Annotated in this window: 41 protein-coding genes and 1 other RNA gene; 18 read left to right on the forward strand and 24 right to left on the reverse strand. The window is 44.8% G+C overall.

Features of this window, described 5'->3' with window-relative positions; genetic code table 11:
- Window positions 1-60: 60 nt before the first annotated feature.
- Together KKA81_01225 and KKA81_01230 are read right to left on the reverse strand one after the other, a co-directional pair.
- A complete protein-coding gene (locus KKA81_01225; protein MBU2649529.1) occupies window positions 61-708 on the reverse strand; it encodes a hypothetical protein in 648 nt (215 codons plus the stop codon).
- A 331-nt stretch (window positions 709-1,039) separates the two neighbouring features.
- Complete coding sequence (locus KKA81_01230) at window positions 1,040-2,356, reverse strand: PKD domain-containing protein (GenBank protein ID MBU2649530.1); 1,317 nt, start codon at window positions 2,354-2,356, stop codon at window positions 1,040-1,042.
- A 179-nt stretch (window positions 2,357-2,535) separates the two neighbouring features.
- On the opposite strand from KKA81_01230, the gene KKA81_01235 reads away from it, so the two are divergent.
- Entirely contained in the window at window positions 2,536-5,778 is a 3,243-nt protein-coding gene (locus KKA81_01235; GenBank protein ID MBU2649531.1) for a gliding motility-associated C-terminal domain-containing protein, read from the forward strand.
- Window positions 5,779-5,924: 146 nt separating this feature from the next.
- On the opposite strand, the gene KKA81_01240 is transcribed toward KKA81_01235, so the two are convergent.
- Window positions 5,925-6,941, reverse strand: coding sequence for an Ig-like domain-containing protein (locus KKA81_01240; GenBank protein ID MBU2649532.1), 1,017 nt, complete (start codon window positions 6,939-6,941; stop codon window positions 5,925-5,927).
- 202 nt (window positions 6,942-7,143) lie between these two features.
- On the opposite strand from KKA81_01240, the gene KKA81_01245 reads away from it, so the two are divergent.
- The 4 genes from KKA81_01245 (at window position 7,144) to KKA81_01260 (ending at window position 13,925) form a co-directional block, all read left to right on the forward strand.
- Window positions 7,144-10,434, forward strand: a complete 3,291-nt coding sequence (locus KKA81_01245; GenBank protein MBU2649533.1) for a gliding motility-associated C-terminal domain-containing protein — start codon at window positions 7,144-7,146, stop codon at window positions 10,432-10,434.
- A 74-nt stretch (window positions 10,435-10,508) separates the two neighbouring features.
- A complete protein-coding gene (locus KKA81_01250; GenBank protein MBU2649534.1) occupies window positions 10,509-12,653 on the forward strand; it encodes an RNA-binding transcriptional accessory protein in 2,145 nt (714 codons plus the stop codon).
- A gap of 55 nt (window positions 12,654-12,708) precedes the next feature.
- Window positions 12,709-13,407: a PorT family protein gene (locus KKA81_01255; GenBank protein MBU2649535.1), complete on the forward strand. Its 699-nt coding sequence runs from the start codon at window positions 12,709-12,711 to the stop codon at window positions 13,405-13,407.
- Window positions 13,408-13,409: 2 nt separating this feature from the next.
- Window positions 13,410-13,925: a cupin domain-containing protein gene (locus tag KKA81_01260; protein ID MBU2649536.1), complete on the forward strand. Its 516-nt coding sequence runs from the start codon at window positions 13,410-13,412 to the stop codon at window positions 13,923-13,925.
- Here KKA81_01260 and KKA81_01265 read toward each other — a convergent pair.
- From KKA81_01265 to KKA81_01300, 8 genes are all read right to left on the reverse strand, one after another.
- The gene (locus KKA81_01265) at window positions 13,910-15,091 is read right to left on the reverse strand and encodes a DUF418 domain-containing protein (GenBank protein ID MBU2649537.1); all 1,182 of its coding nucleotides are present in this window, start codon (window positions 15,089-15,091) and stop codon (window positions 13,910-13,912) included. The two genes, KKA81_01260 and KKA81_01265, sit on opposite strands and share 16 nt — an antisense overlap.
- A gap of 40 nt (window positions 15,092-15,131) precedes the next feature.
- On the reverse strand, window positions 15,132-18,197 hold the full coding sequence (locus KKA81_01270; protein ID MBU2649538.1) for a hypothetical protein: 3,066 nt from the start codon (window positions 18,195-18,197) through the stop codon (window positions 15,132-15,134).
- Between the two features lie 405 nt (window positions 18,198-18,602).
- Window positions 18,603-19,346: a hypothetical protein gene (locus tag KKA81_01275; protein MBU2649539.1), complete on the reverse strand. Its 744-nt coding sequence runs from the start codon at window positions 19,344-19,346 to the stop codon at window positions 18,603-18,605.
- Window positions 19,347-19,374: 28 nt separating this feature from the next.
- Window positions 19,375-20,181 (reverse strand): gamma-glutamyl-gamma-aminobutyrate hydrolase family protein, encoded by an 807-nt coding sequence (locus tag KKA81_01280; GenBank protein MBU2649540.1) that lies wholly within the window; start codon window positions 20,179-20,181, stop codon window positions 19,375-19,377.
- A gap of 32 nt (window positions 20,182-20,213) precedes the next feature.
- On the reverse strand, window positions 20,214-21,698 hold the full coding sequence (locus KKA81_01285; GenBank protein MBU2649541.1) for a fused MFS/spermidine synthase: 1,485 nt from the start codon (window positions 21,696-21,698) through the stop codon (window positions 20,214-20,216).
- Window positions 21,691-22,443: a methyltransferase gene (locus KKA81_01290; protein MBU2649542.1), complete on the reverse strand. Its 753-nt coding sequence runs from the start codon at window positions 22,441-22,443 to the stop codon at window positions 21,691-21,693. Before KKA81_01290 ends, KKA81_01285 begins: the two co-directional genes overlap by 8 nt.
- Window positions 22,440-22,964 carry a ribosome maturation factor RimM gene (gene rimM / locus KKA81_01295; GenBank protein ID MBU2649543.1) on the reverse strand — a complete coding sequence of 175 codons (525 nt, stop codon included), beginning with the start codon at window positions 22,962-22,964 and terminating at the stop codon, window positions 22,440-22,442. Before rimM ends, KKA81_01290 begins: the two co-directional genes overlap by 4 nt.
- A gap of 131 nt (window positions 22,965-23,095) precedes the next feature.
- Entirely contained in the window at window positions 23,096-23,878 is a 783-nt protein-coding gene (locus KKA81_01300) for a 30S ribosomal protein S16 (protein ID MBU2649544.1), read from the reverse strand.
- A 215-nt stretch (window positions 23,879-24,093) separates the two neighbouring features.
- Between KKA81_01300 and dnaE the strand changes: the two genes are divergently transcribed.
- The 3 genes from dnaE (at window position 24,094) to KKA81_01315 (ending at window position 28,960) form a co-directional block, all read left to right on the forward strand.
- Complete coding sequence (gene dnaE, locus KKA81_01305) at window positions 24,094-27,555, forward strand: DNA polymerase III subunit alpha (GenBank protein ID MBU2649545.1); 3,462 nt, start codon at window positions 24,094-24,096, stop codon at window positions 27,553-27,555.
- Between the two features lie 79 nt (window positions 27,556-27,634).
- Window positions 27,635-27,952, forward strand: coding sequence for a thioredoxin (gene trxA / locus KKA81_01310; protein ID MBU2649546.1), 318 nt, complete (start codon window positions 27,635-27,637; stop codon window positions 27,950-27,952).
- Between the two features lie 72 nt (window positions 27,953-28,024).
- Window positions 28,025-28,960 carry a DUF58 domain-containing protein gene (locus tag KKA81_01315; GenBank protein MBU2649547.1) on the forward strand — a complete coding sequence of 312 codons (936 nt, stop codon included), beginning with the start codon at window positions 28,025-28,027 and terminating at the stop codon, window positions 28,958-28,960.
- Here the strand turns inward: KKA81_01315 and KKA81_01320 are convergent.
- Together KKA81_01320 and KKA81_01325 are read right to left on the reverse strand one after the other, a co-directional pair.
- Window positions 28,957-31,041 carry a helix-hairpin-helix domain-containing protein gene (locus KKA81_01320; GenBank protein MBU2649548.1) on the reverse strand — a complete coding sequence of 695 codons (2,085 nt, stop codon included), beginning with the start codon at window positions 31,039-31,041 and terminating at the stop codon, window positions 28,957-28,959. The genes KKA81_01315 and KKA81_01320 overlap by 4 nt on opposite strands.
- The gene (locus KKA81_01325) at window positions 31,038-31,865 is read right to left on the reverse strand and encodes a hypothetical protein (protein ID MBU2649549.1); all 828 of its coding nucleotides are present in this window, start codon (window positions 31,863-31,865) and stop codon (window positions 31,038-31,040) included. Before KKA81_01325 ends, KKA81_01320 begins: the two co-directional genes overlap by 4 nt.
- 36 nt (window positions 31,866-31,901) lie before the next feature.
- Here KKA81_01325 and KKA81_01330 point away from each other — a divergent pair, with 36 nt between their 5' ends.
- Window positions 31,902-32,561: a DUF2461 domain-containing protein gene (locus KKA81_01330; protein MBU2649550.1), complete on the forward strand. Its 660-nt coding sequence runs from the start codon at window positions 31,902-31,904 to the stop codon at window positions 32,559-32,561.
- A 295-nt stretch (window positions 32,562-32,856) separates the two neighbouring features.
- On the opposite strand, the gene gyrB is transcribed toward KKA81_01330, so the two are convergent.
- The 3 genes from gyrB to KKA81_01345 form a co-directional block, all read right to left on the reverse strand.
- On the reverse strand, window positions 32,857-34,800 hold the full coding sequence (gene gyrB, locus KKA81_01335) for a DNA topoisomerase (ATP-hydrolyzing) subunit B (protein ID MBU2649551.1): 1,944 nt from the start codon (window positions 34,798-34,800) through the stop codon (window positions 32,857-32,859).
- Window positions 34,801-35,000: 200 nt separating this feature from the next.
- Entirely contained in the window at window positions 35,001-36,692 is a 1,692-nt protein-coding gene (locus KKA81_01340) for a hypothetical protein (GenBank protein MBU2649552.1), read from the reverse strand.
- 11 nt (window positions 36,693-36,703) lie between these two features.
- A complete protein-coding gene (locus tag KKA81_01345) occupies window positions 36,704-39,736 on the reverse strand; it encodes a tetratricopeptide repeat protein (GenBank protein ID MBU2649553.1) in 3,033 nt (1,010 codons plus the stop codon).
- A 241-nt stretch (window positions 39,737-39,977) separates the two neighbouring features.
- Here KKA81_01345 and KKA81_01350 point away from each other — a divergent pair, with 241 nt between their 5' ends.
- Window positions 39,978-40,805: a methyltransferase domain-containing protein gene (locus tag KKA81_01350; GenBank protein ID MBU2649554.1), complete on the forward strand. Its 828-nt coding sequence runs from the start codon at window positions 39,978-39,980 to the stop codon at window positions 40,803-40,805.
- Between the two features lie 126 nt (window positions 40,806-40,931).
- Here the strand turns inward: KKA81_01350 and rnpB are convergent.
- Window positions 40,932-41,311, reverse strand: an RNA gene (rnpB, locus tag KKA81_01355) — RNase P RNA component class A.
- Between the two features lie 276 nt (window positions 41,312-41,587).
- Complete coding sequence (locus tag KKA81_01360) at window positions 41,588-42,910, reverse strand: Gfo/Idh/MocA family oxidoreductase (protein MBU2649555.1); 1,323 nt, start codon at window positions 42,908-42,910, stop codon at window positions 41,588-41,590.
- A gap of 160 nt (window positions 42,911-43,070) precedes the next feature.
- Between KKA81_01360 and KKA81_01365 the strand changes: the two genes are divergently transcribed.
- From KKA81_01365 to KKA81_01380, 4 genes are all read left to right on the forward strand, one after another.
- On the forward strand, window positions 43,071-43,679 hold the full coding sequence (locus KKA81_01365; protein ID MBU2649556.1) for a nucleotidyltransferase domain-containing protein: 609 nt from the start codon (window positions 43,071-43,073) through the stop codon (window positions 43,677-43,679).
- Window positions 43,680-43,926: 247 nt separating this feature from the next.
- On the forward strand, window positions 43,927-44,274 hold the full coding sequence (locus tag KKA81_01370) for a DUF3795 domain-containing protein (GenBank protein ID MBU2649557.1): 348 nt from the start codon (window positions 43,927-43,929) through the stop codon (window positions 44,272-44,274).
- A gap of 53 nt (window positions 44,275-44,327) precedes the next feature.
- Entirely contained in the window at window positions 44,328-45,689 is a 1,362-nt protein-coding gene (locus KKA81_01375; GenBank protein MBU2649558.1) for a M20/M25/M40 family metallo-hydrolase, read from the forward strand.
- Between the two features lie 88 nt (window positions 45,690-45,777).
- Complete coding sequence (locus tag KKA81_01380; protein ID MBU2649559.1) at window positions 45,778-46,473, forward strand: hypothetical protein; 696 nt, start codon at window positions 45,778-45,780, stop codon at window positions 46,471-46,473.
- A 19-nt stretch (window positions 46,474-46,492) separates the two neighbouring features.
- Here KKA81_01380 and KKA81_01385 read toward each other — a convergent pair whose 3' ends face one another.
- The 3 genes from KKA81_01385 to KKA81_01395 form a co-directional block, all read right to left on the reverse strand.
- On the reverse strand, window positions 46,493-47,059 hold the full coding sequence (locus tag KKA81_01385) for a hypothetical protein (protein MBU2649560.1): 567 nt from the start codon (window positions 47,057-47,059) through the stop codon (window positions 46,493-46,495).
- Window positions 47,060-47,350: 291 nt separating this feature from the next.
- Entirely contained in the window at window positions 47,351-47,998 is a 648-nt protein-coding gene (locus KKA81_01390; protein MBU2649561.1) for a response regulator transcription factor, read from the reverse strand.
- A gap of 11 nt (window positions 47,999-48,009) precedes the next feature.
- Window positions 48,010-49,443, reverse strand: a complete 1,434-nt coding sequence (locus tag KKA81_01395; GenBank protein MBU2649562.1) for a PAS domain S-box protein — start codon at window positions 49,441-49,443, stop codon at window positions 48,010-48,012.
- A gap of 521 nt (window positions 49,444-49,964) precedes the next feature.
- On the opposite strand from KKA81_01395, the gene KKA81_01400 reads away from it, so the two are divergent.
- The 3 genes from KKA81_01400 to KKA81_01410 all read left to right on the forward strand — a co-directional run bounded on the left by KKA81_01400 (window position 49,965) and on the right by KKA81_01410 (window position 52,117).
- A complete protein-coding gene (locus KKA81_01400) occupies window positions 49,965-50,519 on the forward strand; it encodes an NrdH-redoxin (protein MBU2649563.1) in 555 nt (184 codons plus the stop codon).
- 62 nt (window positions 50,520-50,581) lie between these two features.
- Window positions 50,582-50,869, forward strand: a complete 288-nt coding sequence (locus KKA81_01405) for a co-chaperone GroES (protein ID MBU2649564.1) — start codon at window positions 50,582-50,584, stop codon at window positions 50,867-50,869.
- A 90-nt stretch (window positions 50,870-50,959) separates the two neighbouring features.
- Entirely contained in the window at window positions 50,960-52,117 is a 1,158-nt protein-coding gene (locus KKA81_01410) for a sulfotransferase (GenBank protein ID MBU2649565.1), read from the forward strand.
- Window positions 52,118-52,182: 65 nt separating this feature from the next.
- Here KKA81_01410 and KKA81_01415 read toward each other — a convergent pair whose 3' ends face one another.
- Genes KKA81_01415 through gcvT form a run of 3 tightly spaced genes read right to left on the reverse strand, consistent with a single transcriptional unit; the run spans window position 52,183 to window position 56,067 of the window.
- The gene (locus KKA81_01415; protein ID MBU2649566.1) at window positions 52,183-54,231 is read right to left on the reverse strand and encodes a dipeptidyl peptidase 3; all 2,049 of its coding nucleotides are present in this window, start codon (window positions 54,229-54,231) and stop codon (window positions 52,183-52,185) included.
- Between the two features lie 6 nt (window positions 54,232-54,237).
- Complete coding sequence (locus KKA81_01420) at window positions 54,238-54,975, reverse strand: 2-phosphosulfolactate phosphatase (protein MBU2649567.1); 738 nt, start codon at window positions 54,973-54,975, stop codon at window positions 54,238-54,240.
- 3 nt (window positions 54,976-54,978) lie between these two features.
- Window positions 54,979-56,067: a glycine cleavage system aminomethyltransferase GcvT gene (gene gcvT / locus KKA81_01425; protein ID MBU2649568.1), complete on the reverse strand. Its 1,089-nt coding sequence runs from the start codon at window positions 56,065-56,067 to the stop codon at window positions 54,979-54,981.
- Window positions 56,068-56,328: 261 nt separating this feature from the next.
- Between gcvT and KKA81_01430 the strand changes: the two genes are divergently transcribed.
- Window positions 56,329-56,560 (forward strand): hypothetical protein (locus KKA81_01430; GenBank protein ID MBU2649569.1); only part of this gene is annotated, 232 nt, incomplete at its 3' end.

The raw sequence follows: 56,560 nt of genomic DNA on the forward strand, positions 1-56,560 counted from the left end.
AAAAAAAAGCTTCCGTTTCCGGAAGCCTTTTCAACAGAATACTGATAAGAAAATAGTATTTTACTGACTGATCACAACCGTGATCCTGGCAATGTTTGTAAGGTTTTCATCGTCAATAACTTCGAGGGAGGCCTGGTAAGTCCCGGGAACGACATAACGATGGTAAGCCTGCGGGTCGGCACGGTATCCTGTATCCCAGATACCATCGCCTTCCCAGTCCCAGCGGATCTGAACATCACCATTGGTTTTGTTCATGCTGATGGTGTTAGAGGCATCGAATTTGAATATTGTGTTGATATCTCCAATATGGGAGGGTAACACTTCAAACATGGCCAGAGGGGGAGTTGTATCGGGCAGGACGGTAATGGTTTTACGGAAGGAATCTGTCCATCCGTCGCTGTCAACGACTTCCATTCTAACATCAAAATTGCCGTCTGTGGGAAATTTATGGGTTGCGGTACTTGCATTGGAGTAGGGTGTATCCCATTTGCCGTCACCGTCCCAGTCCCATCTGAATTCGAGTTCCGAAATTGGTGTCTCCTGGTCAGAGGAACCAGATCCGTCGAAAATAAAGTTGGTGGTAACATAACCCTCCGGAGGGTTTACTGAGAAATCGGCAACGGGGCCGACTTTTTCTTCTTCCTTCTGGCAGGAAGAAAATAGTGCCACAATGCAAAACAGGCACAATATTAAGAATTGGGTTTTCATAACTACAAGGTTTGGGTCAGAGATTGTTTCGTAATTTTTGGTCTATAATAAAGAACGTTCTTAATTGGATCGTAAAAGCGTTACATCGTTGTTGTAATCAAGGTCAAATATAGTATGTTGTGGATTACATTGCAAGTATCCCTTATTAAAGTAAGTAAAAATACGGATCATACAAATGCCTGAATATTAGGATGGAAGCTTGATAAAAGTGGCCTAATTTTTTTATTAACAATGAGTTAATAATTATCAACATCCGGGAAGGTGAGTCATAAATAAAAAAAAGCCGGCTAAGCATATCAGCCGGCTTACTGGGTAATATCCCCCACATATTTTAATCGGCGATGCATCTCACACCGAGTCCAAAGGCTTTCTCAGTGTTGCCGTCACGGTATATCTGATCATTGTTGTTGAAAAGGTACCTGACATAAGCCAGGTTAATGGAGTTCTGTGTTGATGTGGCGAAAGTTGAATAAATGCCAGTATTCAGGAAATTGCCTCCATTATTCCTGTACCCGTTGAACAAGGCATTAAATCCTGTGGAACCGCCGGGTTTAAGATGCAGGGCTTCATCCGTACCTCTCATACCGGTTTTGGTGATTTCACTGAATGGCATTCCTATGGCTTCTTCAAGATATTGCCAGTCGAGATCGGATGCAACATGCCATCCTGCAGGGCAAATACCCTGGGCACCTTCGGTGGTGACATATTGCATCATTTCGTTCCACTGGTATAATGCACCGTAAGTATCGCAATTTGTTTCATTATCGTCGTAACAGTACTTTTCGATGGCTCCGTTGTCTGCCATTGCCTGGCTTCCGTTGATACGGGTTCCAATGTTCATGTTGGATGCCATCCAGCACTGGTCAACTGTTGGGCCATTAATAAATATGGTATTGTATACTTTTCCATCCCTGGGGTCGGTAAAGGGATCACCACATTGGAATGTACTCCCTGCCTTTGTGCTGAATTGCCAGACCGGGCCGGCGGTTTCCAGACCTTCGTCATCCCGGGCAACAATTTTCCAGAAGTAATTCGTGGATTCCTGCAATGATCCTGGGTCAAAACTTGTTGCAGCAACATCTTGCTGAGCCAAAGCAGGCGGATTAACCGTGCCGAAATATACATCGTACGTCAGGGGATCCTGATCAGGATCGGAGCAAGTCCAGGAAAGAGTAATGATAAGTTCCTGGTCGATGGCTCCGTCAGCGGGAACCGGGTTAGAAGGTGGATCCGGGGGCAGGTTCGTTCCTACCGGGATAACTGTGATGTTTTTAGTGGCTGTCCCGCTTAACCCTTTAGAATCAGTTACTTCAAGCTTTGCAGTGTAATCCCCGGCCGTCGTGTATTGATGAGAGGCTAGCGGAGAACCGGAAACAGGGGTATCCCAGGTTCCGTCGTTATCAAAATCCCACCTCAGCGTTAGTGATGAAAGTGCGTCTTCCTGGTCGGTGCTGGCAGATGCATCAAAGACAAATAGCGTCGTCGTATTCCCGGTAGTTGGATTTACCGTAAAAGAGGCTACCGGGGCATGATTGACAGGCGTCTGATTGTCGTCGCCGGTATTGTCATCGTCTTTTTTATCGCAGGAAACCAACAAAAGCGATATTCCTGCAGCGAGGAGTATTAAATGGTGAAATTTCTTAAGCATGATGGTAAGTTTATTAAATGAGGCGTGCAAGTTACAATATTTTTTTTGAGGAGATAATTTAGATTGATTTTAGAAGATCATGGTTAACATTATTTTCATATTTTCATAATTTTACAATCTTTTAACAATTAATTAACTATTAACATCTGTTCAACCAGGTGCGACGAATTTTCACTACAATGAACATAAGCCTTTCCCGCTTTTTGCTGGTATGCCTACTGGCGGTATTAACCGGAATTGCGTCGGTATCGCATTCCCAGGTACCTACTGTGGGAGATTGCCTGGGCGCTATTCCTGTTTGCGAAGATTATTATTTCCAACCCAATACTTCTTCAGGAACAGGGAGTTACCCCAACGAAGTTCCGGGTTCCATGACATGCCCCTATGAATGTCTAGATGGTGAAGCCAATAGTACATGGTACCGGTTCACCGTCCAGGAAGCCGGTATACTTGGTTTTATCATCAGTCCTATTGATATTAATGATGATTACGACTGGGCGGTATATAATCTTACAGATCATCGATGTTCCGATATTCTGTATATGTCGGATGAAATATGCGTAAGCTGCAATTCTGCCGGGGGTGCCGGCCTTCATGGTGAAACAGGTGCATATAGCGGCCCGGACGGCTGCGCAGGGCCGGGTAACCAGAATGGTAATACCAAGTGGAACATAGAAATCCCAGTGGAGCAGGGTGAAACCTATGTATTGTATATCAGTGACTGGACGCAATCCCCTACAGGTTATTCCCTTGATTTCAGCTCTTCTACTGCAGTAATATTCGATGATGTCCCTCCGGCCCTTGATTCCGTCTTTTATGAAGATATCACGGGTTGCCAGGAAGATCAGTTAACCTTTAAGTTTACTGAAAACGTGAGCTGCGACCGTGTGATTGCCTCTATGTTCGATGTTACCGGTCCGGGCGGACCTTATGATGTTATAGATGTCTATGGTGCAGCCTGCGATGTGGGCGGGGAATGGGAAATTGAGTTTACCCTGACTCTCGATAAACCTTTTGCAACGAATGGTCATTATAAGCTATTACTGAATTCAGGAATTAATGGTGTTGTGGATGCCTGTAATAATATTGCGCCTTCCGATACCCTTCCTTTTACCCTTGCCCTGGGTGCCCCGGTTATCATTCAAATCGGTTTAACGATCACAAACTCAACCTGTGGAGTTTCCAACGGAGCTGTCACCGGCCTCGCCGTCACAGGTCAGGGTGCTTTAACATTCATCTGGACCAATCAGGCAGGGGATACGGTAGGGACTTCATTGGATCTTTATAACGTACCTGCAGGAAATTATTCGCTGGAAGTAAGCGATAACTATAATTGTGTTACTCATGCCGGCCCCTACCAGGTACAGGATGAGGGTGCACCGGAGATCGATGAGAGCCAGATCGCGATTGCTGCTTCCTATTGCGAAGATCCTAATGGTACGATCAGCGGTTTGCTGGTCACGGGTACAGCCCCGTTCACATACGAATGGTTGGATATGGGCGGGACGACAGTGGGCAGTGACCTTGACCTGTGGGGAGTGCCGGAGGGTTTATATACCTTGACGGTAACGGATGTAAATGGTTGCGAGGTGGTCAGTGGCCCGCATGCGGTTCCGGGATTTCCGGGTCCGACGCTGGTGGAGGATTATATGGAGATACTTCCCAGCACCTGCAATGAAGCCAATGGATCGATCACCGGGATCTTTTCGAGCGGGAGCACGGCATTAGATTATACATGGTATGATGGAGGGGGCAATCCGGTAGGCACTAATATTGATCTTCTCAACGCCCCGGCCGGACAATACACGATTTTGATCCAGGATGCAAACGGATGCGATACCATAGGCGGCCCCTATCTGATCGGTGATAATCCTCCGGCTACAGTTGATGAGGCCGCTATGACGGTCACCCCGTCGACCTGTGGTAACCCCGACGGGGCGATATCGGGTTTGAGCGTAAGCGGCAGCTCTCCATTTACCTACGAATGGCTGGATGAGAACAATGTGACGGTAGGCACGTCACTGGATCTTTCAGGCGTTCCCGGAGGCCAGTACACCTTGCTGGTCTTTGATGTCAACACCTGCGAAACGGAGTCGGGCCCACATATGGTACCGGATGAAGGCGGACCGGAAGTAGAGACCTCAGCGATGGTGATCACCCCGGTGAACTGCCATGGGAGCGATGGGTTAATAGAAGGTATCACGGTGACGGGCAATGCACCGTTCACCTATTCCTGGAAAGACGACGAGGGCAACGAAGTAGGCACATTATTGGATCTGAGCGGTGTTCCGGAAGGGAACTACACGCTGGAGGCAGAAGATGTAAATGGTTGTAAGTCATACAGCGGTCCGTATTTCATAGGCAACATCGGGGGGGCGGATATCACAAGCGTACAGAGCCTGAATCCCATGTGTGAAGAGCCCAACGGAGAGATCACGGTAGAGGCCACAGGCGGCCTGGGTAACCTGGAATACAGCATTGACGGGGGACAGAGTTGGCAAGGGGGAGGAGAATTTACAGGATTGCTTCCCGGCGACTTTACAGTACAGGTAAGGGATGAGCATGGCTGCATGACAGAGTATGGTACATTGACCTTGCAGAACGAAGGCCAGCAGGTGGTTGCCACCGCCGGTGGGAACAGTCCGGTATGCGAGGGCGACCGGCTGGAGCTGAGCTGCGATATATCCGGAGCCCAGTACGAATGGCAGGGCCCGAACGGATTTACAAGCACGGAACAAAACCCGGTGATTGCGGCCGCTACGCTTCAGTCGGCAGGAACCTATACGGTGACAGTGACAACCCAGCCCTATAATTGCCAGGGCATAGCCACCACCGAAATAGAAGTCACCGAGAGTTTTGAGATGCAATTAACGGTAACGGCAAGCGCCAACCCGATATACCAGGGAGAAGATGTTGAGTTTACGGTAACACCGGATCCGCAGGGGTTTCCCGGCATATACACCTGGTACCTTGATGGGGTGGAGGTGCAAAGCGGCACGAGTTCAGCATGGGCCAACTCCAACCTGATGGACGGACAAAAAGTATATTGTGCGCTGGCCACCAACAGCGGATGTATCCTGAACAATCCGGCCTACTCGAACGAGGTGGTAATGGATGTGAAGGAGTTACCGATGTATTTCCCGAATTCGATACGGCCAAACAGCATATTGACGGAGAACCGGGAGTTCCGGCCCCGGACCAGCCTAGGGAATATTTCGGAATACAAACTAAGGATATATAACAAGTGGGGCCAGGAAGTATTTAAGAGCGAAGATGTGAACAAAGGCTGGGATGGGACGATCAACGGCAAAACAGCTCCGGTAGGGACTTACGTATACCTTGTTACCTACCAGCTCGAAGGCAACGCCTCAAAAGAAGGAGAAAAATTTGAAAAGAAGGGATCGTTCGTCCTGGTTGATTAATGCACACACCCACACTCACACCCAAACCCATACTCCTGCAACCTGTAACCTGCAACCTGCAACACGTTTCAGGCTTCAGGTTGCAACCTCAGATCTAAGATCTGAGATCTAAGATCTGACATCTGAGATCTGAGATCTGAGATCTATCACGGGTTTTCAACACACCTCACATAATATCCATAATCCTTATTCCATTTATCATGACGGATACGGTTATCGGTGCTTTGTAGCTCACGTGAAAATGCGTTAAATGAATTTTCTTCGGTGCCTGTCCAGAACCTTACAGATGCGCCCATTCCTGTTGAAGAACCGGCATTGCTGATATAACCTCCCAGGAGGGCTTTGAATCCGGCCGCATTTTGCAGCGTAAGTCCCTGGTCGGTACCAACCCATCCTGATTGTAATCCTGCATCCTGAGCGCTGATACCCAGAGATATTTCAAGGTCTTTCCAGTCATCGAAGGTGGCGGTATGCCAGCCGTCCGGACATAATTCAGTTCCTTTGGAGAAGTCCTGCATTAATTCTTTCCATTGGTATAAAGCACCGTAGGTCGTACAATTTGCCGGATCATCACCATAGCAGTATTTTTCGTCTATTCCGTTATTGGCCTGAGCTTGCGACGTTGAGATCATAGTTCCGTAATCCAGGTTGCGGGTCATCCAGCAGAGGTTGCCAAACTGCGCAGTGGGATAGATTTTTCCGTCCCTGGCATCCGTCACATCATCTCCGCATTGGAAAGTAGGAAGGAGGGTTGTGAAGTTCCAAACCGGTCCGTTGGTGGTCAATCCTTCTTCATCGGTGGCCGTGATTTTCCAGTAATAGGTTTTGTTCTCTTCAAGCTGGCCGGTGTTGTATGTGGTGATGGTAACATCGTCCAGGACTTTAGTGGCAGGTGGGTTGTCTGATCCGAAAAACACATCATAGGTGAGAGCATCCTGATCGGGATCGCTGCATGTCCAGGTGAGTGAAAGCTGCAGCGCTTGTCCGGTGGCGCCGTCAGCCGGGACAGGAGAAGAGGGTGCATTGGGTGCCTGGTTTTCCGGTGGGGGAGGGGGGGGATTGTTACCGGAATTATCATCGTCGTTGTCGTCTTTAGTGCAGGAAGCTAAAAGGAAAAGCATGGATATGCCCATTATTCCTGTAAAATATAACAGTCTTTTCATATAGTATGAATTATTAATTTGGGGTGCAAGTTATAAAAAATGTCACATTGTTTTCATTCAGACCTTATGGGATCAATAAGGGTTGTACAGAGGGGGAGAATATTGAACAAAAGCCCGTGTTGATTGAAAATTTGAAAGGATGGATTAAAAAAATGTTATTTTTACGTGGCTTTTATGTTAAGTGAAATATTCAGATATTTTAATGATGAAAATTATACATTGGACAGGAAGGATTATTATTTCTCTATCGATCTTTTTGTGGTCTTTGCAGGCTCATTCGCAATTAATCGTTCAAAATAACCTTACTCCTCAGCAATTGGTGCAGCAAATTCTGGTTGGATCAGGTGTAACTGTCTTGAATGTGACCTACACCGGGGCTGTTAATGCACGGGGATCATTTTTTAATGGCAGTTCCACAAATCTTGGTATAGATGAAGGAGTTATTCTTTCTTCAGGAAGTGTCTTTTCTGCTCCGGGACTACATTCGGTTTTTGCCAGTACCAATTTTAGCCAGCCAGGCGACCCGCAATTAACAGCAATTGCCGGAAGTGGAACGCACGATGCGGCTGTCCTGGAGTTTGACTTTATACCTCAAAGCGACACACTTACTTTCAAATATGTTTTTGGCTCTGAAGAGTATCCTGAATATGTTTGCAGCGGGTTCAACGATGTATTTGGTTTTTTTGTCTCAGGACCTAATCCTGCCAGTCCTTTCAACCCCTATAACAATATGAACATAGCCCTGATCCCGGAATCATTTCCGCCCTTGCCGGTGGCTATTAATACCGTGAACCGCGGATCACCCGGAGGAGGCTATCCTGCCAGCGGTTGTGTTTCCTTGGCCTATTCCCATCTTTATATAGATAATCAGGCTATGGGCGGTACAACCATAGTTTATGACGGGTTTACCAGGACTTTAATTGCCACACTGGTAGTGGTGCCCTGTGAGCAATACCATATCAAACTTGCTGTGGGTGATGCCGGTGATTGGATTTACGATTCTTCTGTCTTTCTGGAAGCCAACAGCTTCTCCAGTCCGGGTATGAGCAGTTCCATCTCCTTTTCCAATTCCTCCAGTTTTTTCGGAAACTCTGTGGAGGCTTGTAATGATGCAAAGATCACCTTTGAACTCACAGAACCTAAATCTTCTCCCACATATATCGAAATTGATGAGATTCTGGGAACCGCAACCCTTGGAGACGACTATTCCCTATATCCGAGTAATGATACACTGGTCATACCTGCCGGGGAGCTATCGACGGAAATAATAATTTCACCTTACTCTGATAATCTCATTGAAGGCATTGAAACCGTTAAGTTTATTTTTGCTTATGATGAAGCATGCGCGGCCTCCTTAGATACCACTACGATACAGATCCTTGACAATACCCTGGGGGTTGCCGGTATAGTTGCCGATTCCATTTATTGTATTTATGATGCCCCGGATACGCTGGTTGGACTCCCGGGAGGAGGCGTATTTGCCGGGCCTGGTATTGATAGTATAGTTTTCGATCCGGCTGTTGCGGGTATTGGGGTTCATAGCATAAAGTATAGTGTATATTTCGTTGACCAGACGATCTTTGGTACCGATACTATTTGCCAGAATGAGGTGTTCGTGGATATTGAAGTGATAGACGGACCTTCGGCCGCTGCCGGTCCTGATGATGTTATTGCGGAAGGGATGGATTACACACTGAACGGAAATGCCTCTTATTACAATGTTATTTTATGGACTTCCTCGGGTGACGGTACTTTCGACGATCCTTCCATCCTGAATGCTACCTATACTCCTTCCTTCCAGGACATAAGCAATGGCTCTGTGATGCTTTCCCTCACTGCATCAGCCCAGGCACCATGCCCGGGTGACTCAACCGATTCTATGCTGCTAACCATTGCCTCAGGAACGACAGCCATCGCCGGAGAGGATGCCACTATTTGCGAAGGCGAATCCTATCAGCTCACAGGAAATGGATTGTTTTATCAGACTCTTGAATGGTCCAGCGCCGGAGATGGTGTGTTTGATGATCCTTATGCACAGGAACCTTTATATACACCCGGTAGCGCTGATGTTGCAGCAGGAAATGTCATACTTACGCTCACGGTTTATGGTAGTTCAACCGATAGCGATGAAATGCTGCTGACCATCACCCCTGCCCCGGTCGCCGATGCCGGCGGCAATGCTGTTATCAATGAAGGTCAGGTCTTCCATGCCTCGGCACAAGCTTTTAATTTCAGTTCGCTTACCTGGGAGACATCAGGCGATGGCAGCTTTGATAATCCGGGCATCCTGAATGCTACTTATACCCCCGGCCCTGATGATAACCTCCAGGAAGGTGTTTCACTCATGCTTATAGCCGATGGCCTCACCCCATGCGGAAGCGATACAAGTGTAATGTACCTGACCATTGAAAGCGGAACAGCCTCCATTGCCGGCCCCGATCAGACCATCTGCGCGAACGATGAATTGTTGCTCGATGGCTCGGGTTCGTATTATCTGCATTCACTATGGAATACATCAGGCGATGGGCTTTTTAACGATCCTGCCCTTATGGATGCAATTTATTACCCGGGAATACTCGATATTCAGGATAGTACGGTAACCTTGACCCTCACAGTGTTCGGAAGTGATACCGTTTCATCATCGCTCACATTATATATCCATCCATTGCCGGAAGCGCCGGTCAGCCTTTTCACCAGCGAAGACCAGTTCTGTTCCGGATCCGTGACAACCCTGGAGTTATCATCCTCCGGAGGTTCAGGAACCGAATTGCAGTGGTTTGAGGATATCTGCGGTATGAGCCCTATTGGTACAGGAACACAATTAAATATCGATGCTCCCCTTCAAACCCATACTTATCACGTCTGGTGGCAGAATATGTGCGGTGTATCTGATTGCCGGGAAATAACGGTTAATGTAATCGAAAACCTGGATGTGCAGGTTGGAATAACTGCCAGTAAAAATCCCATCGAAACAGGAGAAACGGTTATGTTTACCGCCTCACCTCAAAACGGAGGGACTAACCCAACCTATACCTTCATGGTGGATGGAAATGTAGTTAAATCGGGCGCGGATAATACTTATACAACATCATCTCTTGCCGATGGGCAGACAGTCAGTGTGGAATTGCATTCATCCGAAAACTGTGTTATCAGCAGTACTGCCTATGCCGAGATCTTGGTTGGGGTAAATTTCCGCCCCAAACTGGTTGCGCCCAATGCATTCTCACCCAATGGAGACCAGTTGAATGATGTATTCATGCTCAAAGGGCCGGTGGATGAGATCGCACGTTATACCCTGAAGATCTTCGACCGCTGGGGAGCCAGGGTATTTGAGACCTCCAACATTGAAGAAGGATGGGATGGACAGATCAACGGCAGTCCTGCACCTGCCGGTGCTTACATATGGATGGCAGACTACACCATACGGGGTTCCGCCGTCACCGATGAAGGAGAAACTCACAAAGAAAATGGTACTTTTGTCCTGGTAAGATAAAATGAGCTACAAATAACTCTGACGCTTGATTCTGAAATCGTTCCGGGGTTATTTATCAGATTGATCATCAGAATATGCTTGAAAAATTTATTGTTCAGATCGCCGGTGAACTGAATGTCCGCACGGATCAGGTTAAAAACACCGTCGTTTTACTCGCTGAAGGAGCAACGATCCCCTTCATATCGCGTTATCGCAAAGAACAAACCGACAGCCTTGACGAAGAGCAGATCACCCGCATCCGTGACAGGATGGACCAGTTGAAAGCACTCGACAAGCGCCGGGAGACCATCCTGGAATCTATTGAGGAACAAGGAAAACTCACAGATGAACTACGGCAGAAAATAATGGATGTCACCACCATGACGGAACTGGAAGATATCTACCTGCCTTACCGTCCGAAACGCAAGACACGGGCTACGATAGCAAAAACCCGTGGTTTGGAGCCTTTGGCAAAGATGATCATGGCGCAGTCGGATTTCGATGTGGAAGCCAGGGCTGAACAGTTTGTGGATCCGGAAAAGGAAGTTCCTGGAGTGGAGGAAGCTATTGCCGGAGCAAGGGATATTATTGCAGAATGGGTGAACGAACACCAGTATGCCAGGAAAAGGATACGCGATCTCTTCTTCAGGAATGCCAAGGTTTCTTCTCATGTGATCAAAGGTAAGGAGCAGGAGGGATTGAATTATAAATCGTGGTTTGAATGGGAGGAATTGTTGCGCAATGCACCTTCGCACAGGATATTGGCCATGCTGAGGGGAGAAAGAGAGGGTTTTTTAAAGATCAACCTGGGCCCGGAAAAGGATGATGCCCTGGATATCCTGGAGAAGATCTTCGTTAAAGGCCGCAATGATGCCTCTGAGCAGGTTCAAAAGGCTGTTGAAGATTCATATAAGCGCCTGATGCAGCCATCTATGGAAACAGAGATGAAGGCAGTTTTTAAAGAGAAAGCCGATGTAAAAGCCATTGAAGTCTTTGTGGATAATGTCAGGCAGTTACTTATGGCACCGCCATTAGGACAAAAAAATACTTTGGCCATAGATCCAGGATTCCGTACAGGATGTAAAGTGGTTTGTCTCGACAGGCAGGGGCGGCTTTTGCATAATGAAACCATTTATCCACATCCCCCACAGAACGAGGTCAGGGAGGCTGCCCGGAAAGTGCTGAGCCTGGTTGATGCGTATAAGATTGAAGCCATAGCCATAGGTAACGGTACAGCGGGAAGACAGACGGAGAAATTCATCAGGAGCCTGAAATTCAAGAGTGACCTGATTGCTGTGATGGTAAATGAAAGCGGTGCTTCCGTTTACTCAGCCTCCAAAGTGGCCAGGGAAGAATTCCCGGATTACGATGTTACCGTCAGAGGGGCTGTTTCCATAGGCCGGCGCCTTATGGATCCTCTTGCCGAACTGGTGAAAATAGATCCCAAAGCCATTGGGGTGGGGCAGTATCAGCATGATGTTGACCAGGGCATGTTATCCAGGAGCCTGGAAGATACAGTGATAAGTTGTGTCAATGCCGTAGGGGTGGAAGTGAACACTTCCTCAAAGGAATTGCTTTCTTTTGTTTCAGGAATGGGTCCCGGCCTGGCAGAGAGCGTTGTTAAGTACAGAAATGGGAATGGCCCTTTCAGATCCAGAGAAGAACTGAAGAAAGTGCCACGGTTTGGTCCCAAAGCCTTTGAGCAGGCAGCAGGGTTCCTGAGGATACACGATGCAGATAATCTTTTGGATAACAGCGCCGTACATCCTGAGAGTTATGGGATTGTTCAGCACATGGCTCAAAGCCTCGGTGTTGGGATAGAAGATCTCATGAAAGATGAGAGTCTGAGAAAGAAAATTAAACTTCAGGAATTTGTAACCGAAACAGCCGGTTTGCCAACGCTGAAGGATATCATGCAGGAGCTGGCCAAACCCGGTCGCGATCCCAGGAAGAAATTCGATCTTTTCGAGTTTTCGCAGGATGTTCATGAAATAGAGGATCTGAAGCCGGGGATGATCCTGCCGGGAATAGTTACAAATATAACTGCTTTTGGCGCTTTTGTCGATATTGGAGTACATCAGGATGGACTTGTGCATATCAGTGAGATGGCCGACAAGTTTGTGAAAGATCCGGGCAGCATAGTCAGCCTGAACCAGAAGTTGCAGGTCCGCGTACTCGATGTGGATATACCCCGGAAAAGAATACAATTATCGATGAAGGGGCTGACGGGGGAAAATTAGCAGCGGAAAAATATCGTACATTTATGGTCGTTAACTATTCACTGAATCGAATGATATGCGGATACTGAGACTCAAATTCATTGTCTTTTTTATTGCAGTTGTTGCTTTTTTTATCAATGATGTTAACGGACAAAGGTTTCTCGGGGCAGTGGCTTTGGGAGGTAACCTGTCGAGGCTAAACGGTGATGAAGCCGATGCAGGGCTTACATACAACAAGTTGGGAATGAATGTTGCCGCTGCGGTTATCCTGCCTTTTGGGAAAAACTGGGATCTCACCCTTGAAACTTCATTCTCACAGAAAGGCTCCCGTCAGGGTGAAAACCCGGGCAACGATTATCCCTGGAAATACAACTTGCGTTTGAACTATGTAGAGGTCCCCCTCCTGGTGCATTATATTGATAAAAATATAATACGTGCCGGATTAGGTATGTCGTGGGGAAGGCTTGTTTCATACAAGGAAGTTGAAGATGATGGGAACCTGACTCCTTATACCGATGTGAAGAAGTTTGCCGATAATGATTTCAGCGCGGTGGCTGACGTAATGATACGACTTTTCCATAAGTTTCATTTAAACCTTCGCTATAGCCGTTCCGTTGTACCTATCCGGACCCGGCAATTTACCTATATTCCAACCAGTCCTCCCGATCCCAATGCCCCGGGTGTTACCAGGGTCTGGGAGCGTGATCAGTTTAACAGCGTTATTACATTAAGGCTGGTCTATATTATCAATGAAAACCTGAGTGAGCGGGAGTAAATATGAAACAGGCAGAAGATCTGATCCGCCTGCTGAACCTGCAGCCACACCCCGAAGGAGGTTTCTATCGTGAGATTCACAGATCGGATGATGATCTTCCGGAAGAATCTCTTCCTGAAAGATATACAGGAAAAAGATCGCTGATAACATCCATTTATTATCTTCTGAAGGGTAACGATTTCTCCGCATTCCACCGTCTCAGGTCAGACGAACTCTGGCATTTCCATGCCGGCGAGGTCCTTGAGGTGTTTATACTGGGGAATGACGGAACCCTGAACATACGAATGCTCGGCCCTGATCCTGGCAGTGGTCATCAATTTCAGGTAATGATTCCCAGAGGTCACTGGTTTGCTGCAAGACTAAAAGATTCAGGATCGTTTTGCCTTACCGGATGTACGGTAGCTCCGGGATTTGATTTTTCGGATTTCGAACTTGCTGAGCGGTCTCAATTGCTACAGATTTTTCCTGAACATAAAGAATATATTATTCAATTAACACGGGATCAGGTTGTTCCGTAGGTAAGTTTTCTCCATAGCCATTCAAGAGGCCCAAAGCGGAACCTGCGAAGGATCAGCCAGCTTAGCACAACCTGGAAGATAAATATCCCCAGCGCAATAAGTAGAAGCTGGTCGAGCCTGACCATCCCAAACATACCAAGACCATAGCCATAAAAAATAAGACTCCCGATCAGTGATTGCATGATATAATTGCTCAGAGCCATCCTTCCTGCAAATGAAAAAGGTTTGAGAAGGAAGCTTCCGGCGCGGAAAGAGGTAAGCAGGACAATCAGCAGAAAATATCCGAAACCAAAGAACAGGTTCATGAATTCATAGCTTCCCATATACGTTGCTGCCATGAGGTTTTCATTACCGGATGCCAGGGTTGCAGCAATATATTCAAAGGTGAAAAACAGTAAAACAGCGATAAGGCTTATTATTAGCAGGAAAGAGAAAGCAATAGCACGATGCGAATTAATGATCTTCAGGATGGAGTGTTTACTGATCAGCATACCCGCTATGAAAAGCGACATTATCTTGGGCCAGTAATAAAGAGTGTTGATATAGCGGAATGCCCAGAATTCATGTATTCTCAGTTTCATGATTTCAAAATAGTTGCCATGGGAATATACAGGCAGGACATCTTCCATCGTGTATCCTGTAAGAGACGATAGGGAATCCGGTATGGATGGAAAAAAGGAGTGAAGAAGAATATAGAACGCCGGGAAAAAATAAAGGAATGCGGATAAAATGATTAACCAGGATGATTTCCACTTTCTCAACCCCAGAAGGATGAATCCAAGAATAGCATAACCCAGCAGGATGTCACCTGCCCAGAAAAGTAAAATATGGAGTATCCCGAAAAGCATCAGGAAGAAAAGCCTGCGTGAATAGATGATCCTGAAGCTTTTTTCATCGGCCCAGGGTTTTTGGTAGATCATATAAAAGCCCATTCCAAACAGCAGTGAGAAAAGGAAGATGAATTTGTCGGAAGCAAGTCCAATGATCAATTGATAGATATTTTTCATTCCGGGATCTTCAATGGACCCGTAAAAACCTCCAAAGTCAAATAGCGATGCATTATAGCCCAGGATGTTGACAACGAGGATGCCGGCAAGGGCAAATCCCCGCAAAATGTCAATCTGTAAAATGCGATGAGTAGGGCAGACGGGATGTGCTTGCCTCATAATGGAATTATTTCCGGTAAAGATAGAAAAATGACCGGCATTACAAAGGCAGTGAAAAGATTACGGTTGTTCCCTTACCGGGTTCGCTTTGAATCTTAATATCTCCATTATGCCTTTTAATGAAATCACGGCAGAGCACAAGGCCCAGTCCGGTTCCCGAATTCTCCGGCATTTTTAAAGGGCGGTCATGTTTATCAAGACTAAAGATTTTATCCTGAATTTCTATAGGAATACCCGTACCGTTGTCATTAATGCTTACAAAAAACATATTGTTTTCAATACGGGAAGTAAGGATAATACGTCCATTATCACCGGTAAATTTGATGGCATTGGAGATAATATTGCGGAAGACAGTATCGATCATGGGTTTATCGGCGAATACCGTGCTATCTTTAGCAATTCCGTTAATTATATTAATATGTTTTCTGTCAGCGGTACTTTTCAGCATCATTATGTTTTCTTCGGCTGTATTTTGAAGATTAATCGGCAAGGGGTCGAACTTAAGGTTTCCTTCCTGCGAAAGCGCCCAGACCAGCAGATTCTGAAGCAGTTCAAATGATTTCCCGGATGAATTGCGAATTTGCCGGATAAACTTGATCCTTTCCTCGTCGGTCAGGGTGTAGTATTCACTAATCAAGAGATCGGCATACCCCAGGATTGTGTTGAACGGGCTTTTAAGGTCGTGGCCTATGATGCTGAACAGCCTGTCTTTGGTTGAATTTATATCCTGAAGTCTCTGTTCCGAGGCCTGCAATTCCCTGGTTCGTTCTTCGACCTCCTTTTTTAGTTTTGCAGCATAGCGTCGGCTGTTAAGGATGCTCCAGACAAAAATGGCCAGAATAATTACAAACACAAAATAAAGGGCAATAAACCAGCTTCTGGCCCAGAGTGGTTTTTGAATGGTAATAATTGAGGATGTTACCTCGGGGCTCCAGATATTCAGTACATTCCTGGCCCTGATCTTGAAAGTGTACTCGCCGGGTTTGAGGTATTGGAACCGGTATGAGTTGTCAAGTGCCCTGAATTCAGGTGACCACTCCTTATCGTGTCCCTCCAGGAAACATTGATAGTATAGTTGGTTCTCATCAATGAAAGAAATGCCCTGAAAATGAAAAGTTAGATTGTTTCTGTTATAGGGTAGTTTTACAGGTTGAGAAAAATCAAAGGTATCTTGTCCGGCAACAAGATAATCAAGACTTAGCAAGGGAGGGGAGATTTCTGAAATATCTTTGTCAAATTCTTCCCGGAAAAGAGATAATCCGTTGTTTGTACCCAGCCAAATCCTTCCCTTATAATCGCATAGCCCACCGTCACGGTTTATTTCCTGCCCGGCTAAACCATCGTTAGTCGTGAAATGCTTTAAATTCCTTCCATCCCAGCGGAAAACCCCGTTATCGGTTCCAAACCATATCCTGTCGGAATTATCGCTGAAAATAAGGTACACCGGGCGGTCGATACGAAACGGTTTACTCCTTAACCTTACTACGGAGTCATTTTTTATTTCATACAGTCCGGCAAGCGTTCCTATATATAATGTTCCGTCCTTGTCTTCAAATATAGAATAGGCACTTTTAGCAGCAGGATCCTCAGTATCCCAATGCAATTTCGTCCATTTCCCTTTCTTTTCCCGGGCAACCCCGTTGTAGCCGCAGATATACATCGAATCGTCGGAACTGAAGAACAATCGCCGGATGGAAACATTGTCCTTGTAAAAATAATCTGTTGGTTCAAAACGACCATCCTTCAGTACATAGATTTCATAATCGGTAGCTGCAAAAATGTCACCCTTTCTGTTTGTAACCACACAGCTGACATTTTTACCCTTTGCAAAATCCCTGTATTCTACTATCCTGTTATCGGGAGTTATTTTAACCAAACCATAAAAAGAAGTGGCAGCCCAAATGTTCTTCTTGTCGTCCACAAACATATCAAGGATTCTTTGATCCATATTGTCAAACCCGGGTCGGCTGGGAAACAACAGTTTACTGAAGTTCTTGCCATCGTAAAAAGTCACCCCGCCATGATGCCCTATAACAATTATACCGGGCTCGGTTTCAACAATGGCAGTAACTTCATTGTCGAGAAGACCATGATCCGTGGTGAAGCTGACAAAACAGCGGGACGGAATTTTGTTTACTCCTCTTAAACTGCTGATCCAGAGGTTGTTTTCATGATCAAAGATCATCCCTGTAGCTCCCTCTGTGATCAACCCGCTCCTGATCCCTATATGTTCCTGGTAGCTGGATCCCGGATCAAGGTAATAAATGGTCAGAGGATTGGCGACGTAAAGCCCTTTGTGTTTGTCAGGTAATATTCTGACGTAAAATGAGCGGATATCTGTTCTGAAGCTTACATTCCTGTTAATGAGTTTAAATTTTCCATCCTGGAAATATCCTGTCCAGGAAGTACCGGCTACCCAAATCCTGCATTTGCCATTTCCCGGATTATCGATATTTATCCCCAGCAGGTCAACAGCGGGAAGATGCCGGTTCATTTGATCCGCTTTGGATAAGGTGTCTTCCGAATACGTGTAAAGACCCTCGTTAGTTGCTATATATAATACCGAATCACAAAATGCCATGCCACTGATAATTTCCTGTTGCAAACCATGGCTTTGGTCTAAAGTTATAAGGCTCTTATCCTGGTAAATGCATATTCTATGAGAGCCACCCACATAGAATGTGGGTTTGTCCTTTTCATATTTTACAATAAAGGATGAATACGGATAAATAAGGTTATCCGTACTGTCAGGCTGCATTATCTTCCATTTTTCACCATTATAACAGGCAAAATGGAACCTCCCGTTTCCCGGCAATGCCCATATCAGACCTTTCTCATCCAGGAAAAGTTTTTCATAGGAACTGATGCGAAGGCCATCCATCACACCATGCGTTTTCCAGCGCAAACCATCAAAAGATGAAATGCCTGCCCTGGTGGCAAACCACATAACCCCTGACGAATCCTGAATCAAATCGTAGACTTTTGAATTCGCAAGCCCTTCGTTTTCAGTGTAATGATGAACAATATATTGCTGGCTGTAAATCCTGTGATTAGGCAACAACAGGAGGAGGATTAACACCCCCGACAAGCTGAAAGCTACTTTCAACTTGTTAAAAATTTGAACGCATTTGGTCATATGGTTCAAAGTATCTGGTCAATAATAAGAGTCTGCAAGAGTTGGGTCTGGTCTTTAGAAATTCAAATATAGTATAAACATTAATACCATCGGATAAAATTATGTTGATTTATTACTTTACCTTAATTCCGCGAAAAAAAATGCCACGAATGCACGAATGAAAAATAGTGCCACGAATGCACGAATTTCTTTTATTCGTGCATTCGTGGCATTTTAATTTATTCGTGCATTCGTGGCATTTTAATTTATTCGTGTATTCGTGGCATTTTTTTAAATACGCTTGCAGATTTGAGGCTTTACTAAAAACTTCAGTCAATCAAACTGATAGTGATTGTTTATCAATAACATATATTTAACACGCTTATTTCAATATCCTTATTGGATTATCTTCCACCTGATCTTTACCTGGAAATTGGTTACATCGTCTGATTCCCGTCTTCCTTCAAAATGGCTGTAATCAACAGGATTAGAAAATATCATTATTTTTTCACCCAGAAAACATTCGTGAAGGAATTTAATTTCAATGACATCGGGGACATGCGTACGGATAAAATCATTTGGGAGGGCATCGATAACCCATTGCAGGTATTTGCTATTATTGGCATGTCCGTAATGATCAATATCGGAGTAAAGAATTTTATGTTCCCCTGCCGGGATTAGTTGTGTGCCTTTTTCGAATGCAAATGTTTTGAAATCCCCGGCCAGCTCTTCGTGGCATAAGTATTCTAATTTTTGCAGTAATTCAGTGTTTTTAGGCCTTTTTGTTTTCAGATCGATGATCAGATAGGTTGCTCTGACCGTTCCGATAGTGTCACCCGATTTATCCTTTATTCTGAATTCACGGAAGGCCAGGTATTTTTCACGGTTTGCCGGCCAAGTATCGAGGGAAATATGTTCAAGCCAGCCGGGGTAGGATTCAATTTTGATTTGCAAAACCAGGAGTACCCACCCCATATCTTTTTCAAAAGTTTCTTCCATGCCAAAACCCAGGTGGTCGGCATGGTGCCACGCTGTTTCCTGCAGGAAGTTGCAAAGTGCAGGAATACTTAGTTTTCCATCAATGTTACAGTCGTACCAGCGGATTTCGTACTCGTCAGTCCAAACAGGTTTAAGTTCCATTATAAGAATATGATTTTTAGCCGTGAAGTTATTCTTTATCCTTAACGCTATAGTATTTTGCCTCTCTTAAAAAGTACATAGCTATGGGAAGAGAAAGCGGGCTGCTAATATCCATTCTTTCCGGGTGCCACTGGACAGCCAGCAGGAAGGGTTTTTGTTCTGGGTTTTTCCATTGGATAGCCTCGGTCAGGCTGTCGTTTGCCCGGGCAATTGCCTGCAAGCCTGGTGCAAGTTCCCTGATGCCCTGATGATGGTTGCTGTTGACTATTCCTGTTGCAACAGAACTTGTCTTGTGTAGCAGGCTCTCTTCCTGGATAATTACCTCATGCCGGCAATTCAGATAATCATCACAACGGTGTTTGACCATTGTGTCGGTTTCAGTGGGCAGGTCGGCGTACAGGGTGCCTCCCTGGGATACATTGATTATTTGTAGTCCGCGGCAAATGCCCAGAACAGGCAAGCCCAACTGTAATGCCCTGCGAATCAGTTCTAATTCCAGTGCGTCCCTTTTGAGACTTATGTCTTCGAAAATGCTTGTATCGGAAGTGCTGCCATAACGCGACGGATGTACATCCCCTCCTCCGGTGAGAAGCAGTCCGGAGCATGTTTCCAGCACCTTCATGGCGGAATCGGCAGGAATGTAATATACATCGATCAGAACTACTGTGCTGTCGGCTTTTTTGATCCATTTCCCGTAATTACCAAAATCTCCGGGTTCGGATGCCTTTGAAACGGCAATGTAAACCGGTGGCGTTTCAGTCTCATGCCGTGTACAGGAACCCCAAACGATAAGAAGCAGTGATAATGTGAAAATCAGGGTAATACGTGTTTTCATCTTTCAGAATGTTTAATGATTAAAAGTAACGATTATTCCAATGATTGCAAGGCAAAGTAATCCACCGGCGCGTATTCGTCCGTGAGAACCGGTATGCCATCTTCTATTTGCAGGCTGACAAGTGTTTTAAGATATGCGTCAAGTTCCGCATTATCGCTGCGGAAAGTTGGTTGAAGCTTACTTTTTAGTGCTATCAGGATGATGCTCTGCATCTGATCTTCCTGATATCCTTCAATGGCCTTGAAAAGATATACCTGCGGAAACACTTGTTGGTACGTTTTTAATTCTGCTTGCAGAAAAAGGCTTCCTGGGCCTCTGAGGGAAGAAATGACATTCAGGATAATTGCTCCATCATCGTTCAACAGGTCGTATTGTCTTTGCACAGATTGCAGCGTGGTTAATTGCCAGGGAATGGAATACATTGATTTATATGCATCCCCCAGGATAGCATCATATTTTTGCTTTGAGCGGTTCAGAAATGTGCGGCCATCTTCATGAAAAATATTTAACCGGGAATTATCTTTTAAACGAAAATATTCATAAGCCAGCCTGGTGACTCCAGGGTCAATTTCAACGACGTCGATGCTTGCATCTGTATAATGGTCAATATAATACTTTGGAAATGAATATCCGGCGCCTCCAAGCATCAGGCTGTGCCGGAAATCCGGCACAAAATGTTCAGCCAGCTTATAATATCGGGTGTAAGGAAAAACAAGTGAATCAGAATCCATGAACATAGCGCTGCTGAGTTCATCGTTGATCATCATAATGCGGGAAGGCTTACCACTGAATGGATCCGGTATATCCAGGATGCGGACCCTGTTGTATTTTGTGTCAACATCAGCGAGAACATCTTTACCGCTTCTTCCTGATAAACAGATCAGAAACGGAAAAGAAGCCGGAATAAGCAACCAGAATAAAACTTTTTTCCTGGTTAAGCCGGTGAAGAGAATCATTCCTGATATTAATACCAGCAGAATTGAAAGTGCAAAAAGGATTTTTGTTGTTCCAAAAGCCGGTATAAGAAAGAATCCTGCCAAAAAAGTCCCGGCAATGGATCCCACAGTGGAAATAGCATAGAGGTTTCCTACTGTACGTCCACTCGACTGCAGATTGCGGATTTTCAACCTGACAGCATAAGGGGTAACCATTCCCAGGAAAATACTTGCCGGTGAAAATAGTACTATCGAGGCAATGACGGCAGGAAGCCTGATTCCCGGCAAAATACCGGAGAGCGAAGAGAGAAAGCCTTCCCCGATCCAGGAAGTCAAAGAAATTGCAATGGCTGCACCCAGAATGACAAGACCCAATGCCCCAAAATACGGCTTACGGTCGGAAAGCATGCCTCCCAACCAGTACCCGAGGCTCAGACTACCTAGTATGATACCGATTAGGCTGGTCCACACAAACATCGATGTGCCCAAATAGGGTCCCAGCACCCTTGAGCCCAGGATCTCAAAGATCATGACTACGGCTCCGCAAAGAAATACTGTCAGTTCAAGTAATATTTTACGCATTTTGATTTGTGTTTAGTCTCTCCCGTATCATTTCCGGATCAAACAGATAGTAATCTTTGGTAAACTCCACGAACTCATCCGTATGAGTCCCATCGGCATTTCTCATGGTTAGGATTTCATTTTTGATACTGTCTGAATGTGAACGCGAAAACGACAACAATATCCGGTTGGGTCTTTTTCCCTGAATTGGAATGAAGGTCAATTTGTTTTCAAGCCAAAGATTGTGAATCCGGGCAAGTGAAAGGAATGAGGCTTCTGCCGTTGATGGTAGAACCACATTGAAACGACCTGCAGGTAACAATAAGCGATCAACGGAAATAATCAGTTCTTCCGGAGTCAGCATATCATCGTGTCTGGCCAGTTTTCTTTGCTGATTGCCGGGTTTAAGCGATTTACTGAAATAGGGAGGGTTGCTGACAATAAGTCCGAAGCATGATCTGTCATGCAAAGCCAGTTCCTGGATGGAGATCTGTCTGGCCTCTAATCGCTCTTTCCATGGAGAAATCCGGAAGTTTCGGGATGACTGTTCCACGGAAGCACTGTCAATATCTATGGCAAGTATTTGGGATTGAGATCGCTGAGCAAGCATCAAAGCAATGATCCCACATCCTGTACCTGCATCAAGGATGCGGGATACTCCTCCGGTTTCTGTCCATGCCCCCAGCAAAACCGCATCCGTGCCAATTTTCATGGTACTTTGGTCGTCGTATAAATAGAAATATTTGAAATGGAAAGGTTTGCTCATGGTTTATTAAGGTCGATCAATCCTTCCGGAGCATTGATGGTTATAGTCTTTTTATTATTGTCCATACCCAGGATGATATCCTCCGCAACCGGTATCATGATCTCATGAGTTTTCCCGGAGATCAGAATGATATCCTGGACAGTACCGGCGATCACCTCCTTTACTACGCCGATTTCACCGTATGTAATGTCACTTACCTTGTAACCCTCTATTATTCCTGGGTTAATACTTTTCCGGAATTGTTTTGGGATTTTATCGATGGATAGATAAACGTCCCTTTTGATAAGAGGTTTAGCCGTTTCAGGATTGCAGATGTCTTCCAGGCTTACCCAGACATTTTTACCTTCCCCTGATATTTCCACAACATAAAACGGAATAAGCCTGTTATTGAGATCAATCCAAAGGAAGTCGGCCTTTTCTGCCAATGATTCCCAGGGCAGATTGAGCGCAATCATCAGTTCCCCCTTGATCCCGGGTGATTTGACTATTTTCCCTGCCAGAAAAGCTTCTTCCTTGTTCATGATGGTGAATTTAATTCAAACCTACAGGAAAAAACCATTTAAAGCAAGTTTTTTAAGATTATGTTCTATTCTTTGCCAGTTGCAAAAAAAAAGCCGGGATGATTCCCGGCTTTACTATAGAGTGAAGTTTTCTATTCTTCCTTTTTTTCTTCTTCTGTGTTTTCAGGAGCAGGTTCTTCAGCAACAGGAGGTTCGGCTGTGGATTCTGCTTCCGGTGCAGTTTCGGGTTCGGCTACTGCTTCCGGTTCAGGTGCAGCTTCCGGTGCAGTTTCGGGTTCGGCTACTGCTTCCGGTTCAGGGGCAGCTTCCGGTGCAGTTTCGGGTTCGGCTACTGCTTCCGGTTCAGGGGCAGCTTCCGGTGCAGCCTCCGGTTCGGCTATTGCTTCCGGTTCAGGGGTAGCTTCGGTTTCCGGGCTTGCTTCTGATGCCTCAGCTTCAGCAACTTTACCAAGTTCGGCAGCGCGTTTCTTGGCAAGTTCTTTTTCTCTGGCTTCCTTAACCTTGCGTTCGGCTTCGAGTTGCTTTTTCTTGTCTTCCTTTCCGGTCAAAAGGATTTCCTTGGCTTTGTTCCTGTATTTATCCTCTTTTTCGTTTAACCACGACTGGAATCTGGCTTCTGCCTGTTCCTCGGTTAAAGCACCTTTTTTAACTCCGTTAAGCAGGTGGTTTTTGTACAATACACCTTTAAAGGAAAAGATGGATCGTACCGTGTCGGTTGGCTGTGCTCCGCTTTGTAACCAGTAGATTGCCCTTTCGAAATTGAGGTCAACCTCTGCAGGATTGGCAACCGGGTTATAAACCCCGATCTTCTCAACGAACCTTCCGTCACGTGGTGCACGACCATCCGCAATAACGATGTGGTAATAGGGGCGACCCTTTTTACCTCTTCTTTGCAGTCTGATTTTCGTTGCCATAATTGATAATAAATTGATTGTTTTTATTTTGGGGTGCAAATATCCGAATTTTTTTTTGATTTATGAAACGGGCATGTTAAAAAAACACAAACAGGAATGAAACATTCCTGCAAACACTTCTTCAGTTTTTAAAACTTTTCAACAGCGGGAACTTTCCATAATGCAAAATGTTACTTTTACAAACAGCGATAACCCAGGAAATCACTTATTTCAAAATGCCTGATTTTACTCATTTACATGTACATACTCAGTTTTCTATTCTCGATGGTGCGGCAAAAATTCCGGACCTGCTCGATACGGCTGTTTCATTGGGGATGGATTCACTTGCAATTACGGATCACGGGAATTTATATGGTGTGCTGAATTTTTTTCAGGAAGCACGGGCAAGGGGGGTAAAACCTGTTATCGGTTGTGAAGTATATGTGTCAGCGCGTACCCGTCTCGATAAATTTGATAAGGTTGACCGCGACAGCTTTCATCTGATCCTTCTTGCCAAGGACCTGGAAGGTTACCGCAATCTCAGCCGGCTTAGTTCCCTTGGTTATACAGAAGGCTTCTATTATCATCCCCGGGTTGATAAGGAGCTTCTTCGTAAGTATCACCATGGACTCATTGCTTCCTCAGCTTGCCTGGGCGGTGAGATCCCTAAAGCTATAATAAATAGGGGAGAAGATCAGGCTGCCCTGATTCTGGAAGAGTACCTTGATATTTTTGGTGAGGATTTTTATCTTGAACTCATGAACCATGGGCTGCCGGAACAAATGGCTGTAAACAAAGTGTTGCGGGATTTTTCGGTCAAATATGGTGTGAAGTTGATTGCCACGAACGATGTGCATTTTATAAGGAAAGATGATTTTGAAGCACATCATATTCTTATTTGTCTGAATACCGGCAAAGATATTGATGCTGAATCGAGTCTTTCCTATACAGGACAGGAATACCTTAAATCGAAAGAGGAGATGGAGACGCTATTTCCGGATATTCCTGAAGCTTTGGCAAATACACGGGAGATAGTCGGAAAGGTTGAAAATTATGATATAACTTCCAAAAAGATTATTCTGCCGCATTTTCCGCTTCCCGGGACATTCACGAGCGAGAATGAATATCTCCGGCACCTTACGTATGAAGGAGCAAGTAAGCTTTATCCTGATTTAACCGATGAAATCAGGGAAAGAATCGATTTCGAATTGTCTGTGATCCGGCAAATGGGTTTCCCGGGTTATTTTCTGATTGTTCAGGACTTTATCAGAGCTGCGAAACAAATGGGAGTGATCGTGGGGCCGGGAAGGGGAAGCGCTGCAGGTTCAGCGGTCGCATACTGCACCGGCATTACCAATATTGACCCCATCAGGTATAATCTGATTTTTGAGCGCTTCCTGAATCCCGAAAGGGTCACCATGCCTGACATCGATATCGACTTTGATGACGAAGGCAGGGATAAGGTCTTAAAATATGTGGTGGAGAAATATGGGCGGGAGAAAGTGGCTCAAATTGTAACATTCGGGACTATGGCGGCTAAGCTGGCCATTCGCGATGTTGCCAGAGTGCTGAAACTCCCGTTGCCGGATGCCGACCGCCTGGCAAAACTGGTTCCTGAAAAACCCGGGATATCACTTTCTCAGGCCTATAATGAAGTTAAAGAACTCAATGATATCAAGAATGATGGGGAAGAGCTTCAGAAAAAAACATTGCTTTTTGCCGAAACCCTTGAAGGATCCGCACGCCACACGGGTACACATGCTTGCGGCGTGATCATCGGACCCGATGATCTTATGGATCATATCCCTCTCAGTACTGCCAAGGATTCCGATCTTCCGGTTACGCAATATGACGGTAAGCTTGTTGAATCGGTGGGTATGCTGAAGATGGATTTCCTGGGATTAAAAACCCTGTCGATCATTAAAGATGCAATAGAGAATATACGTCGCAGGCATAATTTCGAAATTGATGTTGATAAAATACCCCTGGATGATAAAAAGACATTTGAGCTGTACCAACGGGGTGACACGATCGGCACTTTTCAGTTTGAATCGGATGGCATGCGTAACTATCTCAAGGAGCTGAAACCAAATAACATAGAAGACCTTATTGCCATGAATGCCCTGTATCGTCCGGGGCCGATGAACTTTATACCCATTTATATCAACCGCAAGCATGGGCGGGAAAAGGTTGAATATCCACACCCGCTCCTGGAAGAAATCCTTAAACCGACCTATGGCATTATGGTTTATCAGGAGCAGATCATGCAGACAGCTCAGCTCATGGCCGGTTTCTCCCTGGGAAAAGCAGACCTGTTGCGAAGGGCCATGGGCAAGAAAAAAATGGATGCCATGGTGGAACAAAGGGCGGAATTTGTAAAAGGTGCAGAATCAAAAGGCATACCCGGTGATATTGCCGATGAAGTATTCAGTATTATGGAGCGCTTTGCCGAATACGGTTTTAACCGTTCCCATTCGGCTGCTTATTCGGTGATCGCTTACCATACGGCATATCTTAAGGCAAACTATACTGCTGAATATATGGCAGCAGTGCTTACTCACAACCTTAGCGATATCAAGAAGATCAAATTCTTTATCGATGAGTGCAAGCGTCAGAATATCGATGTCCTTGGGCCGGATATCAACGAAAGCAGCCTGCACTTCACGGTAAATGAAGAAGGACAGATCCGGTTCGGTCTGGGCGCCGTTAAAGGTGTTGGAGAAGGTGCCGTTATAAGCATCCTGGAGGAAAAAGATCAAAACGGACCGTTTAAAAGTATCTTTGATTTTGCCAAAAGGGTCAACCTGCGCAATGTAAACCGGCGTTGTATAGAAGCACTGGTGATGGCGGGCTCATTCGACGGCTTTGAGGGAACACACAGGGCTCAGTATTTCTATCGGTCAGATACTGAAGATAGTATTTTTCTTGACAAAATCATACGCTTCGCATCAGGATACCAGGAAAGGATCAATTCAGCTCAGCAATCTCTTTTCGGTGACGAAGTTGAGGTGGAAATTGAAGATCCGGCTCTTCCCGATTGTAAGCCCTGGTCGAAACTCCAACAGCTTAAAAATGAAAAAGATGTTACAGGGTTTTATATGTCGGGACACCCCCTGGATAATTATCGTATCGAAATCGAAAACTTCAGTAGCTGCTCACTGACCGATCTGAATCAGAACCTGAGGCAATATGAAAACAAGCAGATCTCATTTGCCGGGATGATCATCTCAAGCCAAAGTAAAATTGCCAAAAATGGTAAACCCTTTGGATTATTCGTAATGGAGGATTATACCGATACCCGGTCTTTTATGATATTTTCGGAGGAGTACCTGAAAATGAAACATTTCCTGGATGATGGTGCCCATGTGCTGGCCCGTGCACGTGTTGAAAAAAGATTTAACAGTGATGACCAGCTCGAGGTCAAAATCTCGGCCATGATCTTGCTTCCCGACGTGTTGGAAAAATTCACCAAAAGCATCCGGCTTTCCGTGAATATTTCCGATCTTGACAGCAATCTTATTCGAAAAATTCAACAAATCATCCAGTCACATCCTGGAACTTGTCCCGTAAGAATCAATGTGCGTGATCCTTTGGAGAAGATAGGAGTGGAATTGAAGACAAAAAACAATAGGGTCAATCCCGCTGAATTTACCAGGGAAGTACAGAAAGTCAAGGAAATTGAATGTAAACTATTCTGATGTAGAATTGTTATGTCTATCTACATCGCAATAAATTAATATTTTTGGTGTTTCATTGTTAAATTTTAAACAGTAAAAAATGGCTCTTGAATTTACCGACGGAAATTTTGAAGAATTGGTATTAAAGGCAGATAAGCCTGTAATTGTTGACTTCTGGGCAGAATGGTGCGGTCCATGCAGGATGGTAGGCCCCATTGTTCAGGAAATTGGTAACGAATACAGTGGACAAGCTGTTGTAGGAAAAGTGAACGTGGACGATAACCCAAAGGTTACTGCCCAGTTTGGTATCCGGAATATACCAACCATATTGTTCATTAAGAACGGACAGGTGGTTGATAAACAGGTTGGTGCAGTGCCGAAACAGGTGCTTACCAACAAGCTGGAAGCTATCCTGTAAAAGGTAGTTTTCTAATAATAATGGGAGTGGCAGTTATGCAACTACCACTCTTTTTTATATTTAAATAAGATTATGGGTGCAACGATTGACCTGAAGCGGCTGCAGCAGTTCGGATCTCTTGAATTGATCGCCAGGCAGGTGGTCGAAGGGTTTATCACGGGATTGCATAAGAGTCCTTTCCATGGTTTTTCCGTTGAATTTGCAGAACACCGTGCTTACAATACAGGAGAATCGGTGCGTTACGTCGACTGGAAACTCTTCGGCCGAACCGATAAAATGTTTGTCAAGCGCTTTGAGGAGGAAACAAACCTGCGCTGCCAGATCGTGATCGACAATTCCTCTTCTATGTATTTCCCTGTCATGGATGAACTGAAAGTGGATAAACCCAATAAAATCACCTTTTCTGTTTATGCGGCAGCGGCCATGATCGAATTGCTCAGAAAACAAAGGGATGCATTCGGATTGAGTATCTTCTCATCAGAAATTGAGCTTGCAACCGGTGCACGCTCTACCACTGTTCATGCCCGCTACCTTTTTTCAGAGATGGAGAAAATGCTGGTTGCAGGTCGTCCGAAAGTGCGAAAGAGTACCTCTGTTGCTGAATCTCTGCACCGTATTGCGGAGATGATACACAAACGTTCACTGGTGGTAATTTTTAGTGATATGTTCGACCAGGAAGATGATCCCGGTGCTTTGTTTTCTGCACTGCAGCACCTCCGGCATAACAAGCATGAAGTGGTGCTCTTCCATGTTACGGATAAAAGCCATGAACTTGAGTTTCGCTATGATAATCGTCCCTACCGTTTTGTGGACCTTGAAAATGGAGAGGAGATAAAACTCAATCCGCATGATGTCAGAAAGGACTACACCCGTGCCGTAGATAGTTACAGGAAGGAGCTTATGCTACGTTGTGGCAGTTACCGGATAGATTTTGTTGAGGCTGATATAAGTCGTGGGTTTGAACAAATCCTCCTTCCATATCTTGTTAAACGGTCGAAAATGTTCTAAAGCCTTATTCTTAGCTGTATCCGGGCTTCCATGGAGGTTTCACGGTTTGTTTGATTGCTTCCCCCGCCTCCGGGTTTGCGCAGATTTCGTGTTAATGACGTTTTAAACCAGAGCTCAGTGCCCCGCGTTATACCCGTTTTTATTAGCAGGTAACACCTTAACCCGCTGCCATAACTGGCAGGTATGGAAAAAGCATATAATACATCATGTTCGTACTGATATATTCTGGAGTTGTAGTCATCCGTGTCAAAAAGCATCCAACGGAAGGTTATGGCAAGTGATTTGTCGGGAGGACGATATAGAAGATCCTGCGATATACTCACACCTGTACTGGTTACCCTGGCTTGTCCTTCCGGAATACTCACCATGTTGCTTCCGAGCTTCGTGCGGACACTAAAGGAAGAACTGGCTGCATAAGCAAAACCCAGGTTGATTTTCCAGGATTCCTGGCTATGTAGCGTGTGAAGGTATTCCTGGGTGGTACTTCTGTTTTTTTCACTATAGCCGTAGTTTGCAGATAAGCTAAGATCTGCATTTCGGTTGATTTCATGAACAATGCTGATTTTATATTTCCGGGATTGGGATGGAGCATCGGTTCCAAATTTTAGCCAGGGATACCACGCCAGGTCTATATATGCGTTTAATGTCCATTTGGCAATCACATTCAGCAATACACCGGCATATACTCCTTGTTCACAGCCTCCCGATGCGGTCCGGTATGGATTGTTCAGGAGATTATCGTAGCGAAGGGAGAAATTTCGATAGAGTATCGATAGCTCTCCACGGTTGAGAAATACGGTAAGACTATGCAACATAGCCCAGTAACGGAATGACATCAGGGAAAACTCGCCGATGAGCACAACCTTGTTCAATGGTTTAATTAACCAGTTGATTCCTGCATTGTTTATGGCTTTTCCACTGAACCTGAATTGTTTGTATGGCTGATTTGACTTCTCCAGGCCGGCAGAAAGTTCCGTTCGGGTTACTGTAATTCCGGCCTTGTACCAGTGCCCTGCGTGTTTTAGGTTTATCCCCATCGTGGTCATAGTAATAGCATCTCTGTTCATGATCTCTCCCGGAGTACGATGGTAGCCGCCTTCCTGCAAAGAGGATATCATGAGACCGGTCCCGGCTGTTTCCCAATCGTCCGACAGATTCGCATCTCTGGTCATCCTCGACCAGAATGCCGTGGTTTCCCAGTTATGCCATTGGATTGAAGTGGCAATACCACGCATCAGGCGGTTTTCTTCCGATGATGCCGATGATTTAATACCCTGGCCTCTTTTGATGATCTGGGAAGGCATGGAAGGCGCCGACCAGTGGTTGGATGTCCACAACGTAAGCCCTTGTCCTGCCTGTACATGAAAATCCCCTACAACAATTTTCTTAATAAATTTCCAATTCTGAAAGGCAATAAACCCCGTATAGAAGTCGAAGCCGGGTTTGCGGAACTCCTTCAATGTGTCGGGGATCTCTCCGGCAAAGAATGGTTCTCCGGCATCCTTTTCTGCCAGGAATCCTGCAGATAAGTGATTTCGGTATTCTACCGTGGTTTTTAGATAATATTTATCAGGAGAACCCAGATAATCCGGTTCTTCTTTCTGGGATTTGCCATTCCCTGAAGATAAAAGGTAATTTCTGGAATATCTGCCTATTAGATAGGCTTTGGTTTTTCTGGTTTTGGCAAGGACAGGCAATTTCATGTCCTTTTCTCCATTGAGCGAAACAAAAGGTTGTATTTGTTCCAGGATGGCGGTGTTGAATCCGGGAACAGCCAGGATCTCATTGAAGCTGAGTAGTTCACCGTATTCTTCTCTGTATTCCAGGAAATGGCTGATCTGGTAGTCATTGAGCAGTGTTAGTGTTTCCAGTTCCTTGGCTGTGGCTTTATTCAGGATAATAGGTCTCTCAATCATTGCCGACAGGTCTTCTAAAATCTCATAGGGGATCTGAGCTTCCAATCCGTCAGAGGCCATCTCTTCCAGGTTGTTCTCCAATTCCTGCAGGCCTTGCTCCTGCTGTCCTTTAGCAGATATGAAAAGCAGGATCAGATTTAGCGATATGAAATAGATACTTTTCATTTATTGAAACTGTAAATGATGGATAATTGAGGCGAAAAGCCTAGCACATAGTGATAAGCTGAGGCAAGGTCGATGGTGAAATGACCGTTGATGTATCCGGCCCCGAACGACAGCGAAAGGGGAGGTACACTGATCCCGGTACGCAAGAACACTTGTTGCAGGAGTGATATTTCCATGCCGGCTTTCCAGGAAATGGGACGGTAAAGTGTTTTATCAACCTCAAAAAGGATGAGCCATTCCTGAGATGGCAGGAATTTTGCACCCAAACGGATGCATGGCAACTCCGTTGGATCATCCTGGAAGAAGGATACAGGATTCCCGGTATGCAAACCCAGGAACAATGTTTCATTGGCTTTAAATATCATACCCAGGTTGCAATTTACGCGGTGCTCCTGTTCCTTTGATTCACCAACCACTATCCAGGTATAATGCAATTCTGCCCCGATGCACAGTTTTTCCAGGATTTGGCCGGAATAAATTATTCCTGCACGGTTTTCCGAATAGAGCCCAAACCCATACCGGGACAGGCTGAATCCGGTGTGAGCTCTGTTAACAGGAACAGCCAGGGCGAAGGTTCCCTGCCGAAGTTCGCTGACTAAAAAGCGGTCGGCAATGGATAGTCCTCCCTGAATCCCCTGTATGCCATTAAGCCCTGCCGGATTGCCCATAATTGCCCAAAAGCCATTATCGGCAACTGTTGCATTTGCAAGAGAGGCAGCCCTGGCTCCGGTCTGTCCTTGTACTTTTCCCTGGAAAAGGAAAAGGGTGACCAGGATAAAAAAAATGTAAGGACAGACAAACAGTTTTACGATCTTTGTGTTCATAGTTAAAAGAATTTGTCATCTCTTAACCATTAGTCCATGAAATTGCAAAATGTCCTCACCTTCCTGAAAGATTTAAAGGAAAATAATCATAAAGAATGGTTTGACGCCAACCGCAGCAGCTATGAAGATGCAAGGCGCAGTTTCCTGGAATTCACGGCAAAGCTTATAGAAGGACTATCCGGCATGGATCCTGCACTGGCGGGATTAAAACCCAAGGATTGTGTCTTCAGGATCTTTCGCGATGTTCGGTTTTCCAATGATAAATCACCCTATAAAACAAATTTTGGTGCGTTTTTTAGCAAGGGTGGAAGGAAAAAGCCTTTTGCCGGGTATTATGTTCATCTGGAACCGGGTGGGTCATTTGCCGGAGGTGGTATTTACATGCCCCCGGGCGATGTACTGAACCTGGTCAGAAAGGAGATCTATTACAATCCGGAGAAATTTAAGTCTATCCTATACTCAGATGACTTTCGTCAGGAGTTTGGTGAGATGTTCGACCATAAGCTACAACGTCCGCCACAGGGCTTTGATAAGAGTTTTGCCGATATGGAACTGCTGAAATACAAGAGTTATGTTGTAGGAAGGAATGTGGATGACAATACTGCCGGTGGGGAGGATTACGCTGCTCATGTGCTGAATTCTTACCGGGTGATGAAACCCCTGGTAGATTTTCTTAACCAGGCTCTGGATCAATAGAAACCGTTAACTTTTTTGTTACTGCCGTATCCTGATTTCTGCTTTTTTTCAGCAGGAAGTGATATTATTTTTGTTAGTGTCGATTGGTTAATTAATTTGTTAATCCAGTTCTTTGAAAGCCCCTGAAGATTGCTTTTTTCATAATTCTAGGTTTTTTTCATAATAATTGTGCTATTGCTTTTTTTTCATGACTAATTCACACCATCAATTCTTCAGGGGCTGCCTTTTGGTTACGAAAAAAAAGAGGTCGCTTTTCAGGTAAAGCGGCCTCTTTTATTTTTAAGGATGAACCAAATTATACGTCAATGTTGGCATATTTGGCATTTTGTTCTATGAATTCCCTGCGGGGTGGTACCTCATCGCCCATGAGCATAGAGAAGACCCTGTCGGCTTCCGTGCCATTTTCGATGGTCACCTGGCGCAAGGTTCTGAATTGCGGATCCATGGTTGTCATCCAAAGCTGTTCAGCGTTCATTTCACCCAAACCTTTGTAGCGTTGTATGCCTATTCCTTTTTCGCTGCCGTTCGATGAAAACTCAGCCACCACCCTTTCCCTTTCTTCTTCGTTCCAGCAATATTTTTCTTCTTTACCTTTTTTGATAAGGTACAGGGGCGGTGTAGCCACATAGACGTAACCGTTTTCAATCAGTTCTTTCATATACCGGAAGAAGAAGGTTAGAATCAGCGTGGCGATGTGGCTGCCATCAACATCGGCATCGGTCATGATGATGATTTTATGGTAGCGCAGTTTGTCAAGGTTTAATGCTTTGCTGTCGTCTTCTGTACCAATGGATACGCCAAAAGCTGTGAAGATATTCTTGATTTCTTCGTTTTCGAAGATTTTATGTTGCATGGCTTTTTCGACGTTCAGGATTTTGCCTCTTAGGGGGAGTATCGCCTGGAACCTTCGGTCACGGCCCTGTTTGGCTGTTCCGCCGGCGGAGTCACCCTCAACGAGATATATCTCTGCTTTGGCCGGGTCACGCTCTTCACAATCAGAAAGCTTGCCGGGCAGGCCAGAACTAATGAGAACGTTTTTTCGCTGAACCAGCTCGCGTGCTTTACGGGCAGCATGCCTTGCTGTGGCAGCCAGAATCACTTTGTTGACGATGGTTCTGGCCTCCTTGGGATGTTCCTCAAGGTAATTGGATAAATGATCGCTTACCATTTGATCGACAGAGCCCATAACATCGCTATTGCCAAGCTTGGTCTTGGTTTGTCCTTCAAACTGAGGTTCTGCCACTTTCACCGAAATAATGGCTGTAAGACCTTCCCGGAAGTCGTCACCGTTGATGTCAAATTTAAGCTTGGACAGCATTCCGGATTTTTCAGCGTAGGTTTTCAGAGTCCTGGTCAATCCCCTGCGAAACCCTGAAAGATGAGTGCCTCCTTCATGGGTGTTAATGTTGTTGACGTAAGAGTGTATGTTTTCGGCAAAAGAGGAGTTATACTGCATAGCGATCTCAATGGGAGTGTCATTTTTTTCCCCCTCCATAGAGATCGGTTCATCCATCAGCTTTTCACGGGTTTCATCAAGGTAGTTGATGAAGTCAATAAGACCGTTTTCGGAAAAATATGAATGGTGCAGGAAATTGCCGTCATCGTCTTTTTCTCTTTCGTCGGTAAGAGTCAGGCGAATGCCCTTATTCAGGAAAGCCAGTTCCCTGAGACGTGTTGCCAGTATGCTATTATCGTATTCACTAACGGTAAAAATGCCAAGGTCGGGTTTGAAAGTTACCTCTGTTCCTGTTGCATCGGTTTCTCCAATTACTTTAACAGGATAGAGAGGTTTACCGTATTCATATTCCTGGACAAATATTTTACCTTCCCTGTAAACAGTAACTTTCAGGTGTGCCGATAAGGCATTAACACAGGATACGCCCACGCCGTGCAAGCCGCCGGAGACTTTATAGGAGCCTTTGTCGAATTTGCCGCCGGCATGCAGGACAGTCATTACGACCTCCAGTGCGGAACGGTTTTCCTTTTCGTGCAATCCTGTAGGGATACCTCGTCCGTTATCGGTGATGGTCACCGAATTGTCGGGGTGTATGATTACGTCAATACGGTCACAGTAACCGGCAAGCGCTTCATCGATAGAATTGTCAACAACTTCATAAACCAGGTGATGCAGCCCGCGAAAGCTGACATCCCCAATATACATGGCCGGACGCTTCCGGACAGCCTCTAATCCTTCCAACACCTGGATGTTGTCTGCAGTGTAGTTTTGCCGAGATGAAATGTTTTTTTCTTCAGTGGTCATAATCAGTAAGTTATAAGAGAAACGATATCTGGCAAAGATAGTGTTTTTTTAGGATATAGAATCTATTTAAAGTAAAGAAAATCAGGGATTTTATTAACAATATTCTGTTAAATCCCAGGTTTTTGATTTTATTTGAAAATCTGGTGAATTTAAGCCGGTTTCGGAATCAATTTTAAGGACTAAAAAGTATAACCCAAACCAGCCAGGAGATTAAACTTCTGAACCGGATAATTATACCATTTCATGTATCCGTTATTCAGGACGTTGTTAAGGTTTACAAAGGCTGAAAAAGAATCGGTGATCCGGTATTCGAAAGAAAGGCTGAGGTCGGCCCAGTCATTGATCTGTTCTTTTTCGACCTCATTTTTATTGTTAATGGTTTTGGCGTACATAGGACCGGTAAAAACAACTCCGGCTCCGGTAAGGAATTTCTTGCGGATAGTGTAGTAAACCTGCGCACCTGCCTGAAGTCCGGGGCGATGCCATGCTTTTTCCTCGTTTTTCATTGTATAGCCCCTGAAATCAGCATAAAGGTTAAGGCGAAGGGCTTCCGTGGTGTTCATATTGATCTCACCCCGTAATCTGAAGATATTCGCGTTATCGTAGATGACAGTAAAGGTGTTCCCAAGTTTGTTGGCGGTGTCGTTGACAAAAAGCGGCAGATCGTTAACGGTTGTATTATCCGCCATAATATTGAAATTGAGCTTTTCCGAGATGTTTCCTCTGATCCCGCCTGAAATCCTGAATTTTTCATTCATATATCCGAGAGGGATAATCGGCAGCACATAAGGGTTTTCCTGGCTTAAATCCTTATAGGATACCCTTTGTATGCTTCCGTCGATGCCGGCATAAAGGGTAAGAGCATCCTCAATAAGATCGGCTTCCACTTTTATTATGGGGTGAAAATAAAAATCTGCTGCGGAATCCGTCCTGAATGTCAGGTCGGCACCTACATAAAACCGGTATTGCCTGAAATCAGTACTCAGGTAGGGCCTGACCTTGATAAGTCCTCCTGTGTATGAGGAAACGCTGTCGTCGTTCAGGTAATAATCCACTTTAAGATCCAGTCCGGCGGTTTGGTACTCGGTTACATCGAACCATTCGAAACGTTTGCTTATGCCGGCAGTGAACAGGATATTTTGCTCTGAGGTATTCCAGTTATCAGTGAGATAGTTGTATTTGATCGTAGTAAAGTGATTGAAAGCGTCCTCATCGGTTTTTGTGCTGCGGAAATAAGCATTAAAGCCGATATTCTGAAAACGGTGTTTGATATCGTCTTTGGAAAGATCTATGCTGTCAAATTCGGCAGGTTTATATCCGTACCAGTGATATACATCCCTGTCGTAACTGAATTCACCGCCCAAAACATGGTTGTCAAAATATTTCCTGCCAAAAACAACGGCTTTATTTCTGCTGTATGCGCTATTGGCGTAGTCTTTTATTGTTCCGGATGATGAGATGTGTTTCAGGTGAACCCCAAGGGCATGTTCTTCCGATTGCCTGCTGTTGGCGAAAAACTCAAAATACGGAGTGGTGTAGTTGCCAAAACCTGCTCTCAGAAAATTTCTTTTCAGGTTTTTATATCTTTCCAGCGGTTTATGGGTTGCATCCACCGGCTCGGGTGTGATAAATGTTTCTGCCCTGACCGGCAGGATAGAGTATTGCATTTCAGGCATCCTGGATTCTTCCGTTTGTATCTCCGGATTAACGTTGATCTTGGAAGCATCCGAAATAGTTGGCTTATATGGTGCAATGATAGTCACCTCTTCGTTTCTTCCCTGTGAATAAACTGTTTCGGCCAGGATGAAAGGAACGGCCATAATCAGAATAACTAAGATTATGGTCTTTTGGCTTGCCGCTGATATATGCATATACATACTGTTTATCTGTTTTGGGATGGTTCTTCCTGTAAAATCCTGAGTTTTTCCTGTGCAATTTCCCCGAGCTCAGGACCCTGGTAATTGTCGATGATACTCTGCAATGTTTGCCTGGCCTGAAAGACATTATCAAGTTTCACGTAAACATCGGCCAGAAGGATAAATCCTTTGGCAACCCAATAATCATAGGCTCCGTATTTTTCGGCAAGCTGGAATATCAGTTCTTCCGCTTCCATGTACTTTCCGGTGGTGAAGGCAATAAGAGCGAGATGATACTTTGCTTCTGCCCCCAGCTCTGAACCTGTTAGCTTTTCAGTGATGGAATATTCATTTTGCGCCATGTTCAGGTCGTTCAGCTTGAAATAGCTTCTGGCCAGGGTGATGTGTGCTTCCTGTATCAGTTCATTGGAGACCGTTTCTGTTTTTAACAGGTTCATGGCTGCCTCAACAGCTTCGTTATATCTCTCAAGTGTGTAATACAGTCGCATTTGCCCTGCGTAGGCTTCCAGGATATTGTTTTTGTTTTCGGCAACATCTTTGAGAGCTATATACTGCTCCAAGGCACGTTCATGATTGTTTTTGCTGTAATTAAACCTGGCGGCATACGCAAGTGCATTTTCCGTGAACCGGCTTCGGGGCAATTGCGTAACCTGTTCAAAGGCTGCAAAGGCTTCATCTTCATTTCCTGCCTTTTTCAGACATTCTCCCATGTAATAATTGGCATTGGGTGCAAAATAGCCATCGGGAAATCGCTGAAGATAGCTTGCGAAAGCTTTAATGGCATCGTCGCAGCGATTATCCATGTAAATATTTTCCGCAGCGATATAGGTGATGGAATCCTGCTCGGTTACAGTCACAGAAGCGAACGACAAGCTGTTGGCAAATGCATAGTATTCATCCACTCTGTTCATATCGATGTACACGTTACGCAAGCTGTTCAATGCTTCCCTGGCTTCCGCCGTACCGGGGTAATCATGAATTACCTGCTTGAAAACCCGGATGGCATCCTGGTTGCGGTCCTGATTGTAATAAATGAGCCCTGTTTTAAGCAAACCCGCTGTGGCAAGACTGCTTCTGGGATGATCCTTCACCAGTTTGTCGTAATACTGCAATGCCTTTTGGTTATTGTTGGTAATGAGATAAGTATTTGCGATTTCAAAAGTAGCATCGTCAGCCAGAGTTGAATTAGGATGCAGATTTATGATGATTGCCAGTGTGTTTATCTTGTCGTTGAATTTTCCAAGGGCTCCCAGCGCTGTTGCTTTTTGGTTTAACGCATAATCGGAGTCAACCTTATTTATTCGCAGAGCCTTGTCGTAATATGTGATGGCACGGGAATAGTCTTTGCTGATAAAATAGCAATCACCCAGGCGGACCAGTGCATCGTTCACCATCTTTGATCCGACAGATTCGCCTGTTTCACGTATAAAGTTCCCGAACCATTCAACAGCGCCGGCATAATCATCGCGTTTAAAATACACATATCCAAGGTTATACATGGCGGTGGCTTTATATTCCGATTGTCTGGAAGCGCTCGTGTTCAGGAATTGCTTGTAATATTTCATCGCACCCCAATAGTTTTCCATTCTGTAAAATGACTCACCGATCCAGAAATCGGCTTCGGCCACCATTACCGGATCCTTTGAGTTTTCTGCGGATTTCTTGAACAGATTGATGGCTTCCTGGAAGTCGTTCTGGTTGAATAATTCTATGCCTCTGTAATATAATATCTTGCGGTACGCGATATTGAGGTTTTCATCACGATACGGGATCTTCTCGATCGATTCGAGGGCATTTTTATAATTACGCGTTGACAAGTAAAGGTTGGCGAGATATTTATAAGCTTCCGCACGCCGTGGTGACTCCGGGTAATCGTTAAGATAGGCTTCAAGGTTTTTTATGGCCGTGTTGTATGGATCTTTACTTATTTCCATGCTTAGTTTGATGAAGTTGAACAGCGCATCTTCCTGGATATTTTTGTCGAAATCCATTTTGCTGGCCGATGCAAAGGCGCTGGAAGCAAATTGCTTCTGGTTGTCTTGCAGGTAACAATAACCCAGGAGGTAATAAGCGTTCTGGGAAAGCGCATCTTCTTCTGTGGCAACAAGTTGCAGGAAGTTTGAGGCTTCACGGTACATTTTTAGTTCGAAATAAGTGAAGGCCATCTCGTAATTATCTTCCCGGCTCATGCTCCTTCGGGCTGTCCGGCTGTATAATTCGAGATACGGGAGGGCTTCGGCGTAGTTTCGTTGCTGGTAATAGGCATCTCCAATTAGGTGGGACAGTTCGGCTTTGTCGCGGCTGGAGGCGGATTCGTACATAGGAACCCCTTCCTCAATAACCTTGTTGTAATTTCCTTGTTGATGGTAAATATGGACCAGGTATAAGGGTATTGTCTTTTTGAAAATCCTGTCGTTCTTAATCTTTTCGAAATATATCAGGGCTGTGTTGTAATCGCCTTCCAGATAGGCAATATGGGCATAATAGTAAATTGCAGAGTTTTGGTAAGGATTGTCGCGGTCGAGCAGCTTGCGGAATTCAATTTTGGCCCTTTCATAGTTCTTTTGCCTGTAATAGCAGAAGCCTGTTTTGAAAAAGTATTCCAGCTTTTCATCCATGCTCAGGCTGAACTGGTCGGTTTCCTTGAAAGCATTAAGGGCTCCGCCGTAATCCCCGGTCTTGAACAGATATCTGCCAAGCTGAAAGTACGCCAGTTGCGTATTGCTGTTTTCAGGATGATTTTTTATAAAATTAAGGATTTTATATTCCGCATCGTTGTTTTCCAGTTCCATGGCGCAGGCTGCGTCATAATAACTGGCATTGACCCTGAGCAGGTCGTTCGGGTCAGAAACAGATTGGATCACATTACGGAACTGCTCCTGTGCAGCACCGTATTTTTCCTGAATGTAGAGTTCCATCCCAAGTTCATAGCTGGCCTGGGGTTCGTCATAAACTGCCGTTTGCTGGGCTATGAGGTTGTTCGACAGAGAAAAACCAATAAATATCACAGCCACAATAATATAAAAGCCTTTATACATGCCTGATAATTTGGATGAGGAACAAAATTAAAAATTTGTGTAAGCTTTCTTCAACAGCTTCGATTTACTTATCAACAGGAATTTGTTTAGAGAACGAAAAGAGGGGAGGAATATTTTGAAAGAGGTGCCCCGACTTACGTCGGGGTGACGAGGGCTAAACCAGATGGAATCCTTATGCAGTTAATTATTAATTTTATTGTTTGTATATCCAATACTTGTAGGTTTCACAATATAATAATGTATGAACAATCACCAGGAATTATCATACGAGCTGTATGTTTTTAAGGTTTTAACAGTATTCCGGGAACCATTATTCAGGAAGATCATCGGTAAAATAGCGATCCCTCCCGGGAGCAAAGGTCTTGATGCCGGTTGCGGTCCGGGTTTCATTACCCGGATCCTGGCAGAACAGACCGGTAAAGAAGGTCATGTTACCGGATTGGATATATCCAGGGATTTCCTGGATTATGCAAATAAAATGCATAAACAGGAAAATCTCGATTTTGTATACGGTGATGTAAACAACCTTCCATTTGATGACGGTGTTTTTGACTGGGTATGGAGTGTGGATACCGTCTGGCCTGGTCCTAAGGAAATGGGCTGCCCGGCTGAAAATCCGTCGGGGATTATCCATGAGTACCATAGAGTATTAAAGCCGGGTGGAAAGATCTTTATTTTGTACTGGACTTCGCAAAAACTTCTTCCCGGTTATCCCATCCTGGAAGCCCGGCTGAATACCACCAGTTCCGCAACCGCTCCCTTTGCTGAGCATCTGGCACCGGAAAATCATGTGATGAATGCAAGGAAATGGTTGCAGGATGCAGGTTTCAAAGATACATGCAGCAGGACATTTCTGCACGATATCAATGCTCCCTTAAGTGAAAACGACAGGGAGTCGCTTTTCATCCTGTTTGACATGCTCTGGAGCTCGGCTGAGAAAGAATTGGATATAAAGGATTATCAAAAATATAAAAGTCTCTGCGACCCTCTTTCTCCGGATAATGTACTAAACAACACGGAGTACAGCGGATTTTATACCTATACAATGTTTAAAGGGCTAAATCGATGATCGATGATCGATGATCGACGATCGACGATCGGAGATCGGAGATCTGAGATATCCGATCTGATATCTGATATCTGAGATCTTCGATTTTATGAAAGAGGCTGCTCTCTTTCAAGTGCAGCCTCCATATTCCGTTGCCGTTCTGTAAGCGGGATTCTGTAACCACCGAAGTGGATTTCCATCATTTATCTAGGATGCCGGTCACCCGGCACCTCCAGCGACCTACCCGTTCCGGCATCAGCAAGCTGAACTTGGACGGGCCGCCCTCGTTCCGGAACATATTTGGTCTTGCAACCCATGAGGTTTACCTCCACCGCCTGTCACCAGGACGGTGCGTGAGCTCTTACCTCACGATTTCACCCTTTCCCCGCCAAAGGCGGGGTGGTATCGTTTCTGTGGCACTGTCTGTCCTCCCGCAAGGGGAGTCCTTCCCGTTAGGAAGCATGGCGCCCTGTGTTGTCCCGACTTTCCTCTCCCACAAAAGTGGCAGCGATGGAACGAACGGCAAACGGGGCAAAGGTAGTGAAAAGGGGGATGATTTGCAAGGGGGAATCAGGGTGCTGGGTTGCTGGGTTGCTGGGGTGCTGGGGTGCTGGGTTGCTGGGTTGCTGGGGTGCTGGGTTGCTGGGGTGCTGGGTAAAGGGCACAGGTTGCGGCTTTCGCCGGGGTGCCCCGGCTTTCGCCGGGGTGACGGTATATTTAAAATAATCTTAGACTCCTAATATCTCTGCGCCTCTGCGCGAAAAAAAATCATCAATCATCAATCATAAATCTCCGATCTCCGATCATCGATCTTCGATCTTCATCACCTCCAACTCCCTTTCCTTCATCCACATTCCCCTTGTGAAATCAGGGAACGCCTGTGGCATGCCTTTTTCTGCAATAGACCTTTGGCTGAGCTCCGTCACGGCGCTGAGGGCGGCGGCATCATAAACATCCATATCCGGCGGACGGCCGTTGAGCATGGCATTGATAAGGCGGTAATCTTCCAGGAAATCCATGCCGCCATGGCCGGCACCTTTGCTTTTTCCCTCTAGTTGCTGCCACAGGGGATGGTAGAATTCTTCCTTGTAGTTTTCAAGATTTTCCCAACTATGGGCCGGACTGCGTCCTTCAATATGGATCAGTTCTTCGGGGTATTTCCTGACAAGACCATGGGTGCCCTGTACCAGGATGTCGCGGCTGTATGGTCTGGGAAGGCTGGTGTCATGGGTTACGAGGATGGTTTCCCCGTTCACGGTGCGGATAAGCGTGCTGACAACATCACCGAGAACGAAAACTTCTCTGGCTTCCGGGCTGTCTTCTCCGAAACGCTCCACGGCATATTCATGCAATCCTCTTGACTTGGAGGCAAATGAGACCAGGTAATCGAACTGGTTACCGCGGTTGATGTCGAAGCATTGTGCCACCGGACCGAGCCCATGGGTGGGGTAAAGGTCCCCGTTGTATTCTGTGGAATATGCCCGGCGCCATAGTCCTTCGCCGTTCATGTCGTACTTTACTGCACGCAGGTCGTGGAGGTAGCCGCAGCGGGCATGGACGGGTTCACCCAGCAATCCTTTTTTAACCATGTTAAGGATCATCATTTCAGCCCTGTCGTAATTGCAGTTTTCCATTTGTATGCAATGCAGCCCGGTTGTTTCAGACGTTTCAACCAGGTCCCAGCACTCTTCAAGAGTAAGTGCTGCAGGAACCTCCGTTGCAGCATGCTTCCCGGTTTTCATGGCTTCCAGGCAAACGGGTACATGCCAGCGCCAGGGGGTGGCGGTGAAGACAAGGTCTATATCCTCCCGCTGGCAAAGGCGCTTGAAATCCTCCTCACCCCGTGTGTAAAGCTCGGGTTTGCCAAGACCGGCGTCTTCACAGATTTTTTGTGAGCGGATAGCATGATCCTCCCGTATATCACAAATGGCAACCACCTCAACTCCAGGGATCCTGACAAAATTGTTCACATGGGCAGTGCCCATGCCACCTACACCAACGAAGGCTATCCGGACTTTATCATATTTTCTGAAAGGAGCAGGAATAGAAGCTATCTCTGTCAGGCGCTGAGGGTTGGAATAGCGGCTGAACGCTGCACCGGCAAAGGTTAGGCCCAGTCCGGCCATGGCGGAGTTGCGGAGGAAGTCGCGGCGGTTGAAATCCATAAATCTGATATTGAAATTAAAGAATAAAATTAGGAATAATTATGGATTGGCAGGGCGATGTTATAATAATTTGAGATTTTATTGCTTTTTGACTATATTTGTCAAAATTAAATTATTCAAGATGCAATCCATCGGGCAAAAAATACGAAAATTAAGGATTGATAAGGGTGATCCACTCAGAAAAGTGGCTGCCTACCTTGACATTGACCAGGCCATACTTAGTAAAATTGAGAGAGGGTATAGAAAGGCTAAGCGTGAGCAGATAATAAGATTAGCGGAATATTTTGAAGTGGATGAAAAACTGTTAATAGCTGCGTGGCTGGGAGATAAGATACTTGAAATAATACAAAATGAAATAGCAGCAGAGGAAGCACTTAATCTTGCTGAAAATCAGATTTATTGTCTAAAGCAAAAAGAAAAGAGCTATTCTGATAATATTGAAATGCTTCGGAGATGTCTGGAAGATGATGGCAGGATCAAAACGGCCTGGCTCTTTGGTTCTTTTGCCAGAGAAGATGTCCACCAGGATAGTGATATTGATCTTTTAGTAGAGGAAATGCCTGACATTAAATTCAATTATTTTGACCTGGCTGATTTAAGGTTTAAACTGGAAGAGAAGTTAAGCCGGAAGGTTGATCTGGGCTTTGCTTCTTCCGTTAAAAAGAAGGTTTCGGAAAATATTCTCAATGACATAAAATTGGTATATGAAAGAGTTGAACCAACGAAATAGGGAAAGGTACGCTTATTTCGGAGGTTTTTATAAGGAAGATCACCCATAAATGAAAATAATGGGCTTAAAACATAAGGATTGAATCAATATATGATTCTGAATGTAATGGATCGGTTGTAAAGTATATAAAATTTTGACATGGCAATTTATCATGGGTGATTTAAAAATATTGATTAATTTTCGCATCAAATAGTCGGTTTGAGACTCTTTCTCTTTCAGTATTTTTAACCTTATAACCCTTGAAACAATGAACAACCTTATTTCCTGTTGCGGACTTAATTGTGAAACCTGTGATGCCAGGATTGCCACCATCCGGGATGATGATAAACTTAGAAAAGCCACTGCCGAGGCCTGGAAGAAAATGTTCGGTGCAGCCGACCTTCCGGTTGAAGCAATCAACTGCCTGGGATGTCGCCAGGAAGGCATCAAGTTTGCCCACTGCTATAATTGTGAAATAAGGAAATGCGCTTTTGGAAAAGGGTTTCAAACATGCGGGGAATGTAGTGAGATGGGTTCCTGTGAGCTTGTCGGGTTTGTCCATAAACATGCACCGGAAGCAATAGCTAATCTGAGAGGTTTGTATAGCACTAACTGAATTTGAATATTATTGTCTTTACACACAGGTTATTAGCTGGAATTCCATTGCTTATGAAAATAATTTTACTATTGACAGCCATCTTGCTTTCTGTTATATCTTTCTCCCAGGAATCCGATAGCCTCATTCTGCGACAGATTTTTGAGAACGCCATCACTAATCAAGATGCCTATAAAAACCTGGAATATCTCTGCACCGAGGCCCCTGGCCGTCTGGTCGGCAGTCCGGAATCCCTAAAGGCGTTGGAATACATGAAACAATATGCGGAAAGCATTGGTTGCGATACGGTTTACATGCAGGAGTATGTCAGCAAAGCATGGCGCTGTGATTCCACGGTTGTTTATCTGATGTTAACCGGCGGACTGGCCGTAAAACTGGATGCAGATGCGATCGGGCCATCTCCGGCAACTCCTGAACACGGTGTAAGTGCTTCTGTGGTTGAGGTTATGGGGCTTGATGAACTGCAGGCCATGGGTGAGGATCGTATCAGAGGAAAGATAGTCTTCTTCAACCGCCCCATGAAACAAACCTTTGTAAATACTTTTCAGGCTTATGGGAATGCGGCGGATCAGCGTTACCGTGGCCCCGGTGTTGCTGCCTCCATGGGAGCCGTGGCGGTGATCGTCCGTTCCCTTACTGCCGGCATTGATAATTTTCCGCATACAGGTTCAACCCGTTTTGATAGCCTGAGGATCCCCGCCGTGGCCGTCAGCACCATGGCGGCAGAAACACTGAGCGCTATGCTTAAGAACGGAATGGGGGAGGAGGTGCTGATCCGGGTCGATGTCCAAGACCTGGAGCCTATTTCAACCTATAACCTGATCGCGGAAATACGGGGAACAGAAAAACCGGAAGAGATCATTGTGGTTGGAGGCCATATTGATGCATGGTTTAATTCTCCCGGAGCCCATGATGACGGTGGCGGCTGCGTCCAGTCGATGGATGTCTTAAGGGTATTTAAAGAGCTGGGAATAAGAAATAAACACACCATCCGTGCCGTGATGTTCATGGATGAAGAGCTTTACCAGGGTGGGGGCAAAGCATACGCAGACTATACACATGCCAGGGGAGAACGGACCTTTTTCGCTCTGGAAGCCGATGCCGGTGCCTTTACTCCCGAAGGATTTATGGTTGATGCGCCGGATAGCGTTTACAGACAAGTGGCGGCTTTCAGGAAATTATTGGCCCCGTATGGGATACACTATATCCGTAAAGGCGGTACCGGCGTGGATATTGCTCCACTTAAGGCGTTTCATGTTCCGTTATCAGGTTTCAGGACCGACTCCCAGCGCTATTTCGATTTGCATCATTCAGCCAATGATACTTTTGATAAGATCAATTTCAGGGAATTGGAGCTGGGGATTACATGTATGGCAGGATTGATATTCCTGATAGATCAGAAAGAAGAATGGTAAGTTAAAAATTTCTTTTACCCGGGTGGGTATATTTTTCAATTTTCAGGACTAATGGTTAAAAGAGTATTAACTTTAAATCTCCTTAACCATGAAACGAAAATCATTACCTCCCATCCAGAACTTTTGCGATCGCTGGTGTGAAAGGTGCATTGTAGCATCGCATTGTCCGGTTTATACCGGAAAGAGCGGCGATGCATTCTTGCAGAAAAGAAAAGACCTTGAAAACCGGGCGTTCTGGGGTTATATTACTTATATGTTATATACCTCCCACGATTGCCTGGTCAAAATGTCTGGAGAAATCACGGGAGAAATCCCTGAAATGATAGAGGATCCGTTGGAAATCAATGATTTCAGTATGACAGACTTGTCATTATTGGCTGGGGAATACGCAAGTAAAGTATGGGAATGGCTTAAAGTCAGTAAAGATAAAATCCATGAACGGGAAGAACTGATGAAAGAAACCAATCCGGTTGTCTTAAAGTTGTTCACCGACGTTATTGAGGTGATTCGATGGTATGGACAGTTGATATCGGTGAAGGTAGAGAAGTCGATACTGAATAGTAAGCGCGATAGAAAACCCGATGAACTGGATATCTATGCTCCGGCCAGGATAGCTTTACTTGCTGCGGACAGATCGATGGGTGCGTTTTGTGCATTGCTTCAGTGGTGGGAAGAGGATGATGAGCTTTTAAGTTTCCTGGATATGCTGACCGATCTCAGCAATGCCATACTTGGGTTATTCCCCAACGTGTTGATGGTTCCCGAGCCTTCACAGTGGAATTGATTTCATAAGCGTTGGCAGATCAATCGCCTGAGACCATCGTATAGGTTACGGTTATATTAATGGGATCCGATGAAGTTGAGGGAGGGGGGATTTCCCAGACGTATTCAAGCGGATGGCCGCATCCCTGTCCTTTTCCTGTGTGACAACTGCCGATGTTGACAATAATGGGTTGAGGTTGTGCCGATAGGTTTATTACACCGGGGATGCTACCCAGCCGGCCTTGACCCTTGCCTGAATCTTCTCCCGCTATGACTTTAAGGACAGATCCCTCCGGAATATTTCCTGAGCTTAGGTGTGCCGTAATAATATTGTATGATTCTTTAGCAGTAATAGCTGAATAGTGCAGCCAGATTTTCTTGTTGTTGTTATCAGTGACAGGTTGAAGGACTGTTTGTCCGGATGGAGAAGCATTATCTCCCGGGTAACCCGATGCATCGTATGTGTATCCGACAAGGGAGACTTCCGGTATAGATATTCTAAAAAGAGAGCCTGCGGTATTGCTTTCCTGGGCAAGGGAAAGCATGCTTCCTGACAGGAAGAAAAAAAGCGTGCAAAGGATTAAAGCCGGTATTTCGCGAACAGACATCTTCTAAAAGTTTAGTACGATGAGGGCTAAGACCAAACAAGGAAAACCGCAGAACGATTTTCCTTGTTAGTTACCAAATTACTAAGGCTTTAAGTCGACACTAAAGTTGTTGTAAAAGTAAACCATCTGGAGGGCTGAGGGAATAAGCAGAATGCTGATTTTAAAGGTAATAATAGCCTAATTTAATTTCCTAAAAACTTAGAGTCAAAATCAGAAAATCGGAAGTGGTATTTAAGAATTTTGGGAAGTCCTCCGGATTTACACGGAGGTGTGTTGCGTGATTATATTCATTTATTCGAGAGGTATCATACCGCTTTTTAACGCGTATTTAACCATATCAGGAATGGTTTTCAGCCCTAGTTTATTAAGAATATTCTGTTTATGGGTACCGATGGTTTTCACACTCACAAACAGGAGATCGGCAATTTCGCGGCTGCTTTTTCCTTCGGCATATAGCTTCAGAATTTCTGATTCCCTTTCTGACAGAACGGTATCAGAGGGAGTAACATCAGATTCATGATGCAGGTAATCGTTAATAACGACTTCTGTAATATCGTCGCTCAGGTATTTTTTTCCTGAATAAACGGATTTAATGGCTTCAATCAGCTGGTGGTATGAGCAGTTTTTAAACAGGTATCCGGAAGCGCCGGCTTCGAGCATACTTTTAATATAATCTCTATCCGAGTGCATAGAAAGGGCGATGACCTTTATTTCAGGATGGTCTTTTTGCAGGGCTGTCGTTGCCTGAAGTCCATTCATAATGGGCATGCCGATGTCCATGATCACTATATCGGGTTTAAATTTTTTTGCCAGTGTTATGGTCTCTTTCCCATCCTGGGCTTCGGCAATGACTTCAATGCCGGTTGAATCAGCCAGTAGGTTGACCAAACCTTCACGGAATAACTGATGGTCGTCGGCAATTAGAATTTTTATTGACATATAGCCGTATTTCAATTTGGAATATTGATACTTATTCTGGTCCCCATACCGGGAGAGGAATCTATGATCAATTTCCCTTGTATGGAATCCAATCTTTCTTTGATGCTGAACAAACCAAATCCTTTGTGATGTGTGATCCTGGATGTGGCATGATATTCAAATCCTTTCCCGTTGTCGCTGACAGTAAATACCCAATGGTTCTTGTTTAGTCTTGCCACCAGGGAAATTTGATCGGCCTGGGCATGTTTGATGATATTGGTAAGCAATTCATTAATACTACGATAAACAAGGATGTTTATTTCGGGCCCGAAATCCGGGGCATCTCCATGCAAAGTAAAGGAAGTCACAATTTCCATATTTTCCTTGATTTGGTCCAGTCTCCAGCGCAAGGCCTGGATGAGTCCAAGCTCATATAATATGGGTGGGCTTAAGTTGTAGATCAGGGATTTTGACTCGGAAATGGCTGTTTGTAAAAGTTCAGTGGATTCATGAAGAATCTTTTTGGTTTTCTGCGGAATATCATGACCAGAGAGAGAGGATAGCTTTATGTGTGCTATGGAAAGGGTCTGCCCGATGGTGTCATGAAGGTTGATGGCAATTTTTCTCCTTTCTTTTTCTTCAGCACTGGTAAGTTGTGAATTAAGAGTTTTAAGTTTGTTTTGGTATGTCAGAATTTCATTTTCAGCTTTTTTTCTACTGGTAATATCTTTGATCGTCATGATTACTTCAACGGGTTCACCCTTATCGTTTCTAATCAGGGAAGCACTCAGTTCCCCTGTAAAACGGCTGCCATCCTTACGATTAAACCTGAAGATCATGTCTTTGAGGGTTCTGCCTTTCATTACAAGCTCAAGAGCTTTGGTTGCTCTTGATCTATGACCGGGAATAAGCGCCCGTACTGCCTGGTTGCCTATGACCTCTTCTCCACTCCCGTATCCGAAAACTTCCAGGGCCCTTGGTGAGACATAGGTTATTTTACCCTCAGTGTTAATGGTAGTGACGGCATCGGGAAGTTTTTCAGTCATCAGACGGTATTTTTCACTTTCCTTTTTCAGGTTATCCTCGGCCTCTTTGATCCTGAGCATTACTTTTACCTGGGTTGACAGTTCGGCGGGATTTATCGGTTTGGTGATGAAAGCATCGGCACCCATATCCAACCCTTTTACTATGCTGTCGGAATCGTTGATCACCGCAGAAATAAATATAACAGGTATATGCTTTGTTATTTCATCAGCTTTCAGGATTCGGCAAACCTCAAAACCATCCATATCAGGCATAAATATATCCAGCAGTATAGTATCAGGCAGTTTTTCCCTGGCCAGCCTTATACCTTGTTCACCTGAAACGGCCGCTATAACTTCGCAACCGGGAATATGATACTTCAAGGTTGCCCTGATCAGTTCCAGATTCGGTTCTATGTCGTCGATCGCAAGTACGTATTTCATGTTTTTTAACCTGTACCCTATGATTGGCTGGAATTAAACAAATATAGTAATTATGTTTAATAGCAGGACCTGGCAGCGGTTAAAAACATTTCAAAGCGCCCGGCGTTATATTGACGGACAGTCCCGGAATAACCTCACTGCTTGCACTAGCGGGGAGTAAGGAGCCCCCGCCCTCCGGGTACTGTCCTTTTTTTCTGACAGAATTGCTGGTGTTGAAATTTTGTCAGGAAAAAAAAAGGCTGGGCGCTGGGGTCTGGGTGCTGGGTACTGGGGGCTGGGGGCTGGGTGCAGGAAGTAGGTTACAGGTTGCAGGATTTTCCGCAAATTGAAACAACCAGCCCCCAGCCCCCGGTTCCCAGTCTCCAGCCCCCAGAAACCTTTAGCTTCTAGCCTGTAACTTGTCTCCCTAGCTCCCAGTCCCCAGCCCCCTCTTCCCTCCCTCTCCTCCATTTGGCACATTACTTGATAAAACCCTGAAAAAATTTATTATGGCAATAAAACATATTACATCCCACAGCGAAATGCTTGAGGGATTGAAAGGGAAGAAAAGGTCATACGTACTTCTGTATAAAAAGGGATCGGAACAAAGCGAATGTGCCTTTGATAATGTATCCAATGCCGCAGATACTCATGTGGATATCAATATACTTGCCGCTGATGTAAGCCAGGTACGGGATATTCATGAAAAATATAACATCAAAACCGCTCCTGTTATCCTGATATTTGAAGATGATAGCTTCCGTAATGCCATAAAAGGCTGCCAGAATACAGGATACGTAAACTCATTATTTGAAAATGCCGTTTTTATTGCCAGAAAAGATGAGGATGGAACTCCACAAAAGAACGTAACCGTATATTCCACTCCCACCTGTAGCTGGTGCAACACACTAAAAGCACATCTTAGAAAGCATGGAATTTATTATACCGACATCGACGTAAGCGCTGATCCTTCACTCGCTGAAGAGCTGGTTAGAAAAAGCGGACAACAGGGAGTTCCCCAGACTGAGATTGATGGTGAGATCATAGTGGGGTTTGACAAGACCAGGATTAACCGATTATTGGGAATTAACGGCTAATCCTTAAAAGTATATTTTTAAAGGAATTGTAGAATAAATAACCAAAATAAACAATAATAATTATGAAAGAACTTCAGCCATTAAACCAGAATGTCATCCTGGATATTTCCATTAACAAGAAGGAAGAGAAGACTGCCGGCGGGATCATTATCCCCGACACGGCCAAGGAAAAACCTGTTCATGCACCCGTTGTTGCCATCGGAAACATTGAAAATGTTGAAATTGGAGTAGGAGATATAGTGGTTTATAAGAAATTCTCCGGAACAGAAATCGACTTTGAAGGGAAGAAATATTTAATTATTCCTTATGCCGATCTGCTTGCCAAGATTGTGGAAACAGAAGAAATATAAGCCTAAGGAGTATCCATAGATGAAAAAAGAGAGAAATTTGCCCTTGCATTTTCTCTCTTTTTTGTATTAAAATCTTTTCTATATTAGCATATGCTTCTGAAAACATACAAGTCCGTACGCGAAGCTTTCCAGGTATACCTGCCGCCTGCAGTCGGGTACTCTTTTCTTCATCTGATATACATCGTTTTTCGCTACGGCGTGCAGTTGAGGTTTTTTCCAAGGGCACTGGTTATCATTCTTATCAGCATTATCGGTATCCCTTTCCGTTTCTATGAAAACTTAAGATATTGCCGGAAAATTTGGAATTTCCCACTGCCAGAATCTCCCATTTTCATCATAGGTCATTGGAGAAGCGGTACAACCTATTTGCATAATATCATGACAATGGATCCGTCTATGGGTTATGTGACAACCTATCAGGGAGTGTTCCCGAACAATGTCTTTAATGGCCTTGGGAGATGGATATTCAGGTCGTTTATGCAGTTGCTCATTCCTGTTAACAGAAAAGGAGACAATGTAAAACTTGGTGTTGACCTTCCTCAGGAAGAGGAGTTTGCACTTGGTGCCAGGCATAGCGTGAGTTTTTATTATTTCTGGTATTTTCCTGACAGGATACGGGATTTCTATCTGGATTCTATTGCTTTCACGAGTCGGTCCGGGCTATACCGGGAGAAATTTAAAAAAGCATACATTAAAACGATTAAAAAAGCCATGATTAGGTCGGGCAAGCCTCTCTTCCTATCGAAAAACCCGCCCAACACCGGAAGGGTAAAGCTTCTGATGGAGATCTTTCCCGGGGCTAAGTTCATTTTCATTCACAGGAATCCGGTCAATGTTATTCTTTCAACCCGGAATTTCTTCGACAAGATGATGCCTGCTCTATGGTTCAGAGAAGTAAACGGTGATTGCAGGAAGACTGAGATTTATCATCTTTACCGTAACATCATGGAAAAATACCAGGAAGAAAAGCAGTTTGTTCCTGCTAATCAGTTGTTTGAAATATGTTTTGAAGATTTTGAAAAAGATCCGCTTCCCATCCTGAAGGATTTATACCACCATCTTAATATTCCCGGCTTTGATGTCGCATTGCCTTTTTTCAGGGACTATTTTGCAAAAGCAAGGAAATACAAAAAGAACGAATTTGCCATCGAACGCGGGGAATTGGATGACATCCTGGAAAATACCTCAACGCAAATGGCACTTTGGAACTACAAAATACCGGAAGAGATTAAAATCCGTCAGGAATAAAAAAACCGCATAAACGGTCGTTATCTCACAACCGCTTATGCGGATTTTCAGGTATTATCAACCAGTTAATTATAGGTTGGCAGGAATGAATAATCCCTGGAATATTTCAACATTTGACCTGCATAATCATCCGGATACTCAATCTTAATATCCACGATGTTTTCTCCATCATATACCGGCACCAGTTCAGGATTGATGAATCCTCCATAGGGAGCCAGGTTAAGTCGTGCATATCGATCCTTGATCTCTTTATGCAGGACGGGGTCGACTTTAACGGCGTAGGTTTCCACCAGGTTTTTCCCGGCATCATAGTCTCCTTCTGATTTAATACGTTGTACCTCTGCAAGAAGCTGTCCCATCAGATCCCGGAGTTTATCATAATCGTTTATCCTGACGAAAGTTTTTCCTTCTTTCTGATACACTTCGATAACATTGTCGGCCTGGCCCTTTTCATAACACCATTTCGCAATGAGTTGGCGGTTGCGCATATGGGCCTGTTCAATGTCTTTTCCCGGCTCAATCCTGGTAAGTTGTGTCATCAGGCCATTCCGTATATAACCATCGTAGCCGGCCATGGCAACTTCTTTGGATGGGACAAGTCCCAGTTCTATCAGTTTGGGATCCATCAGGTAATATAGGGCAAAAAGGTCGGCACGTGATTCTTCCAATGCGGAGGAATAGTTCTTTAGTGCTTCAGGACTGGTTCCTGGAAGTAATTGGCCGGAACCATGACCCAGGCATTCATGCATATCGGTATGCAGGTTGTCGGCCAGGCTGCCATATTTTCTTTCTCTGGCGATTTCTTCCTCATTATCAACAAATTCTTCCAGGAAGCCGCTTTCAAGGGAAACCTGATCGTATGCGTAAGTGATGTTGTCCATGGTAACGGATTTGGACCCGTGTTCCTTACGGATCCAGTCGGCATTGGGCAGATTGATGCCGATTGGGGTAGAAGGATAACAATCCCCTCCCAACTGGGCCACGGTAATCACTTTCGCTGTGACACCCTTTACCTGTTCCTTCTTGAACCTTGGATCAATAGGGCTGTGGTCTTCGAACCATTGTGCATTGGTACTTATAATATCCGTTCTTTTGGTAGCTTCGGTATTTTTGAAATCTACGACCGATTCAAAGGTGGCTTTCATTCCGAGCGGGTCACCATAAACTTCAATAAAGCCGTTGACGTAATCAACAAAAGCGTTTCCGTCGTTGAGCCACATCACGTTATATTCATCCCATGTTTCAAGATTCCCTGTAGTATAATATTCGATAAGCTTATCCAGCGCTGCTTTCTGGTTTTCGTTATCGGCAACCTCGCGGGCTTTTTCGAGCCAGTAAACGATTTTTGCAATAGCTTCACCGTATAATCCATCTGCTTTATAAACTTCTTCGGTGAGTTTACCGTCTTTGCGAACCACTTTTGAGTTAAGGCCGTAAGAAACCGGTGTTGAATCGTTGGGATCTTTCATTTGATCATAAAAGGTGATCACTTCCTGTTCTGTTATCCCGTCTTCATAAAAATTGGTAGCCGACTCAGCCACAATATCTTTTCCTGTTTCAGTAACTATCTTTTTAGCGGCTATCGTTGGGTCAAACATGCTTTTCGACAGCTTATCTGTCAGGGCTTCAATATTTTCGCCTTCTTCAAAGGGGAATACTGATCCCGGTGAGTTATTCATCAGTTCCACGAAATACTCCTGTGAGAAACCGGGCATAATTTTGTCGGTGGAGTAGTGATGATGGATTCCATTGGAGAACCATATCCTTTTCAGGTAAACGATGAATTCCTGCCATTCAGGCACAGTTCTGTCGCCCTGGTAGTTTTTCAATACTTCCTCAAGAGTTCTGCGAATGGCAAGGTTGTACCTGTAATTCTGGTCAAATACGATATCTCTTCCTGATTTGGCTGCTTCACTCAGGTAGTAGATGAATTTTTTCTGGTCGAGTGTGAGTTCATCCCATCCCGGGACCTGGTATCTCATAATTTTGAGATCTCCGAACTGTTCCAGGAGATACCTGAAATCATCTTCCTGCACTTGTTTTGTTTCCTGTTGGTTACACGACATGGTCATGATCAGCATAGTAATTCCCATGAATAATACTGTTTTTTTCATATTATTTTATTGTTTGTTGATATCCACAATTTTCCCATCTACAAGTACGGGCACCACCGTGGTTTGGTCGAAAGAGTATGCATAATCAAGCATTCCGTCGAGTTTTAGTTCCCTTAGCCGGTTTCGGTGCATGGCCTTATCGAGGTATTTTTGCGGGTCTTGTTTCGCGGCATTCCATATTTCCATGGCAGCCAGAGCAGAATCGCAGGCTGTTGTGAATGATTCCGATTGGATAAGGTTTTCTGTCAAAGCTCCAGCAAAAGCCGCATCTTCAATGGCAAACATATTTTTCCATCCGGCGCACAATATTACTACCTTTCTGTTTTCCTGGATAAGCCAGGAAGTTAAGGCCGTGATATTTACAAATGCCCCAATAGCCAGAGTCGGCGCATTTTTTGCGACCGAGATGGCATGGGTGCCGTTGGTAGTACTATAAACAATGGTAAGCCCAGCCGCTTTCCCATTAGTATAATCCTGAGGTGAATTTCCAAAATCGGCAAAATCGAGTATGGCTCCATCCCTTTCCGCCGCTACATAAAATCCTTCTTTTTTCCAGTGTATGGCTTCCTCCAGGGTACCAACAGGAAAGATTTCCTTGACACCATGCTGTAAGGCAGCGCACATTGACGTTGTTGCTCTGAGTATATCGACCACCACTACGATAAAATCTCCCCGGGTAATAATATTGGGGTAAAGTGCCGGGCTGAAGCATACTTCAACCGATTGTTTTGTATGGTCACTCATGCATTATACCTGGTAAAAAGGGATCTTTACAATTTTTGCTTTCAGGAGTTTACCGCGGATGGATATGTATATCTCATTTCCAATAGCATCATGACCGGTCTTTACATATCCCATCCCTATTGATTTTTTGAGGGAGGGTGCCATGGTTCCGGAGGTTACTTCTCCGATGATATTTCCCTCTGCGTCGCAGATTTCGTAATGCTGACGGGGTATTCCCTTGTCAATCATTTCAAATCCTCTCAGGCGGCGGTTTACTCCCTCCTGTTTGTGTTTTTCAAGCAAGGGCCTGTCGATAAAATCATTACCATCCACGAATTTGGTGATCCATCCCAATCCTGCTTCGATAGGTGATGTTGTGTCGTTGATGTCGTTTCCGTACAGGCAGAATCCCATTTCCAGGCGTAGGGTATCACGGGCAGCAAGGCCGATGGGTTTGATACCGTATTCTTTACCGGCTTCCAGGACGGCCTTATAGATTTTTTCTGCATCCCCGTTAGCCATGTAAATTTCACAACCTCCGGCACCCGTATATCCAGTGGTGGAAAGGATCACATCCTTTACTCCCGCGAACTCCAGTTTCTTGAATGTATAATATTCCATTCCGGTGATGGGTTCGGATGTAAGTTTCTGCATGGCTTTTAAGGCCAGCGGTCCCTGAACGGCCAGCTGGGATATTTCACCGGAAGCATTGTAAAGATCAGCTCCCATCGTATTCTGATCGTTGCACCATTTCCAGTCTTTATCTATATTGGCAGCGTTGACAACAAGGAGATATGTTTCTGAATTTATCCTGTATACCAGCAAATCATCAACAATTCCGCCTTTCCCATTAGGGAAGCAGGTGTACTGCACCTTTCCATCGGTCAGCTTTGCAACGTCATTGGTAGTGACTTTCTGAACAAATGAGAATGCTTTTGGGCCTTTTACCCAGAATTCTCCCATATGTGAAACATCAAAAACACCAATCGAATTCCTTACGGTTTCGTGTTCCGCGTTTACTCCTTCGAATTGCACCGGCATGTAAAATCCTGCAAACTCAACCATTTTACCACCCATGGCTTCATGCATCCCTGATAAAGCTGTTTTTTTCATTCCTTAAGTATTATCTATTAAACGTTAATATGAGCCACAAATGTAGTAAATCCCCTTTGAACCCGATGTTAAACAAAGCCAAAAAAACTTTAATGAGTATCGGGAAACATAAACACAGAGTTACAGGTGACAGGTTGCAAGTGACAACTCATCACTCATCACCCACACTCAAACTACCTTGAGCCTGCAACCTGCTGCCTGCAAACATAGAGCAGGTTACTTGATATTAATCATTCCCGATACTCAAAAAATCTTTTATCTTTGAACACCGATAATTTTGCCAAAATGAATATTCCTTATGGCAACACACCACGGTCAATTATTTTGCTGATTGATCTTGTTATTGTTGCATCATCAGTCATCCTGGCCTATCTGTTGCGCTTTAATTTTGCCATTCCTGAGGTTGAGAAAGCGCCGCTGCCATGGGTTTTGATGTTTATTGTCCTGGTCAGGCTTCTAAGCTTCCTTATATCAAAAACATATACGGGAATTG

The sequence above is a fragment of the Bacteroidota bacterium genome, from assembly GCA_018831055.1.
Taxonomy (GTDB): domain Bacteria; phylum Bacteroidota; class Bacteroidia; order Bacteroidales; family B18-G4; genus M55B132.

Excerpts from the sequence above, each read along its gene's own strand:
- KKA81_01225 (MBU2649529.1), bottom strand. The coding sequence starts at position 708 with ATGAAAACCCAATTCTTAATATTGTGCCTGTTTTGCATTGTGGCACTA.
- KKA81_01230 (MBU2649530.1), bottom strand. The coding sequence starts at position 2,356 with ATGCTTAAGAAATTTCACCATTTAATACTCCTCGCTGCAGGAATATCG.
- KKA81_01235 (MBU2649531.1), top strand. The coding sequence starts at position 2,536 with ATGAACATAAGCCTTTCCCGCTTTTTGCTGGTATGCCTACTGGCGGTA.
- KKA81_01240 (MBU2649532.1), bottom strand. The coding sequence starts at position 6,941 with ATGAAAAGACTGTTATATTTTACAGGAATAATGGGCATATCCATGCTT.
- KKA81_01245 (MBU2649533.1), top strand. The coding sequence starts at position 7,144 with ATGATGAAAATTATACATTGGACAGGAAGGATTATTATTTCTCTATCG.
- KKA81_01250 (MBU2649534.1), top strand. The coding sequence starts at position 10,509 with ATGCTTGAAAAATTTATTGTTCAGATCGCCGGTGAACTGAATGTCCGC.
- KKA81_01255 (MBU2649535.1), top strand. The coding sequence starts at position 12,709 with ATGCGGATACTGAGACTCAAATTCATTGTCTTTTTTATTGCAGTTGTT.
- KKA81_01260 (MBU2649536.1), top strand. The coding sequence starts at position 13,410 with ATGAAACAGGCAGAAGATCTGATCCGCCTGCTGAACCTGCAGCCACAC.
- KKA81_01265 (MBU2649537.1), bottom strand. The coding sequence starts at position 15,091 with ATGAGGCAAGCACATCCCGTCTGCCCTACTCATCGCATTTTACAGATT.
- KKA81_01275 (MBU2649539.1), bottom strand. The coding sequence starts at position 19,346 with ATGGAACTTAAACCTGTTTGGACTGACGAGTACGAAATCCGCTGGTAC.
- KKA81_01280 (MBU2649540.1), bottom strand. The coding sequence starts at position 20,181 with ATGAAAACACGTATTACCCTGATTTTCACATTATCACTGCTTCTTATC.
- KKA81_01285 (MBU2649541.1), bottom strand. The coding sequence starts at position 21,698 with ATGCGTAAAATATTACTTGAACTGACAGTATTTCTTTGCGGAGCCGTA.
- KKA81_01290 (MBU2649542.1), bottom strand. The coding sequence starts at position 22,443 with ATGAGCAAACCTTTCCATTTCAAATATTTCTATTTATACGACGACCAA.
- rimM (MBU2649543.1), bottom strand. The coding sequence starts at position 22,964 with ATGAACAAGGAAGAAGCTTTTCTGGCAGGGAAAATAGTCAAATCACCC.
- KKA81_01300 (MBU2649544.1), bottom strand. The coding sequence starts at position 23,878 with ATGGCAACGAAAATCAGACTGCAAAGAAGAGGTAAAAAGGGTCGCCCC.
- dnaE (MBU2649545.1), top strand. The coding sequence starts at position 24,094 with ATGCCTGATTTTACTCATTTACATGTACATACTCAGTTTTCTATTCTC.
- trxA (MBU2649546.1), top strand. The coding sequence starts at position 27,635 with ATGGCTCTTGAATTTACCGACGGAAATTTTGAAGAATTGGTATTAAAG.
- KKA81_01315 (MBU2649547.1), top strand. The coding sequence starts at position 28,025 with ATGGGTGCAACGATTGACCTGAAGCGGCTGCAGCAGTTCGGATCTCTT.
- KKA81_01320 (MBU2649548.1), bottom strand. The coding sequence starts at position 31,041 with ATGAAAAGTATCTATTTCATATCGCTAAATCTGATCCTGCTTTTCATA.
- KKA81_01325 (MBU2649549.1), bottom strand. The coding sequence starts at position 31,865 with ATGAACACAAAGATCGTAAAACTGTTTGTCTGTCCTTACATTTTTTTT.
- KKA81_01330 (MBU2649550.1), top strand. The coding sequence starts at position 31,902 with ATGAAATTGCAAAATGTCCTCACCTTCCTGAAAGATTTAAAGGAAAAT.
- KKA81_01340 (MBU2649552.1), bottom strand. The coding sequence starts at position 36,692 with ATGCATATATCAGCGGCAAGCCAAAAGACCATAATCTTAGTTATTCTG.
- KKA81_01345 (MBU2649553.1), bottom strand. The coding sequence starts at position 39,736 with ATGTATAAAGGCTTTTATATTATTGTGGCTGTGATATTTATTGGTTTT.
- KKA81_01350 (MBU2649554.1), top strand. The coding sequence starts at position 39,978 with ATGAACAATCACCAGGAATTATCATACGAGCTGTATGTTTTTAAGGTT.
- KKA81_01360 (MBU2649555.1), bottom strand. The coding sequence starts at position 42,910 with ATGGCCGGACTGGGCCTAACCTTTGCCGGTGCAGCGTTCAGCCGCTAT.
- KKA81_01365 (MBU2649556.1), top strand. The coding sequence starts at position 43,071 with ATGCAATCCATCGGGCAAAAAATACGAAAATTAAGGATTGATAAGGGT.
- KKA81_01370 (MBU2649557.1), top strand. The coding sequence starts at position 43,927 with ATGAACAACCTTATTTCCTGTTGCGGACTTAATTGTGAAACCTGTGAT.
- KKA81_01375 (MBU2649558.1), top strand. The coding sequence starts at position 44,328 with ATGAAAATAATTTTACTATTGACAGCCATCTTGCTTTCTGTTATATCT.
- KKA81_01380 (MBU2649559.1), top strand. The coding sequence starts at position 45,778 with ATGAAACGAAAATCATTACCTCCCATCCAGAACTTTTGCGATCGCTGG.
- KKA81_01385 (MBU2649560.1), bottom strand. The coding sequence starts at position 47,059 with ATGTCTGTTCGCGAAATACCGGCTTTAATCCTTTGCACGCTTTTTTTC.
- KKA81_01390 (MBU2649561.1), bottom strand. The coding sequence starts at position 47,998 with ATGTCAATAAAAATTCTAATTGCCGACGACCATCAGTTATTCCGTGAA.
- KKA81_01395 (MBU2649562.1), bottom strand. The coding sequence starts at position 49,443 with ATGAAATACGTACTTGCGATCGACGACATAGAACCGAATCTGGAACTG.
- KKA81_01400 (MBU2649563.1), top strand. The coding sequence starts at position 49,965 with ATGCTTGAGGGATTGAAAGGGAAGAAAAGGTCATACGTACTTCTGTAT.
- KKA81_01405 (MBU2649564.1), top strand. The coding sequence starts at position 50,582 with ATGAAAGAACTTCAGCCATTAAACCAGAATGTCATCCTGGATATTTCC.
- KKA81_01410 (MBU2649565.1), top strand. The coding sequence starts at position 50,960 with ATGCTTCTGAAAACATACAAGTCCGTACGCGAAGCTTTCCAGGTATAC.
- KKA81_01415 (MBU2649566.1), bottom strand. The coding sequence starts at position 54,231 with ATGAAAAAAACAGTATTATTCATGGGAATTACTATGCTGATCATGACC.
- KKA81_01420 (MBU2649567.1), bottom strand. The coding sequence starts at position 54,975 with ATGAGTGACCATACAAAACAATCGGTTGAAGTATGCTTCAGCCCGGCA.
- gcvT (MBU2649568.1), bottom strand. The coding sequence starts at position 56,067 with ATGAAAAAAACAGCTTTATCAGGGATGCATGAAGCCATGGGTGGTAAA.